Here is a 50324-nt window from a genome sequence, read left to right on the forward strand (position 1 = left end):
CAAGGAAAATCAGTAGGTTAAAGATACATTAGGGAAGAAATATTTTTTTTAATATATTTTTGTAACAAATGTTTGACATCTATACATTTTTTATTTCAATATACCTGCTAACCTATGTAAAAAAATACTAAAATATGGTATAATAACTCTGTATATAAAGATAAATGAAATATTTATAAAAAAGCTTAAAAATAGGATGTTTTAGAAGATTTTGGATTAATGGGGTTTTGAAAAAGGAGAAGAAATGAAAATATTGGTAATACATACAGCGTTTATTGGAGATATTGTATTGTCTACGCCTTTGATACAAAGGTTAAAGGACATGTATCCTGAATCAGAAATTGATTATTTGACATTGCCGACAAATAAAAGTGTGATAAGTAACAATCCAAATTTAAATGAAATAATTCTTTATGACAAAAAAGGGCAAGATAAAGGGATAAAAGGGTTTTTGAGAGTTCTAAAGATTTTAAAACAAAAAAAATATGACTATGCGGTAATTCCACATAGATTTATAAAATCCATATTGCTTGCAAAATTAGCAAAAATTCCTAATATTGTAGGATTTGATGTAGCGACAGGCTCATTTTTGCTAAATAAGAAAGTTCATTATGATATGAAAAAGCATGAAGTAGAAAGATTACTTGATTTAGTAGAATATAAAGGAGAAAAAATTCCAATTAGAATTTATCCTGCAAAAGAAAATTTTACTAAAATTAATAAAATTCTGGGACATCACGGTTACTTTGGAAATGAGGGGCAAAAACTCATATTAGTTGCACCAGGTAGTCAAAGAGCAGAAAAAATGTGGCCGATAGAAAAATATCGTGAGGTTATTGAAAGATTGAAAAAAAATAAAAATTATTTTATTGGTATAACTGGCTCAAAAGCCGAAAAAAATTTATCTCTAAATTTCCCAAATGATAAAAATGTTATTGATTTTCGTGGAGAAATTAATCTTGTAGAATTTGGAGCTTTGATTTCAAAGGCTGATATTGTCGTTGGAAATGATAGTTCTCCAATTCATATTGCAAGTGGATTTGAAAAACCTTTTGTGATTGGGATTTTTGGTCCAGGAAAGCGAGATTTGGGTTTTTTTCCATATACTGAAAAAAGTAATGTTATTGAGGATAATGAATTTTATGAAAATAACATTGTGAAAATTCCTGAGAAAAGACACGAATATAAAAAAGATTACTATAAAGGAATTCCTTTAATTAGTGTGGATAGAGTCTTTAAAGAAATTATGAATCGGATTTAAGATAAAGTTATCGTTTTAAAAATAAAAAAAGAAAGAGAACTTATATTATGAATAAAAAAATTAATTTAATTATAAATAAAACAGGATTTGTTTTTTGTTTATTGGCTGGAATTGCTTTGTTTTTATCAGAAAAATTTGAAAATAACATTGTGATACATGCCTTATTATTAGCATTTGTAATTTCTATGATTTTTAGAGAAAATCGAAAAAAATTCTTTGAAAATTTAGACATAGAATTTTCTATAGAGTTATTGCTTTTTGTGTTTGTACCTTTTATAATAGCATATTTTGATGGTGGGATAGATACTCGTTTAGATAATTATCTTTTAAAATATTTGATTTTTTTTCCATTTATATTTTTTATAAGAAGTATGAAGAGAGTTATGATTTTTTTGAAAGCGACTTTGGCTGGAGCTATGATAGTAATGTTTCTTGCAACTTATAATTTTATAAAAGATTATAAGGCCTGGGCAACGCCAATAGGGTCTTATTATCCAAGAATTACTGCAATCTTAACAGTGCAAGACTTTGCTAATATCATGTGTATAGTTTTGTTATTTTTAATATCTTTTCTACTTTTTTACAAAAATGAAGATAAAAAGAAAAATAGGATAATAAAGATAGTTTTAGCTCTAATAACAATATTGACATTGTTTTTAGTCATTGTAAACAGATCTAAAATGGTTTATATTTGTTTATTGCCAACAATTTTTTATATTGCTTTAAAAAAAAGAAAAAGATATATTCTAGCAGTTTTTTTGGTTTGTGTAGGCGGGTATTTTTTATTACCAAGTTCAATTTCAGAAAGAATGCAATACATTGTAAATTATGAAAAAGATCCTTCAAGTAAATTAAGAATAATTTTTTGGAAAACAGGAATGGAAGCTTTTAGGCAAAAGCCGGTACTTGGATGGAAATGGGAAGATAGAAAGGAATTTAATCTTGACTATTATGAAAAAATGGGTGTCAGTAAATATGTGCATGAAAATTTTCTTGATAAATTAAGCGAATGGCCGATTTATTATGTGCATACACACAATACTTATCTTCAATTCCTGCTGGATTTTGGGATTGTAGGAATTTTATTCTTTGTGATATTTTTTGTAAGTACTTTCATGAAGGCAGTTTCTATAAACTTTTCTAAAAATAAGGAAAATATTGATAGCAGGCTGGTTGCTCTTGAAATTGGTACAAAAGCGGCTCTTGCAGCATGGGCAATACAGGGAATTACTGATATAAACCTAAATAATAAATATATGATTATAACTTCAGTAATATTGCTGTTTTTGTTAAATTATTTATGGAAAGAAAAAATAAAACTGGAAAAGGGACAAGATGAAAATGAATAATTACAAATTTAATATTTCAAAACTTGATAGGCTTAACAAAAAATTAAGGCAAAAACCATATAAATATATATACAAGGAAATGATGCCCAAAAAATTATTTAATAAAATCCAAAACAGAGTTTACTTTATAACTCAAAAAATGGTTGGAGAAGACTGGAATGAGCTTTTAAATGAATATTTTACAAAAGGTATCAAAGCAGAGCAAATTAAGCCAAAAAAATCATTTGAGAATGAAAAAATTATATGGCAGTTCTGGGGACAAGGATGGGATTTTGAAAAGTTGCCTGATGTAGTGAAGATAAGCTATAAATCTGTACAAAAATATAAAAAAGACTACACAGTAATACACTTGGATATGAATAATATAAACGATTATCTTGAAATACCAGAATATATTTTACAAAAGCTTGAAGATAAAAAAATAAATTTTGCACATTTTACAGATATAATAAGACTCGCTTTACTAATTAACTATGGTGGAGTATGGATTGATGCGACAATCTTGCTTACAGACTATTTGCCACAGGAATATTTTGAAATGGACTATTTTATGTTCCAAAGAGATGACAGCCTTAGTTTAGAAGAGAAAAAAGATTGGGAAGAATACGATGATTTTTATTTTTCGTGGAATGATGAAATGAAAGTCAGAGTATTAAATAGCGTAATTTTTGCAAAGAAAAACAATGAAGTGTTGAAGGTGTTACTAGATATGCTTCTAATCTTTTGGAAATATAATGATTTAGCACCAAACTACTTTTTCTTTCAAGTGCTGTATACTGAGTTAATTGAAAATTATTACAAGGATAAAAAATGTAAAATTATCTCAGATACATTGACACACGAAATGATAAGGGTCTGGTTTGATAAATTTTCACAGCAAAAGCTAGATGAAATAACTAAAAGAATCAATATTCACAAACTTACATATAAAATTGACGCTGGAAAACGGAATACAGCAGGAAGTTTTCTAGAACATTTTAAAAAAATGTATGAAATAGACTAAAATAACTGTATAAAGTGATTAAAATAATATTTTTTACAATATTTCTTTTAAAAAATTTATAATAATATAAATTTTAAATTTTTAGAGTATTGTAGATTGATATAAAAAAGAATATTTTTATAGTAATTAAGAATGGGGAAAAAATGAAAGTATTGGTATTGCACGGACATCTTAGTATGGGTGGCGAAGAAAGAGTTTTACTTAGTGTTTTAAAAAATCTGGTGGAACTGAATTACGATGTTGATTTACTTATAACTTGGAATCATCGAGAAAATAACTTATTCGAAAATGAAATTCCTGAAAAGGTAAATTATAAATTCTTATTTGATAACTATAATGGTAAAAATAAACTTATTAAAGAAATTTATCGAATAAGGGCAAAGGCAACTTATTTGAAAAAGGTTGAAAAAATAATAAAAGAAAATAAATATGATGTTATTATAGATTATTCTTCAAATTTATTGAAATATAATAATTTTGATATAAAAGTTCCAGTATTTGCCTGGATTCATTTCTCACTTACTTTTGGAGAGAAACTAAGTGCAGACAAAATAGAAAAATATAGAAAACAATATAAAAAATATGATAAGATACTGGCAATCTGTGATACAATGAGAGATGAATTTGTAGAAATTTTAGGAATGGATAAAAACAAAGTGGAACTTGTTTACAATCCGATAGATTTAGAAGCTATTCGTAAAAAAGCTGAAAATATTGATAAAAAGTATGAAAATTATTTAAAGCAGGACTATTTCCTGCAAGTTTCACGTTTGACAGAACAAAAGCAGCCTGAACATCTTGTCGATATTTACTATAAATTAAAACAGCGTGGAATAAAGGAGAAGCTTTATTTCATTGGAAATGGTGAAAAAGTGGAGCTGATTAAACAAAAAATTAAAGAATATAAGCTGGAAGACGATGTAATTCTGCTTGGGCAAATTGAAAATCCGTATCCATTCTTTAAAAATGCTAAATTATTTGTGCATACTGCAAAATATGAAGGTTTGCCAACTGTATTGCTGGAAAGCCTTACTTTGGGAACACCTGTTGTTGCATATGACTGTCCTACGGGACCAAAGGATATATTAGGAAAAAATAGTGAATATGGGAAATTGATTCCTTTAAACGATAAAGATGTATTTGTAGAAAAAGTTTGTGAATTGATGAATGATGATGAAAAATATAAAAATTATAGAAAAATATCATTAGTTAGAGCTGATGATTTTTCAATGAAAAATAATAAAATAAAATTACAGACATTAATAGAGAATATTAAATAAATATATTGACACTATATGATTTAGATAGCACATTTGAAATACTGTAAAAAGTTAAAACTTGAATGGTAGACTCTAATATAAGGAAAGGTTATACATGGATATAATAAACAGTATAAAATCTAAAATAATAATATGGCTATTTGGTACTAAAAAAAAGTATAAAGATATTGATTTAAAAAAAGTAAATACTATATTGCTTAATCCAAAGGATTCTATTGGGGATACGTTAATGTCTTTTTGTTATGCAAGGCAACTAAAAAAAATGTATCCTAGTGCAAAATTGGGAATTATAGTAACAGACAGAAATATGGAATTTACAAAACTGTGTAATGAAAATGAAAAAATAATTGATAGTATTGTAAAACGTAAGGATGTGCTTAAAAATCGTAAAAAGTGGGATTTATTATTGGATTTTTTGAGCAAGGAAAATACGAAGCGTATGATTTGGAAAAAAATATTAAGTCCAAAAATTACAATGATTTTTGGAGAAAGTGACGAGAAGCATTATTATAACAGAAAAAATTTAAAAAATTATGATTTTGACTGTACTCCACCAATTGAAACTCATATTATTGATTATCTTATAAATTCTGAATTTTCAAAATATTTTAAGATAAAAAATGAAAAGCCGCATATAGAAATTTTAGAAAAAGACATTGTTAAAATGGAAAAATTTTGGAAATCTGATTCTGAAAAATTTGATTCAAAAATAAAAATTTTATTAGTTCCGCAAGGTAGCGATAGAGAAATGAAAGCTAAAGAGGTTGCCGAACTGTTAAATAGCATTGAAAAAGAAATAAGAAAAAAAGTCAAGATTATCATGGGGAAAACATCAGGAAGTGAAGAATATTACAAAAATTTGATGAGATATGTAAATACAGATTTGGATATTACTTTATCTGAAAAATTTAATATTAGGGAATATGTGTTTTTTATGGCATTGGCTGATTTAGTAATAGGAGTTGATGGAGGAGCGCTTCACATAGCCTCTTCTTTAGATAAGCCATTATTAAGTTTTTATGCTAATGATAAGTATAATATTTTTAGATGGTCACCAAAGACTACCGCTGATAGTCTTCAGGTTGTTTCTAAAAATATTGGAGACCACAATCATACATATGGCTTTCCATTAGCAGAGGCAACGAAATGGTTAAATTCTAAAATAAAAGAATTGTCAGAAAAAAATAATTACGACTAAAGGATTATGCGTTATCCTGAACTAACGTAAATAAAAATATCTGTATAAGGAATAAAAAAAAATAATGAAAAAAATAAATTGGAAATTTTACAGACCATACAGGGATAAGCTGATTGATAAAAAAAATGAAATTTTGAGCCGTATATTTGATAAAAATAAAAAAGATATTAATTTAGTACCTTCAAAAATAAAACGTATTTTATTTTTAAGAACAGATGGCAAAATTGGTGATTATATAATAAGTTCATTTATTTTTAGAGAGATAAAGAAAAATTATCCTAATATACAAATTGATGTTGTTGCCGACAAGTCTTTGGAAAATTTATTAAAATTAAACCCCAATATAGATAAATATTATATTCTTGATAGGAAAAAAATGCATGAGTGGAGAAATATAGTAAAAGTGTTGAGAAAAAATAAATATGATGTATTATTTGATTCAACCGAAGGATTAAAGTATAAGCAGGTTTATCTTTTGAACAGAGTAAATGCCGTTGTAAATGTTGGCTATAATAAAGATGACTATAAGATATATAATAAAAATATAAAACAGAATAATACTTTAAAAATGATTCAAATTTATAGACAGATGATGGAAAGCGTAAATGTTGAAATAAAAGACACAAAATATGATGTTCCTATTTCTGAAGAATCTAGAAAAAATGTAGATAAATTTCTTGAAGAAAATAACGTGAAAGATAAAATAATAGCATTAAATTTTTTTGGAGCATCAAGAGGAAGAAAGATAAACGAGGAAAATGCGCTTATTATAATAAAAAGGCTGGGAGAAATGTATAAGGATTATACAATTATAATTCTAGATTCACCAAATGACAGGGAAACAATACATAATATCCTAAAAAAAACAGACAACAAAAAAGTTTTATTTTTTGAAAAATCTAAAACAATCCTGGATTCTATATCAATAATTAATAGCAGTGATTTAGTAGTGTCGCTTGATACTTCGATTTTACATATTGCTGAAGGATTGAATAAGAAAATAATGGCTTTTTATGGTCCAAAGATTAATAAAAATAAATGGCGTATAAAGGAAGAAGGCAATATATTAATTGATTATCCTGAAAATCGTATTAATGATGTAAATTTTGAAAAAATGTTTGATGAATTATGTCAAAAGAATGCTTTGCCTGCTGTTTAGAAATTAAAAAATATGAAATAGGAGAATGCTGATGAAATTATCCGTAGGAATAATAACTTTTAATGAGGAAAACAGAATTGGGAAAACTTTGGATTCGGTAAGAGAAATAGCTGATGAAATAATAGTTGTAGACAGCGGAAGTAACGACAGAACTGTGGAAATCGCACTTGCGAAGGGAGCAAAAGTTTTTGTAGAAAAATGGAAAGGATATGGACCGCAAAAAAATTCTGTTTTAAAAAAATGCAAAGGTGAATGGATTTTGTTAATAGATGCTGACGAAGTAATATCGCCACAGCTGAAAGTAAAAATAAAATCAATTATAAACAGTGAAAATCCATCAGGTGATGTTTACAAAATTAAACTGCGAAATATAGCTTTTAAAAAAGAAATAAAATTTGGCGGATGGGATGACTATGTAATCAGATTATGGAAAAATGGAAAAGTAAAAATAAATAGCCGTGAAGTACATGAACAGTACCAGACTGACAGTCAAATAAAAAAAATAAAAGAAATGATAATCCATTATACTTACGATAGTATAGAGGAATTTCTTGAAAAATTAAATAGATATACTTCCCAAAGTGCTAAAGAATATATAAAAAAAGGTAAAAACCCAAGTTTTATAAAAATATATTCCAAAATGCTGTTCAGGTTTATAAAGATGTATATTTTGCAATTGGGGTTTCTGGATGGCTATGAAGGGTATTTGCTTGCTAAATATAGCTCCATCTATACGATGACAAAATATACAAAATTACGTGAAGAATATTATAATAACTTAGGAAACGATACGTCCCTTGTTATTACTACATACAATTGGCCAAAAGCTTTGGAAGCTTGTTTAAATAGTGCATTAGATCAAACTGTTACACCAAAAGAAATTATAATTGCTGATGATGGCTCAAAGCAGGAAACAATAGATTTAGTAAAAAGATTTCAGCAAAGCTATCCTCAAAGCAATATTATTCATTCGTGGCAGGAAGACAAGGGATTTCGGGCTGGAATGTCTAGAAATAGGGCGATAAGCAAGGCAACAGGTAATTATATAATAATAATTGATGGTGATTTGATATTAAATAGGCATTTTGTTGAAGACCATATAAAAAATATGGAAAGAGGTTGTTTTATTCAAGGTTCACGAGTTATAACTTCACCAGCTGTGGCAAAGGAAATAATGGAAGGCAAAAAAATAAATCTTTTTACAAAAGGACTTAAAAACAATATGAATATGGTGAGAAGTAAACTTCTTTCAAAAATTTTTACAAAAGTAGATAGAAATTTACGTGGAGTAAGATCCTGCAATATGTCATTCTTTAAAGATGATTTAATTAGAGTAAATGGTTTTGAAGAAGAAATAGAAGGCTGGGGAAGAGAGGATAGTGAACTTGCCGTAAGGCTGTTTAATATTGGATGTAAAAAGAAAAAACTCAAATTTGAGGCTTTGACTTGCCATTTATATCATAATGAAAATGATAGAAGCAGGTTGAAAAAAAATGATGAATATTTGGCAAATGCAATAGAAAATAAAAAAACAAAAGCTAAGAAAGGGCTTGATAGATATGAAAGAAGTAACGCTGGTAATAACTAGCTGCGGAAGATTCGATCTGCTGGAAGAAACGCTTGACAGCTTTTTTGAATACAACACTTATCCAATTAAAAAGATAATAATTACAGAAGACAGTACTGAAGGGAAAAAATTGGAGAGATTAATTTCAAAATATAACGATAAAAATAATAATTTCAAGCTTATAGTTAATGAAACACGGCTGGGGCAATTAAAGTCAATTGACAAGGCTTACCGTGAGGTTGATACTAAGTATATTTTTCACTGTGAAGATGACTGGAAATTTTTGAAAAAAGGTTTTATTGAAAAATCAATGGAACTGATGGAGGAAGATGAAAAAATTCTAGTTGTTGGACTACGTGATAAAAAAGATTTTGCAAAAGATTTTTTTTATGATGAAGATTATATTTCAAAAAATGGTGAAAAATATTATAGTGTAAAAGGTGAAATATTTACTTATAATCCAGCCCTAAGAAGAAAAAAAGATATGGACTTATTTGGACTTCACGAAAAATTGGAAAATCAGAGATATGAGGAAGTTTTGTCTGATTTTTATAAAGAACATGGGTTTAAAACAGTATTTTTTAAGGAACCATATGTAACACATATTGGAAATAAAAGACACGTTCATTTTAGTAAAAATCGTAAAAATACTGTATTAAGCTTTAAAATTGATAGATTGATAAAAAAAATCAGAGCAAAAATCTTAAAGTTGAAAGGAAAGTTATAATTATATTTTAATAAATATTTTTCTTATTTTTTAGTTGTTATTTTTTTATGTTTCGTATAAAATATAAGTACAAATGGTTATAATAATTCCATTTTACATTTAATATCAAACTTGTATATCAAACAATCTTAGGTTTGGCTTAAATATTTATAATTTTTGAATTTGTTTTTAAAATAATATAAAATTAAAAAGAATAAATATAAAAATCTTTAATTTATGTTGAAGTATAAAATTAATATCTATTAAAATAAAAAATATTTACTAAAGTAATTATTTTTCAGTATTTAGAATAATTTCACTATTTATAAATGAAGGATGGAAAAATGATATATTTAGTTTTAATAATAATTCTACTATTTTTTATATTTGTCATTTATAACAAAACTAGAAAAAATTTTGTTTTATGTCTTATGTATCATAGTGTTGACAGTGAAAAAGGAAAAGGTGGAATTTTTGTAGATGAATTTGAAGAACATATAAAATGGATAAAAGATAAAAAAACTTTTAAAATGGAGGAACTAAAGGGATTAAATTATACATTGCCGAAAAATTCAATATTAATAACTTTTGATGATGGTTATAAAAATAATTACACTTTAGCTTTTCCAATTTTGAAAAAGTATAATATGAAAGCTACGATATTTTTGAATACAAAATTTATTGAAAAAGATGAAGCGTATTTAAACTGGGATGAAGTAAGAGAAATGTATGAAAGCGGACTGGTTGATTTTCAGCTTCACACACATTCTCATCAGTTAACAGTAAAGGATATTGAAGTGCTTGCTTTTTATGATAATGAAAGTTCGCCATATTTTAAAAGAGAAAGCTATAATTTATTTTTTGAAGGAAATTATGATGAAAAAAAAGATATGGAAAAATTAAATGGACTTCCAGTATTTAAATTAAGAAGTAAAATTTCAATTCCTGGATATAAGCCAAAGAAGGACTTTGTAGAAAAATATAGAAATATAACAGAGTTACAAAAAAATAATAAATCTGAAAAAGAAAAAAAAGAATTTTTAAATAAATTATTTAAAGAAAATCAAAAAGAATTTTTTGATAAAGTTAGTGAAGAAGAGTTTAGAAAAATTGTAGAATTTGAAATTCTGGAAAATAAAAAAATTATTGAAGAAAAACTTGGAAAAACTCCAGATTGCCTTGCATATCCTTGGGGTCACCGATACAAAGGGAACCGGGAAGATATAAGAAAATTGGGAGTTGATGTATTTATTACTACAAGAAAAGGCGTAAATCCATTAAAACTTAATAAAAACTGGATTTATCGTGTAAGTGGAGACGATTTTGAGAGTTTTGACGAATTTAAAAATGAACTGACTGATGGAAGCAGTCCATATTATAGAAAATTGAGAAATATTTTTGTAAAAAAACGTTAATCAGATATTTTACAAAAAATGATTTAAAATTTATTTGAGCCTAGAAAAGATTGAGCGAGTTAGAAAAAATAATATTTTTGAAAAAATAACCTACAAATTTTTAGTTCAATTTTAAAATGGTTTTATATAAAAGCAAATAATGAAAGGCAAATTTAGATATATGAAAAAGATAGAACTCGATTTTGGAGTAATTAAAAAATTAAAAAAATATATAAAAAAATATTATATATTAATCATACTAAATCTTTTACTTGCAACAATATCATCTCTTGTTTCTTCAGCTCCAATAGCTTTGATAAAAAGGCTGTTTGATAAAGGTATTGCAGGAAAAAGTGAAAAGGATATTTTGTATGCGGCAGGGGCAATGATAATGCTTGCGGCAGTTGGAGCAGTACTTATGTATTGGAATACAATTTTTTCAACTGTAATTTCATCTTCTATCTATAAGGACATAGTTACTGATATTTATAACAAAATACAGACTTTAGATATGGAATATTTTTCAAGCAAAAAAATAGGGGATATGATGACACGTGTCATGACAGACCCTAGCAATATAAATTCAATTATATTAGAGATTTTTGATATGATTTCTGAAATAATAAAAGTAGTCTTTTTTTTAGGAATAGCATTTTATATAGATTTTGATTTAACTTTAGGAGTCATGGTTGTTACTCCAATCCTTGTAATTACAGTAAGAAGATATGCAAAAAGGCTAAAGCATTCAGGAAGGCAGCGGCAAGAGGCATTAGATGGGCTAAATTCCAAGTTGCAGGAAACATTGTCAGGAATTAGGGTTATAAGGGCATTTGCTACAGAGAAGTATGAAATAAATAATTTTAAGAAAAAAAATAATAATTTAAAAAAAATTGCTGTAAGGTCTGCTAGATACAATGCAAAAGCTAACTCCATTATGGAAGCTTTAAATTATATAATAATAGCGCTTCTATTGATGTTTAGCGGATATCGTGTTTTGAGGGCAAAAAATTTTACGCCTGGAGACTTTGTTACGATAATAGGTGCTATTTCATCAATGTATACACCTGCAAGACGTGCCATAACAAGATTTAATGCAATAAGCGTAAACTTATCTTCAATTACAAGAGTTTCTGAAATCTTAGAAGAAATGCCATCTATTGTAAATAAAGAAAACTGCATAAAATTTGAGAATTTTACAGATGGAATAAGCTTTGAAAATGTAGATTTTGAATATAAAGATAATCCTGAAAAAATATTGAAAAACATTAATTTAGATGTTAAAAAAGGTGAAACAGTTGCCTTTGTAGGGAACTCAGGTGGTGGAAAATCAACACTTGTAAATTTAATACCAAGATTTTTTGATGTATCAAATGGTTCATTAAAAATTGATGGAATTGATGTTAGAGATTATGAAATAAAGAGTTTACGTAAAGCAATAGGAATCGTGCCACAGGAGACATTCCTTTTTTCTGGAACGATACTTAGTAACATAAAATATAGTCGTCAGAATGCTACTTTTGAAGAAGTTGTAGAAGCTGCAAAACAAGCTAATGCACATGAATTTATTGAAAATCTTCCTGATGGATATGATACAGAAATTGGAGAACGCGGAGTAAAATTATCAGGTGGACAGAAACAAAGGATTGCAATTGCACGTGCAATCTTAGAAAATCCTCAAATATTAATTTTGGATGAAGCAACTTCAGCTCTTGATAATGAGTCTGAAAAGCTGGTTCAGGACGCACTTGAAAAACTTATGGAAGGAAAAACAACATTTATTATCGCTCATAGGTTGACAACAATCGAAAATAGTAATAAAATAGTAGTGATACAGAAAGGTGAAATAAAAGAAGTGGGAAGTCATAATGAATTATTAAGTAAAGATGGAATTTACAAAGCGTTATATAATAAAAACTTTGATAATAATATAAAAAATTAATAAAAATTCAAAATTATGGCATATAAAATTATATTTTACTAAAAAAAATAAAAAGTTAGGAGAGTAAAAATGAAACAGATAAAAGGTATTTTTTTATTTTTGATGTCAATTGTACTTGTGGCATTTGGAAGTCAAGATTCAAAGAACTCGAAAAATTTAGTAAAACAATTAGAAGATGAAACTAAAAAAGTAGGAGATAAAATAAAAGAAGTTAAGGAAGTAAAAACAGCAAAAGTAGAAGCTAAAAAAGAAGAGAAAAAACCTGAACAGAAAAAAGAAGTTCAACAGCAGCCTGTAGCAACAAACGTTCAGGCACAGTCTCAGCCTCAAACACAGCAACCAGCTGTAAATACACCTCCGCAACAACCTGCAGCATTAACAGAAGGTGCAGTTAATCCAGAATTTGCTCTTAATGAAGGTAACAAAGTTAATGGTAAAAAAGAAAATAGAAAAAATAGAAGAAATAATAGAAACGGCTTATCTAAAGCGCCAAGACATAGCCGTTTAAAAGACAGTTCGGCAGCAGCACCAAAAGAAACTACATCAAAAGTTAAATCTCAAGATTCTGCTCCAAAATCATCTGGAAGCAGCAGTTCTGGTGGTAGTGGAAGTAGCAGTTCAGGTTCATCTTCGTCAGGTGGAGGAGATTCAAGCTCTTCAGAATAGTAGTAGTAACTCAAATTTTTTGAAAACATAGTTAATGCAAGTTAAATAAATTTTTGATTTTAGTAACTAATTATAGAAAATTATATTTATCAAAACATGGAAATATCAAAATATAAAAGAAAGGTAGTGAAATTTAATATGTTTAGAAGTAGGAGAAAAGAATTACAGGAAAATTTAACAAAAACTAATATAGATATTTTAGTATCTCTAATTCCCATGTTGCTTGTAGCATTTTTTGTTTATGAAATAACACCAGTTTTAGTGATATTATCAGCAGTTATTGCTTCAGAACTGATAGAAATAATATTTTCATTCTTAATACAGAAGAACAGAGATGCTTTAAAAGATTTTTCGGGAGTTGTAATAGGGGCTTTAACAGGGTTTGTACTTGCTCCATTTACACCATTTTACGTAGCGGCATTTGCTGGTGGAATGGCCACACTGTTTGGAAAAGTTATATACAGAGGAATGGATAAGAAAATTTTTAATCCTGTGATTTTGGGAAAACTATTTGTGTTAACATTTTTCCCAGCAGTTCTTGCACCTAATTCTACAGCATGGACTAATTCAGAAATTTTGAATATTTCCAATGAAAAGATATCAGGGTTGGCATCTTTGATTTTAATAAATAAAGGTATAATTGGTGAATTTTCAATAATTGCAATGGTTTTAGGAGCTATATATTTAATGTTTAGAACAAAAATAACTTGGCATGTGTCGGTAGCATTTTTTGTTACAATTTTCATTGGATATTATGTATCTTCTAGTCGTAATGTAGATGTAACGACTTCGCTTGGAGAAGTAATATTTATGGGAATTTTTGTTTTGACAGATACGTTCACTACTCCTCAACATGGGTTTGGAAAAATATTCTTTGGATTTTTAGCTGGACTTTCCACAGTAATATTCTGGTTTTTAGGAATTCATACTGAAGCAATTATTTATTCAGTGTTAATTTTGAACCCTTTCACAAAACCTATAAATACAATTTTCAAGCCAAATGTATTTGGTGAGGAATCAGTTTCCTTTGCTGAAATAATACAAGGGATTGGTTTTGCAATTATTGTAGTTTTAATTGTATTTGCAACATCTTACCTGCATACTTATGGATTTATTCCATATATTGTTTATATTTATGTTGTATATGGAATATGGCGATTATACAACAACAGATAAAAATAGGGAAGGCTTTTTATGAACTTTAACTTAAGTTTTTTAGATAAAATAGAAAAATTAAAAGATAAAAAAATAGATATTTTACAATCTGAAAATAATTTTTACCGCGGTGCAATTCCGTGGTTTTTATTATGTTCAGAAAAGAAAAAGATAATTTATATTTCCACATCCAACAGAAATTTGGAAAATTATCATGCAATGCTGGAAAATTACTATGAAATGTCAGAAAAACAAAAGGATATTTTAATAAAAAAATCTAAAACTGGTAAAAAAAATATTAAAGAAAGTAAAAATAAACTAGAAGATAAAAAAATAATTGATATTTTTGAAAATATTTCACAAAATAAAGAAGATATTACTGGAATAAATATAAGACTGTTGGATATTTTAAAAAATCAGGAAAAATTTATTTTATTTGTGAATTTACAGATTACTTTGGATATTTTTTTTGAAAAAGTTAAGTTTTTTTCCTTTGAGATTGGAAAAGAATATAGTTTTACGAAAATTGTGGAATTTCTTGTAGAAAATGGGTATGAAAATTCATATTTGATTGAGAAAAAGGGTCAGTACAGCAGACGTGGGGATATTCTTGATATTTTTCCGCCAGATTTGGAAAATCCTGTTAGACTGGAATTTTTTGGGGATGAACTGGAAAGTATAAGAATTTTTGACATTGATAGCCAGATTTCTGTGGAAAAGATGCAAGAAATAAAGGTTTTTGGAAATTTGCTTTCTGGAAATAATTATGAATTGATTGAGCTTATTGATGAACTAAAGGCGGAAGATGTAACGATCGTTATTGAAAATGAGGAATTGCTGGACTATAAAATGGAAGAGTTTATTTTGCTTGACAGAAGCCGTGAGGAAATTTATCGAAAAAGATATGAAAATCTGAAGAAAAAAAGTATTTTTGTTCAGACTAAAAATTTCTCACAGGAGCAGATTGAAACTTTTAGGGATAAAAATAGGCTTGAAAAATTGTCAAAAATTGAAGATATTTATATTTTTACGAATAACTATGAGAAGAAAATGGCTGAATTTGGACAAATTCTGACTGAAAAAGAAAACAATCTGGAAATTGAAAAATATGAGCTGTTTGAAGGATTTATCTTTAGTGATACTTCAGAAAATCCAGATAATAAAAATAGAAAAAATAATTTTATTGTGCTTACAGACAGGGAGCTTGACGGATATATTTACGAGCGAAAGAAAAAAACAACAAAAGCTATAAAATATAAAAAAGTCAATCAGATTATAGAAGGTGACTATGTAATCCACGTTCAATATGGTGTTGGAATTTATAAGGGAATTCAGACAATGGAAGAGCGGGATTATTTGAAAATCAAGTATGCTGACGAGGATATTTTGTATATTCCTGTGGAAAAGCTGGACAGACTTGAAAAATATGTGTCAAATGATACGGAACCGCAGTTATTCAGGCTGGGAACACGTGGATTTAAACGGAAAAGAAAAAAGCTCGAAGAAGATATTCAGAAATTTGCGGCAGAACTTATCAAAATACAGGCAAGAAGACAAAGCCAGAACGGTTTTGTATATCAGAAAGATACTGTGTGGCAGGAGGAATTTGAGGCGAATTTTCCATTTGAAGAAACAGAAGATCAGAGAAATGCCATAAATGATGTGAAAAAGGATATGGAAAGTCCGCAAATAATGGACAGGATTGTCTGTGGAGATGTTGGATATGGGAAAACGGAAGTTGCAATGAGAGCTGCATTTAAAGCAATTGACAATGGAAAGCAGGTTGTTATGGTAGCTCCGACTACAGTGCTTGCAGAACAGCATTTTGAAAGATTTAAAAGAAGATTTGAAAATTATCCAATTACAATTGAGAATTTATCACGGCTTACAAAAAGTAAATCAAAAGATATTTTGAAAAATCTGAAAAGTGGAATTATTGACTTAGTTATTGGAACTCACAGGCTTCTAAGTGATGACGTACAGTTTAAGAACTTAGGGCTTTTAATTATTGATGAGGAGCAGAAATTTGGAGTTAAGGCTAAAGAAAAGTTAAAATCTCAAAGGGAAAAGCTGGATGTGCTGACATTAACTGCGACTCCGATTCCACGTACATTAAATCTTGCGATGCTTGGAATCCGAGAGATTTCCATAATTGACACTCCGCCAACAAACAGGCTTCCCATTATAACAGAAATTCTCGATTGGGATGAGGAAACAATAAAAATGGCAATACTGCGTGAACTATCACGTGATGGGCAAGTTTTCTATATTTATAACGATGTAAAAAATATGAAGGAAAAATTGAAGGAACTGAAGGAAATGCTTCCAGATTTTGTAAAAATAGAATTTATAAATGGACAGCTTCCGCCAAAGGAAATTAAGGATAAGTTGTTGCGTTTTGAAAATGGGCAGTTTGACATTCTGATTGCTTCAACAATTATTGAAAATGGAATTGATGTGGGAAATGCTAACACTATTTTGATTGAAAATTTTACTGGTCTAGGATTATCGCAGGTGTATCAGCTGAAAGGGCGTGTAGGACGTAGCAACAGGCAAGGATACTGTTATTTATTAAAAACGAGAAATATTACAAAGCAGGGACGTCAAAAGGAAGAAAGCATGCTAAAAGTGGAAGGAATAAAATCAGGAGGTTTTCAAATTTCGATGGAAGACTTGAAAATACGTGGTGCTGGGGAAATTTTGGGAGATAAGCAGCACGGAACGATTGAAACTTTTGGATATGATTTATATATAAAAATGCTAAATGAGGAAATTCGTAGGCAAAAGGGCGAGTTCGTCGAAAAAATAGAAAATGTGGAAATTATACTAAATGAAAGAGGATTTATTCCGGAAACATATATTGAAAAAGATGAAAGGCTAAATATCTATAAACGTTTTGCAATGCTGGAAACAGATAGCGAATTAACTGATTTGCTTGATGAAATTAGAGATAGATTTGGGAAAATTCCAGAACAGATGAAAAAATTTATTTTAAGCATTAAATTAAAATTATTTGCTGAAAAATACAAAATTCAGAGAATTTTTGAAACAAGAAATCATTTTGAGCTGTACTTTTTAGGAAACGCTCAAAAAGAACAGGCAGAGTTAAATGAAAAATTTGAGATGAAGAAAGTTGTAAAAACTATTGATGCAGTAAGTCCGAAAGGAAAAAATAAAGAGGAGGATACAGTTGATAATCTTGTTGTAATGAAAGTAAGAAAATCGGATTTTTTAACTGTTGTGGGATGTGAATAAAATTGTCAAAACTTTTAGGTTCAGGGTTAAAGAAGTTTTGTCATAAATATATAAAAGCTTTAGTCAGTTAAAGGCTAGAGCTTTTTTTGTATTTTTTAAAATTAATTATACAAAATTAAATATGATTTTAAATTTTTTCACAAAAGCTATTGACAAAATGAAAAATCGTAGTATACTCAAAGTGGAAGTTGTGTTACAATGGGGTATGCAAAACTTTTGAAAAGACTATTAAATAGTGAAAAAATCAACTAAACTAAACATATTTAAGAACAATAATATTTAAAGCAAAGGAGCTTGAGAAATTATTTATTTTTTTAGTTCCTTTTTTATTTTTGTCAATTAATAATTTTTTATATATAGACAAATTATTGATTTTAGAAAAATTAAGGAGGTGAAAAATTCGAATATTTTGTTAATAAAACAATTTAGGAGGAAAAAACTATGGCAACATTAAATGCACTAGGAATGATTGAAACAAAAGGATTAGTAGCGGCAATAGAAGCTGCCGATGCGATGGTAAAAGCAGCAAACGTTACTCTAATCGGAAAAGAACACGTAGGTGGAGGACTAGTATCAGTATTAGTAAGAGGAGACGTAGGAGCAGTTAAGGCTGCAACAGATGCAGGAGCTGCGGCTGCCGAAAGAGTAGGAGAATTGATTTCAATTCACGTAATCCCACGTCCACATGCTGAAGTTGAGACAATTCTGCCAAAAGGAAGAGAATAATTTTTAAGTTCTTAAAATGACATAGCATATAAACAATGTTTATAAATAAAATTTTTAGGAGGAAAAAACTATGGCAACATTAAATGCACTAGGAATGATTGAAACAAAAGGATTAGTAGCGGCAATAGAAGCTGCCGATGCGATGGTAAAAGCAGCAAACGTTACTCTAATCGGAAAAGAACACGTAGGTGGAGGACTAGTAACAGTATTAGTAAGAGGAGATGTAGGAGCAGTTAAGGCTGCAACAGATGCAGGAGCTGCGGCTGCTGAAAGAGTAGGAGAATTGATTTCAATTCATGTAATCCCACGTCCACATGCTGAAGTTGAAACTATTTTGCCTAGATAAAGGGATTTTTAGAAAGGATTTGTCAGATGGAAGAAGAAAAAAAACAGAGAATGATACAGGAATATGTGCCCGGTAGACAGTTGACTCTGGCTCACATAATTGCAAATCCACAAAGAGATTTATCAAAAAAGATAGGGCTTTCCGAAAATAATACAAATGCAATAGGAATACTTACAATAACTCCGGGAGAAGCGGCAATAATTGCGGCAGATCTGGCTACTAAAAGTGCAGGAGTTGAAATAGGATTTGTTGACAGGTTTACAGGATCGGTTGTAATAAACGGAGATGTGGGAAGCGTAGAAGCTGCTGTAAATGAAGTAGTTTCATATTTTAAAAATGTACTAAGATTTAGCATAACTCAAATAACGAGGTCATAAAATTGAAAAAGATACTTTTAATAGGAAAATCAATGTGCGGTAAGACAACATTGACTCAAAGAATACACGGTCTGGATATACAATATGAAAAAACACAGATGTTAAAGTATTCTGATGATATTTTAGATACGCCTGGTGAATATATGGAAAATAGAATGCTTTACAAGGCTTTGATTATAAGTTCGTATGACTGTGATGTTATAGGAATGGTTCAGGCGTGTAATGAGGAGCATAATGTTTTTCCGCCAGGATTTTCCACAGCTTTTACAAAACCTGTAATTGGAATTGTAACAAAATCTGATTTGGGTGGAGATGTGGAAAGAGCTTGTGAAATATTAGAAAATGCAGGAGCCCAAAAAGTTTTTGTTGTAAGTTCTTATGAAAATAAAGGAATTGAAGAGCTTGTCAAATATCTGGAAGATGATAACGGGCAGTTAGAAGGTGATAAATAAATGGATTCGTACGGATATGTGGAAACACGGGGACTTGTAACGGCAATAGAGGCTGCCGATGCTGCATTGAAAGCTGCTAATGTAACATTGACAAACTATTACTATGTAAAAGGTGGAATTGTAACCATTGAAGTGATGGGAGATGTTGCTGCTGTAAATGCCGCTGTGGAGGCTGCCGTTGAAAGTGCTAAAAGACTTGGCAATTTCCTGAGTAGCAATGTCATTGCGAGAGTGGCTGCTGAAACGAAGAAAATCCTAATAAGTGATAATGGAAAAAAATCAGATGAAAAGACAGTTGTCCAAGAAAAATCTGAAGAAAAAGTTATTGAAGAAACTCTAGAAGAGAAAATAGATGAACGGTCAATAGTTGAGAATACAGATAAAAAAGAGGCAATAGTTGAACAAACGGAGGATATAGTAGTAAAAGAGCCTGCTCAAGAGATTTTTGAAAAAGCATCTGAAGAAATTTCAGAAAAAATTGAAATAGCAGAAATAATCGAAGATGCGCATCAAAAAGAAGAAGTAAAAGCAGAATTAAGTGACGGCAATCAGGAAAATAAGGAAATTTCACTAAAGAAAGATTCCAAAAAAAAAGAAGACGAAATAAAAAAATTGAGAAAAGAATATCAGGATACGAAGGTAGTCGACTTAAAAACAAAGGTAAATAACCTTAAACTTGGCTATACTTGGAATCAGATAAAGACAATGCCAAAGAAAAAATTGATAGAAATTTTGATAAAAAATAATCAGGAGGAATAGAGATGGCAACATTAAATGCATTAGGAATGATTGAAACTAAAGGATTGGTAGCGGCAGTAGAAGCTGCAGATGCGATGGTAAAAGCTGCAAATGTTACTTTAATTGGGAAAGAACACGTAGGAGGAGGATTAGTAACAGTATTAGTAAGAGGAGATGTAGGAGCAGTTAAAGCTGCAACAGATGCAGGAGCTGCGGCTGCTGAAAGAGTAGGAGAATTGATTTCAATTCACGTAATTCCTCGTCCTCATACTGAAATTGAAGCTATATTGCCTAAAGCAAGAGTAGTTGAGGGTGAATAAGAGAACTTAAAGTAATCAGATAACAGTGATTATTTATAGAAAGGACAAATTATGGATAAAGATTTACAATCAATACAAGAAGTAAGAGATTTATTAAATAGCGCAAGTAAAGCATTTGAAGAATATAGTCAGTTCTCGCAAGCTCAAATTGATGAAATAGTAAGGGAAATCTGTGAAGAAGCCCAAAAACATGAAGTTGAGCTAGCAAAACTTGCTAATGAAGAAACAGGATTTGGACGTTGGGAAGACAAAGTTCTAAAAAATAGACTTGCTTCAGTAGGAGTATATGAAGCTATAAAAGATCAGAAGACAAAAGGAATAATTCTTGATGACAAGGAAAAAGGGATAACTGAAATAGGAGTTCCAATGGGTATAATTGCAGCCTTGATTCCATCAACTAATCCTACTTCGTCAACAATTTATAAAATAATGATAGCATTAAAGGCAGGAAACGCAGTAATTGTAAGCCCTCACCCAAATGCAAAGGACTGTATAATTAAGACTGCAGAATACTTGATAAAAGCTGCTGAAAGAAAAGGTGCTCCAAAAGGACTCATTGGAGTTATAAAAACACCTACATTACAAGCTACACAAGAACTTATGAAACATAAAAAGACTTCATTAATTCTTGCAACAGGTGGAGAAGCGATGGTAAAAGCTGCTTATAGTTCAGGAACACCTGCAATAGGGGTAGGACCTGGAAATGGACCTGCGTTTATTGAAAGAAGTGCTGATATAAGAAAAGCCGTTAAAAGAATTATCGACAGTAAAACTTTTGATAATGGAGTAATTTGTGCTTCAGAACAATCAATAGTTACAGAAGAAGTAATTAAAAATCAAGTAGTAGATGAACTAAAAAGACAAGGAGCATATTTCCTTAACAAAGATGAAAGAAATAAAGTTGGAAGTATCCTTATGCGTGCAAACAACACAATGAATCCAAAAATAGTTGGAAAAACAGCCTTATATATAGCTGCAATGGCAGGAATAACAGTCCCTACGACTACAAAAGTGCTTGTTTCTGAAGAAACAGAAGTTTCTCACTTGAACCCTTATTCAAGAGAAAAATTATGTCCTGTATTAGGATTTTATACAGAAGAAACTTGGGAAAAAGCATGTGAAAAATGTATAGAAATTCTTGAAAATGAAGGAATTGGACATACAATGTCAATGCACACAAATAATGAAAATATCGTAAGAGAATTTTCATTGAAAAAACCTGTGTCAAGATTGCTTGTAAATACAGCTGCGGCACTTGGAGGAGTAGGAGCAACAACTAATCTTTTACCTGCGTTTACATTAGGATGTGGAACTGTTGGAGGAAGTTCAACTTCTGACAATATTGGACCATTAAACCTTATAAATATTAGAAGAGTAGCTTATGGTACAAAGGAACTGGAAGAATTGAAAGAAGAAGGTTCATGTGTAAATACATGTTCAGTTGATAATTCACGAGTGAACGAAAATGAAATTGAAGATATCATAAGAAAAGTATTGGACGGAATTATAAAAAAATAGATAGGGTGTGATAAAAAATGCCTGTTATAACAGAAGGAATGCTTAGAAAATTAGATAAGGAAGGGCAGCTTGAAAAAGTACATATAACTGAAAAAGACATCCTTACACCGTCAGCAAGAGAGTTTTTAAATGTGAAAAAAATTGATTTTAGAATAAAAAGATCACAGGATCAAGTTGTGAATAACGAATCAGATAATGTAAACAGAGTTAAAGACTCTCAAGCAAATACTTCCGAAGAAAAAGCCCCTCCAAAAAGACAGTATAAAGACTATATTACAGGAGCAACTTATGATAAAAAGCCTGAATTTATGACTCAACTGTTTGGAAATGAACTTGTTGTAAAAAATCATAAGAGAATTGTTTTACGAGGTAAATTTGATATTTTGCAGGCTGAGGTAATAAGATACTGGAAAAAATACGAAAAGAATAAAAAATTGGAAAGTGACTTTGCACAAGCATACAGATTTGTAAGAGATTTGTTTATAAGTGAAATGACTGATACACCGTTTCAGGAAAGAGATGTTCTTGGATATGACATTGATACATTAAAAGATATAACTCATAATACAATTAAATATTACAAAACAGGACATCTCTTTGAAATAAATGCTGACTTTGATGAAGCAGTCATTGATATAAACTGTCTTAGAGCTTTGTCAAGAGAGTGTGAAGTTGCTGCAGTAGATGCTTTTTATAAGGAAGGGAAGACGGAAAGAGTAGACATGCTAAAGGCACTAAACCGTCTGAGCAGTATATTGTACTTGATGATGTTAAAAGCAAATAACGGAGATTATAAATCATAAGCTCTGAATTGGGAGATATTATGGACAGAAATGAATTGGAGAGAATAATAAGAGATAAGTTGCAGGAAATTCTGACAACAGAAAAAGAAGATACCTTTATGGTGGAAGCGTCAGGTCGTCATGTGCATCTTACCAAAGAACACGTGGAAGCACTTTTTGGAGAAGGATATGAGTTGACACCTGTAAAAGATTTATCACAGCCTGGACAGTTTGCCGCAAAGGAAAGAGTCAGAGTAATTGGACCAAAAGGAGAATTTTCGAGTGTTGCAATATTAGGACCATGCAGAAATTTTTCTCAAGTAGAGTTATCACTTACTGACTGCCGTGAAATTGGAGTCAAAGGAGTAATAAGAGAAAGCGGAAAAATTGAAGGAACACCAGGAATACTTATAGGTGTAGGTGATAAATATATACAGTTGGATAAAGGACTTATAGTTGCAAGAAGACACATACACATGACAAGTGAAGATGCAAAAAGATTTTCTGTAAATGATGGTGAAACTGTGAAAGTAAAAATTCATAGTGACAGACCATTAATATTTGATGATGTTTTAATAAGAGTAAAGGACAGTTTCAGATTGAGCATGCATATTGATTTTGATGAAGCAAATGCTTGTGGATATACTTCAGGAGTAACTGGAAGCATTGTAAAAGATTAAAGTGAAAAGGGCAGGAGATGAAATGGATACTCAAGATTTAATAGAAGTGCTTGCAAGGGAAGTATTAAAGGAAATTGCCAAAAGAGAAAACCAAAGTTTATCTGAAAATATCAAACATTCTCCTGAAAAATCAATAATAACAGCTTTTTTAGGAAATGATGAAGTCTTGAAGGATGAACTTAAAAAAGAGACATCAGTTGTAGACAATATAAAGTTGGACAGTACATGGGAAGAAATAGAAAAAAATGAAAATAAAAAGAGACTTGTTGTATCAACTCTTGGAATAAATGATTTAATTGATCTCTCACAAGGGAAAAAAAGTATCATAACAGAATTCCTTTTCAATGAAGGAGAAGTTCTGCTTGTGGAAGAAGGGCTGGAATATAAAAAATATACTAAACCTGCTGCATTAATAAGCCTTTATGACGAATATGTCAAAAAAGTTCAAGAATTTGGAATAAAGGTTGTGAAAAGAACAGAAGTAAAAAATGTTTTTGATGCTAAAGAAAAAGTGTATCTGAAAGGTTTGGTAACAGAAAGCAGGCTTAGAAAGCTAGGATTAAAAAATCAGATGCTTGAAGTTGACGCAAAATCTAAAGTAACTTCCCTTGCGATGGATTATATAAAAGAAAATAGCATTGAACTGTGCTATGAAAGAGGACAATAACATGTTAATTGGAAAAGTTGTAGATAATGTCTGGGCAACAAGAAAGGATGAAAAGCTAAGAGGACTAAAACTTATGGTAGTTGAAGTGGAAGGTACAGGTGAAGGTCATGGAAGCAGAAAAATGGTTGCAGCCGATTATATCGGTGCTGGACAGGGCGATAAGGTAATAATTGTTACTGGAAGTTCTGCAAGACATGTATTTGATGCTGAAACTCCTGTAGATGCGACTATTGTAGGAATAATAGACAGTTTGGAATCGGAAAAGGAGTAAAAAAATGGGAAAAAGATTGATAACAGTAAAAAATCTTTTTGAATATATTCAAGATAAGGAACTGGTGGTTCAGGCTGATATGATTATTACTCCCGGAGCAAAAGACATGATCAGAGAACAAGGAATAGAAGTGAGATACGAAAAGACTTGTGGCATATCAAACTCTGCATCGGGAAATGAAATCAGAAAAAATACAAGAGATTGTGAAGATTTGGAAAAGAAAGTAATTGAAATACTTGTAAAAAATTACAAAATTACAGATTCTGACACAATCCGAAAAATATTATCCAAAATAAAGGAATTATAGTAAGATTACTTTAGAATAAAATTTAAAAGTAATAACTATTTTCTCAACTCTAGACTATTTAGACTTATTAGCTAAATATTATGGAGATTGAGGGTACAATAGAAAGGAAGTGGATTTAATGGGTTTATTTCAAATAAAGCCGGATATTCATTACGGAGCTAATTCTTTGGATATATTAAGAACAATGGAAATCGAAAAAGTATTTTTAGTAACAGACGAGAATATGGTCAAACTAAAAGTAGTGAATAGAATAACAAATATCTTAAAATCAAGAGGAATAGATGCTAAAATATATTCGGATGTTAAACCAGATCCCACAGATGAAGAAATTATAAAGGGTATGCTTGAGCTTAGTGCTTATGATCCTGACTGCATAATAGCACTAGGAGGAGGATCACCGATAGATGCCTGTAAATCAATGATTTATTTTACAAATAAAATAAAAAGGGCAATGGGAGAATATAAAAAGCCTAAATTTATTGCAGTTCCAACAACAAGTGGAACAGGATCAGAAGTAACATCTTATGCAGTTGTTACAACTCAAAGTAAAAAAATACCGCTAAGTGACAGTGAAATGCTGCCTGATATAGCAATTTTAAATCCAGAGTTTATAAAAACTCTTCCGCCATCAATAATTGCGGATACAGGAATGGATGTTTTGACACACGCTATAGAAGCTTATGTTTCAAGATCTAGAAACTTGTTTACAAATACACTTGCCATAGGAGCAATAAAAACTGTTTTTGCTGATTTGGTAAGCAACTTTGAAAATCCTGAACTTGAAAGAGAAAGAATTGATTTACAGATTGCTTCATGTATGGCAGGAGTAGCATTTAGCAATGCAGGACTGGGAATAAACCACAGTATAGCACATTCGCTAGGGGCAAGATTTCATAAACCGCATGGACGGCTTAATGCGATAATAATGCCAAAAGTTATAGAGTTTAATGCACAAAATAAAAATGCGGCTAGATATTATCGTGAAATTGCTGAAGCATTGGGATTTGCACCTAAGGAAGATGCAGAAGGAGTAGAAATTTTAGCAAAAGCTATTAAAATGCGAGCCGCTAAAATGTCGATACCAGGTAGCTTAAGAGAACTTGGTATACCTGAAGATCAATATTTTTCAGAAATGGAAAGCGTAATTGATCAGATAGAAAATGATATGTGTACTGGGGAAAACCCAAGAAGATTTAGCAGAATAGAAATGAAGCAGCTACTGACAGATTTATATTAAATTTGAGGAAAAGGAAAAAAGATGAGAAAAATAATAGTTGTAGATGATGAGCCGATAACAAGAATGGATATATGTGAAATATTGAAAGAAGCAAATTATGACGTAGTCGCTCAGGCGGGAGACGGCTTTGATGCAATTGAGCAGAGCAGAAAATATAAACCTGATTTTGTAATAATGGATGTCAAAATGCCGATACTTGATGGACTGAAAGCAGCAAAAGTCATAACAGAGGAAAAATTGTCTAGAGGTATTGTTTTACTCACAGCCTATTCCAATAAGGAATTTATAGAAGAAGCCAAGAATATAGGAATAATAGGATATATAGTAAAACCCATTGATGAAAAATCCTTTATTCCTAATCTTGAAATCATATTTAATAAGCAAGAAGAATTTGAAAAGCTGGAAAAAAAATATTTAAAAACAAGTCAGAAGCTGGAGGATAGGAAAAAAATTGATATTGCCAAAAGTATTTTGATGAAAACAAGAAACTTTACTGAAAATGAGGCATATGAATACATAAGAACGCTTAGTATGAATAAAAGATGTGACATGGGAAAAATAGCAGATATTATAATTTTATCTGGAGATGAAGATGCTTAGAACGATATGTAAACAATATACACAACTTTCAAATAAAGATATTGAAAAGCTGGAAAAAATATGTGAAGGGCTGCCTGTAATGAGTAAACTTCTAAAGGCGGACGTGTTTATAGACTGCATGACAGAAAATAGAGATACAGCAATTGTAGTTGCTGAGGCAAAACCAAGAATAGGATCGAGCTATACTCAAAGTGTAGTAGGAAAATTTGCCTATAGGAAAAATGAACCAGCTGTACTTAGAACTCTTGAAACTGGGCATCCATCAAGAGATTATAAGGCGTTAACGCAAGAAAATAAAAGTGTAACGCAAAATGTAGTACCCATAAGAAGTGATGAACAAGATGGGAAAATAATAGCCGTTCTTATAGTTGAAGAAGGAATGAATGAGGAAAATATCGGCAAGGGGCTGAGTTTTTTGAACAATGCAACTGATGATATACTTATGAGTTCTGTTGGAATGATGCGAGAGCGGAAAATTATTGACTATATAAATGATGGAATTATAATCTTTAACGAGGAAGGCATGTGCATATATGCTAATTCCAGAGCAAAATATGTTTACAGAAAAATTGGCTATAAGGATTCTTTCCTTGGAGAAAAATTTGATAATATTGTAATTGATAATGTTGAATTTGAAGATGTACTAAGTGGAAAAGTAAATAAAAGATCTGATATAAATATATCAAATATGGTTTTAAGCCTTGAATATATACTAGTAAAGGAAACAAAGAACGTTAAAAATGTAGTCTTATTTATAAAAGATATTACTGAAATTAAAGTGAAGGAAAAGGAACTAGTCCTAAAATCTGTTGCAATAAAGGAAATACACCATCGAGTAAAGAACAATTTGCAGACAATAGCAAGCTTACTTAGAATACAGGCTAGAAAGACTGATGATAAAGCTGTAAAGGCTGCATTTAGTGATAGTATAAATAGAATTTTAAGTATTTCAGTTACTCATGAACTGCTTGCACAGAATGGGCTTGACGAACTTGAAATAAAGGAAGTTATAAATAAGATTCTGAAAAATTCAGTGAGAGAGAATTTAGACGGGCATCTGAAGCTTAAAATAGATGTCATTGGAGACAACTTTGAAATAAGTTCAGATAAGGCAACAACAATAGCCTTGATAGTAAACGAACTTGTAGAAAATTGTATAAAGCATGCCTTTAAAGGAAAAACTAAAGGACAAATAATAATAAAAGTAAGAAGAGGGGAAATGAAATCCCGTATTTCCATAAGTGATAATGGAATAGGAATGGATGAAAGAGATTTTGAAAAAGGAAGCATTGGATTGCAAATAGTTAAAAGTCTTGTGAAAGAGAAACTTTATGGGAATCTGGATATAAAGACTGGTAATAAAGGAACTGATATTAGTTTTGGATTTGAAAATTGATGATTTAAAGACAAAGGAGTCTTGAGATGACAGAAGAAATACTAAGTGTGGGGATAGACATTGGAACTTCCACAACACAGCTTATCTTTTCAAAGATATATATAGAAAATAGAGGAAGCGCTTTTACAGCTCCTCAAATAAAAATAATAGGAAAAGAAGTTGTTTACAGAAGTGAAATTTATATTACCCCATTGGAAAATGAAACAAAAATAGACGCAAAAAAGGTTAAGGAAATAATAGAATCTGAATACAAAAAAGCAAATATACAATATAAGGATGTTTCAACAGGAGCTGTGATAATAACAGGAGATACTGCAAGAAAGGAAAATGCTAAGGAAGTATTGCAGATACTTAGTGGAATGGCAGGAGATTTTGTTGTAGCAACTGCAGGGCCTGATCTTGAAAGCATTATTGCTGGAAAAGGTTCGGGAGCCTATGGATATTCTGAAGAAAAAAATACAAGTATCGTAAACTTTGATATAGGAGGAGGTACTACAAATAATGTTGTCTTTAACAGGGGAGAAGTGGAAGACACTACTTGCCTTGATATAGGAGGACGACTTATAAAATTTGATGAAAACAGGAATACACGTTATATTTTCAAAAAAATGTACGATATTGCTGAAGATGTGAATGTAAAGCTGGAACTAGGAAAACCTATAAGTGAATCTGATTTGAGAAAAATAACAAGAAGAATGGCACAGCTTATTTTTGAAAGTGTAGAAATTTTTCCAAAAACAGAACTGTATCATAAAATTGTAACATATAATGACTTCAGAAAGCACAATAAAGACATTCAACATTACTCATTTACTGGAGGAGTTGCAGATTTCATCTATGGACGTGTAGAAAAAGATTTGTACAAGTATAATGACATTGGAGTAGTTCTTGGTGAAGAAATTGTAAAAGTTCTGAAAGAATTGAATATAGAGCCTTTGAAGTTAAGTGAAACAATAGGAGCGACAGTAGTTGGAGCAGGAAGCCATACTACAGAAATAAGCGGAAGTACAATTACTTATACCGAAGGAATCTTCCCAATAAAAAATATTCCTGTATTAAAAATGTCTGAGTCAGATGAGAATTTACCTGTTAATGAACTGGGAAAAGTGATAGAAGGTAAACTAGACTGGTTTAGTTCTGAAAATGAACTTGAAAATGTGGCTCTTGCATTTAAAGGAAAGCATAATATGGCATATAACGAAATAATGGAATTATCTTTAGTAATTTCAGATATTATCAAAAGAAAGCATGACAAAAAACATCCTGTAATCGTTATAGTTGAAAATGATATGGCAAAAGTGCTTGGACAATGTATGAAACTGGAGCTTGCTGATTATGACATAATCTGTATAGATAGTGTTAAAGTAAGAGACGGAGACTACATTGATATAGGAGCACCATTAGGAAACGGAAATGTTTTGCCTGTCGTAATAAAAACATTGGTATTCAGTTATTAAATTAATAAATTTTAGAGAGGTGGCAATAAGATGGTATTAAAAACAAAATTATTCGGTCATACGTATGAATTTAAATCTGTAAAAGATGTACAGAATAAGGCAAGTGAATTTAGATCAGGAGATGAACTTGCGGGAGTAAGTGCAAGTACAGCGGAAGAAAGAGTTGCCGCAAAAGCTGTGTTGGCTGAGTTAACATTGGCAGACTTAAGAAACAATCCGGCAGTACCTTATGAAGAAGATGAAGTTACAAGAATTATCCAGGATGCTGTAAATGAAAAGATTTACGGAGAAATAAAAAACTGGACTGTAAGTGAATTAAGAGAATGGATTTTGGATTCTCATACAAGTGGTGATGACATAAAGAGAATCAGTAAAGGTCTTACAAGTGAAATGGTAGCAGCAGTTGCCAAACTTATGAGTAATATGGACCTTATTCAAGGAGCAAGCAAAATAAGAATTAAAAAATTCTGTAATACTGAAATAGGTGGAGAAGGAATACTTGCAACAAGATTACAGCCTAACCATACAACAGATGATCCAGATGGAATTATGCTATCAACTTATGAAGGGCTTAGTTTTGGGCAAGGAGATGCTCTTTTAGGGTTAAACCCAGTTGATGACAGTGTTGACAGTGTTATGAGAGTGCTGCACAGATTCCATGAAATTAAGACTAAATGGCAAATTCCTACACAAATATGTGTATTAGCTCACGTAACTACACAAATGGAAGCAATTAGAAGAGGAGCACCTACAGACTTAGTTTTCCAAAGTATTGCGGGATCTGAAAAAGGAAATGAAGCATTTGGAATAAATGGAACAATGATTCAGGAAGCAAGAGATTTGGCATTAAAACATGGAACAGCGACAGGACCTAACGTAATGTACTTTGAAACAGGACAAGGTTCAGAATTGTCATCAGATGCTCACCATGGTTGCGATCAGGTTACAATGGAAGCAAGATGCTACGGATTTGCGAAAAAATTTGATCCATTTATTGTAAATACGGTTGTTGGATTTATCGGACCAGAATATTTGTATAACAGTAAACAAGTAATAAGAGCTGGACTTGAAGATCATTTCATGGGTAAACTTACTGGAATCTCAATGGGAGTTGACGCTTGCTACACTAACCACATGAAAGCAGATCAAAATGATATTGAAAACTTGAAAGTATTATTAACAGTAGCAGGATGTAATTACTTTATGGCTATTCCTGCAGGAGATGATATAATGCTTAACTATCAAACATCTTCTTATCATGATGATGCTACATTAAGAGAACTATGTAACAGAAGACCTATAAAACCTTTTGAACAATGGTTAGAAAAAATGGGAATAATGAAAGATGGAAAACTTACAGATAGAGCCGGAGACGCTTCAATTTTCTTAAAATAGGGAGGAAAAATCAATGTTATCAGAAAGAGAACTAAAAGACGTAATTGAAAAAATAATAGGTGAAATGAAAATAGACGAACCATCAACAACTGTTGAAGAAAAAGCACCAGTTGTCAGTACAAGCTCAGTTTATATTGAAAGTGGAGATGAGCCACGTGAAAATCCACATATTGTAAATGGAGAAGTAAGAGATATTGGAAAAATAAATATAAAAGATCAAATGCTTGTGGATAATCCTGAAGACAAAGAAGAATATATGAAGTTAAAACAAAAAACATCTGCAAGACTTGGAATTGGAAGAGCTGGAACAAGAATGAGAACAGAAGTTTTGTTAAGATTAAGAGCAGACCACGCTGCAGCGCAAGATGCCGTGTTCAATGATGTGCCTACAGAATTTCTTGATGAGCTTGGATTGTTTGAAGTTACTACTGAATGTGAAAGCAGAGACCAATATATCACACGTCCTGATTTAGGAAGAAGAATTTCTGAAGAAGGAATAAAGACAATAGAAGAAAAATGCAAAAAAAATCCAACAGTTCAAATATTATTGTCAGATGGATTAAGTTCAACTGCAGTTGAAGCAAATGCAAAAAATATAATACCTGCATTGTTAAATGGGCTTAAAGGATATGGAATTGAGACAGGAACACCATTTTTTATCAAATATGGAAGAGTTGGAGCAGGAGATCACGTTGGAGAAATTTTAAATGCTGATGTAGTTTGTATATTAATAGGAGAACGTCCTGGACTTACAACTGCAGAAAGTATGAGTGCCTACATTACTTACAAGGCTCGTCCTGGAATTTCTGAAGCAAAAAGAACAGTTGTTTCAAATATTCATAAGGATGGAACTCCATCTTCAGAAGCAGGAGCTCACGTTGCTACATTAATTAAGAAAGTAATTGATGCAAAAGCAAGTGGACAAGATTTAAAATTATAAAATTAACTTAATAAAAAATAAAAATTAAAAACTTTAGGAGGAACAATGAAAGGCGATAGATTAAAAGCTAATGTACTAGCTGTAAGATTAATTCCAAATGTAGATGATGATATGGCTAAAGAACTGGAATTACCCGAAGGACATAGAAGTATAGGAATTATAACAGCAGATTGTGACGATGTTACATATACTGCACTTGATGAAGCTACAAAAAAAGCTGTAGTTGATGTAGTTTACGGAAAATCATTCTATGGTGGAGCTGCAAATGCAAATACAAAACTTGCAGGAGAAGTAATAGGAATATTGTCAGGGCCTACTCCTGCGGAAGTAAAAAGTGGACTAGCTGCAGCAGTTGACTTTATTGAAAATGAAGGAGCATTCATAAGTGCAAATGATGATGATAGCATTGCATATTATGCACATTGTGTATCAAGAACAGGAAGTTATTTATCAAAAACAGCAGGAATTGCAGAAGGAGAATCATTAGCATACCTAATAGCACCTCCGCTTGAAGCAATGTACGCTTTAGATGTTGCATTAAAAGCCGCAGATGTAAGTTTAGTTGCATTCTTTGGACCACCTTCAGAAACAAACTTTGGTGGAGCACTTTTAACAGGAAGTCAGTCAGCATGTAAAGCTGCGTGCGATGCTTTCGCTGAAGCAGTAAAATCTGTGGCAGATAATCCATTAAATTATTAATTGAAGAACCATTGTTATAAACTAGAATTGCCTTGTAAATTTATAGCATTAAATTTTTAAATAAAAAATATTTTTATTGGGCAATTCTAAATTTTTATAAAATATTTAAAAAATTTTTAAGTATAGTTCTATTTGTGTAATTAAAGTTTTTGTAATCCAAATTAATAAAAAGAATTTTATAGAAAATGATTTTGAATAAATATAATTTTGAGTATTTTCATTTAAAACAAAATAATTAAATGAAAATTTGGGAGGAATATAAAATGGGAATAGATAAAATAATAATTATTATTATGACTATCTTTATGGCAATAGGTGGAATAGATAAAATATTTGGAAATAAACTGGGATATGGTGAAAAATTTGAGGAAGGAATAATGGCTATGGGGTCACTTGCGGTTGCTATGGTTGGGATTATTTCTTTAGCACCAGTTTTAGGAAATATTTTGACACCAATAGTAGGACCAATTTATTCAGCATTAGGAGCAGATCCGGCTATGTTTGCAACAACACTTCTTGCAAATGATATGGGAGGAGCTCCGCTTGCATTAGGAATGGCTAAAAATCCAGAAGCTGGAAGATTAGCGGCATTTATATTAGGTTCGATGATGGGACCAACTATCGTGTTTACAATACCAGTAGCATTAGGAATTATTGAAAAAGATGACAAGCCATTTTTGGCAAAAGGAATTTTAGCTGGAATTACTACAATACCGTTAGGAGTACTTGCAGGAGGATTAGTGGCTGGATTCCCAATAGGATTGATTTTGGTGAATTTGATACCAATAATAATAGTTGCTGCATTAATTATTTTAGGATTAATTTTTATTCCTGAAAAAATGACAAAAGGATTTGCAGTTTTTGGTCAAGCAGTAGTAATTATAATTACAATAGGACTAGTAGCTTCAATAATTGAAGCATTGACAGGGTTTGTAGTAATTCCTGGAATGGCTCCAATAGCTGATGGTTTAGGAACAGTTGGAGCAATTGCGATAGTTCTTGCTGGAGCATATCCATTAGTACATTTTATTACAAAAGTATTTGGTAAACCGCTTGAAGTATTAGGAAAAGGTCTTGGAATGAACGAAGCTGGAGCAGCTGGGTTAGTTGCAACTTTAGCTAATAATATCCCTATGTTTGGAATTTTAAAAGATATGGATGCAAATGGAAAGGTTATGAATATTGCCTTTGCAGTAAGTGCAGCATTTGTTTTTGGAGACCATTTAGGATTTACAGCTGGATTTGATGGTGGAAAATATACTCAAATGATTTTCCCAATGATAGTTGGAAAATTAGTGGCAGGAGTAACAGCAATAGTTGTAGCAAAAATATTATTCTGCAAAAAAGAAACTGCAAAATAAAAATGTGAAAAAATGATTATCTGAGGAGATGAAAGATGAAATTTAGTATGAAAAAATTGATTGGATTATTGGTATTTTTAGTTATGGCATTCGCTTTATCAGCTGCTAATTTGGACGAATTGAGATGGGTTCCAAAAAACAGGGAAGCTTTATCAAAACTTATAGATGAAAATAAAAATCAAGGAAATTATGTAGTCTTTGACTGGGATTATACATCAATTTATCAAGATACACAAGAAAATTTGTTTAGATATCAGATAGATAATTTAAAGTTCAAAATGACACCGGCACAATTTTCAAAAGCAATAAGAAAAGATATTCCGCTTGATAACTTTGCAAAAGACTATGTTAATGTAAAAGGTCAACCTATTAACATTACAAAAATAGCAAATGATTTGGATAAAAGATATACTTTTCTTTACAATAACTATATAAAAACTCAAAAAATGTCTTTGGAAAAAATTAAACAAACTGAAGAATTTAAAGATTTTAGAGGAAAATTAGCATTTCTTTATGAAGCAATAGGTGGAAGTTTTTCACATGATGTAGCTTATCCTTGGGTACTTTACCTATTTGAAAATATGAGCGTATCAGAAGTGCAAAAACTAGCTAAGGAAGCAAATGATTTTGGAATTGGGAATAAACTTGGGAAATATGTTCTTGAGTCAAGTGATAAACTAACAGGTGAAGCAGGTAAAGTAAGCCATCAATATAAGAGTGGTTTGAGAACTCAGCCTGAAACAGCCAATTTATTTCATGAATTTGAAAAAAATGGTATAAAAGTATATATAGTTTCAGCTTCTCTTGAAGATATTGTAAAAGTATTTGCAAGCAATAAGTCTTATGGATATAATTTAAGTTCTGATAGTGTTTATGGAATGCGTCTTGAAATGAACGGAGACAAATATGTTGCCGAATATAAGCATGGTTATCCACAAACACAGACTAAAGGAAAAGTTGAAGTAATAAATAAATACTTGAAACCTAAACATGGTGGAAAAGATCCGCTTCTAGTTGCAGGAGACAGTGAAGGAGATGTAAATATGCTTTCTGAATACAAAGGTACAAAAGCACTTCTTCTTATGAAAAGAAAAGGAAAACTTGACAATCTTGCAAAAGATGCTAGAGCGTTAATTCAAACAAGAAACGAAGAAACAGGGTTATTCGTTCCTGAAAATTAATTGAAAGATTTTGGAGGAAGAAATAATGGACTTAAAAAATTTAGATAAGGAAACATTGGAAAAAATATTAAGAAAAGTAGTACAAGAAGAACTTGGAAGAAAAGTTGGAGGATTTGAAAAACATATTGATAAAAGTGGAGTAGGAGTTGTTAAAATCCCTTCAGTAAAACCTGAAAGATTTGATACTGGAAATCCTAATGACAAAGTATTCTTAACCGATGTATTTACAATAGAAGAAAGCGGAAGATTGAGTTGCGGAGTTATGGAAATGGAAGAATCTGCATTTGATTGGGAACTGAACTACGATGAAATAGATTATGTAATAGACGGAACATTAGAAATTATAGTAGATGGACGTAAAGTTACAGGAAACAGGGGAGATGCCATTTTAATCCCTAAAGGTTCAAAAATAAAATTTAGTGCTCCTAACTTTGCAAGATTCTTATATGTAATCTATCCTGCAAATTGGCAAGACACTTGTAAATAAGTTAAATAAATACCCCTAAAAAATAGAGGCTGTAAAATGATATAACAATAACAGCCTCTTTATTTATTTAAAAAATACCTAGAGAGTTATTTATTGAATAGTTTCGATAAAATTTACAGCCTTTCCCAAAATACGTTTTATTCGTTCATTTTTTACTATGACAGGAGAATCAAGATTTTCAATAATATCAGCTATTTCTCCATTTTCTATTATAACTATTTTATCACATAGGTAATAACATGCTTCAAAATCATGGGAAATAAAAATATATGTTAAATTCATAGTTTCCTTTAGTGAGCCAAGAAGTTCAAGTATTTGCTCTTGAATAACAGGATCAAGCCCGCTGACAGATTCATCAAATATGATTATTTCAGGTTCTAGTATTAATGCTCTTGCAATACATACCCTTTGCAGCTGTCCTCCGCTTAGTTGAATAGCCTTTTGTGACATAAATTCAGGGTTAAGTCCTACTTTTTCTAAAAAATTTTCTGCACGTTTTTTCATTTCCTCGTATGAAATTTCTTTTTTATAGTGTATTTTTAGAGGTTCAGTCAAGACTTCTTCGACTGTATATTTTGGATTTACTGCACCAAAAGCATTTTGAAAAACTAACTGAATTTTACGATGAATTAAGGATAGTTGCTTTTTATTGATATTTTTGTATGATATTTCATTAAATATGATATTTCCTTCATCAAAAGATTCCAGTCCTACAAGCAGTTTTGCTAATGTACTTTTTCCTGAACCACTTTCTCCCATAATGCCAAGACATTCGTTTTGTAAAACAGATAAATTTATTTTAGACAAAATGGCTTTTTTATCATAGTGTTTGCTTACATTTTCAATTACTAATTTTTTCATATTAAATTCCTTCTTTTTTGTATCTTGTGTAGCGTTTTCTCAATATTAATGATTTCCCGTAGTCACTTTGAGGATTTTTTAACATATCAGAAGTATTACCTTTTTCAATCAAATTTCCATTTTTCATAATAATTATTTTTCCGTCAAGTTCTTTTGCGAGGTTGTAATCGTGAGTAATTACTATAAGTGAGGTGTTTTGGGATTGCAGATTTTTTAGTAATTCAGTAACTTTTTCGGTATTATAGTAATCAAGGGCTGAAGTAGGCTCGTCAGCTATCAGTAGCTCAGGTTCCAGTTGAATCATCATGGAAAACATTATTCTTTGTAACATTCCACCACTTAACTGGAATGGATATTTTTTCATTAATGCTTCTGGATTTGGAAGATTTAATTTTTTCATTTCTTCAATCATCTTCTTTATACATTCTTTTTTTGACAAGCCAAGCCTGCTTTGAAACAGCTCCACAGCGTGAGATTCCACATTTTGAAAAGGGTTAAACACAGCCATAGGATTTTGGGAAATGTATGAAATTTTTTTACCTCTGTATTCATTCCACTCCTTTTCTGATATTTTCAATAAATCTTTTTCATCAAAGAATATATTCCCATTTATGCTGGCATTATCAGGCTTTATTCCTACTAATAATCTGGAAAGCATTGTTTTTCCTGAACCGCTTTCACCGATGATAATAAGAGTTTCTCCCTTTGGTAATGTAAACGAAATGTCATTTAGTATTGTTTTGTTATCAATACTGACTTTTAGTGCATTTATATCTAATTTTTCCATAATTTTTTTATTCCTTTATTATCAAAAGTTTCTCCTAACAGGTTAAATGTTAAAACTGTTATGAATATAGCAAGTCCTGGATATAGTACCAGCCCTGGAATTCGTCTGAAGTAAGGTTTTGCGTCGTTTAGCATCATTCCCCATTCGGATATGTTTGGCTGTACTCCTATTCCTAAAAAGGAAAATCCTGAAATCATTAAAATTATATTTCCAATATTCATTAGGGCTGCGATTAGAACAGGCTTGAAAACAAAAGGGAGAATATGTCTTTTTATTATAAAAAAAGGTGGAGCTCCTATTGCCTGTGCTGCCTGAACATACTCCTGCTGTTTGACACTAGAAACTGTATTTCTTAAAATTCTTGCATAGTAAATCCATTCAATAGCGCTTACAGCAATTACAATATTCCCTATTCCTTGACCTAAAATACCGACAAATGCCATCGATAAAAGAAAACTTGGGAAAGCCATAAAGACATTTACAATCCATAAAAATATTTTATCCAGCTTCCCTCCAAACCAGCCTGCCAAAATTCCTACAGGAAAGCTTATGCATAATGTAACAACTGTAATTAGTGCTGAAATCATAAGTGACAGCCTTGTTCCGTAGATTAGTCTTGAAAGAACATCCCTTCCCATATGGTCTGTTCCCAGCTTATGAATTTTGCTTGGAAGTTGAAGTTTTTGTGAAATGTCAGTAAACTGTGGATCATAAGGAGCAAGTAAAGGTGCAAAAATAGCAATGAAAATCAATACAGCAAGTAATGATACTGAAAAATAAAATAATTTTCTTTTTTTCATAATTACAATACACCTCCAGCTTTAGATTTTTCTTTTATTCTTAATCTTGGATCCATATATTTTACAAGTGCTTGAGTAAATTCATTTACAATAATAGACATTATTCCAAAAAATAAAAGACAAATTTGAATTAATGGGAAATCTCCAGTTTTTACAGCTGTAGTAAATAATTTTCCAATACCAGGCCAAGCAAAAATTTCTTCAATTAACACACTTCCTGTCAGTAAATACATAATATTTGAACTTAGAACTGTAATAATTGGAATAGATGTATTTCTTAGCAAATGGTTAAGAATTATTCTTTTTTTTGAAACACCTCGAATAATTGCATTTTCAACATGAGCTTTATCCATTTCTTCAAGTATATTTTTTCTTATAAAAAAAGTTGTCTGTGCGATTAAAGGTAGTACAAGCGTTATGCAAGGCAAGATAAAATTTTTCCAGTCGCCTCTTCCTGAAACAGGCAGGATTTTTAATGAAACTGAAAAGAAAATAATTAGTATATAGCCTAGCCAAAAAGTGGGAAGTGATACTCCTGCGTATGATAAAGCTTGAACTGTATAGTCAAAAATTGTATTTTTCTTGATTGCGCTTAAGACTCCTAATAAAGGAGATAATATAATTAAAATTACAAATGAAAAAAATCCAAGCTGAAAAGTTGGAACAATAGCTTCATTTACAAGCTCTATAACAGGAGTTTTTTTTGTATATGATATTCCAAAATCACCTTTTAATATATCTGTGAGCCAGTTAAAATATTGAATATATAAAGGTTTGTCTAATCCTAAATTTTTTCTAGCTGCTTTTAATGTTTCAGCAGTTATGCTTACATGAGATGCCCTTAAATAATTTTGGGCAGGATCTCCTGGCGACAGTTTTACAAGGAAAAATGTAATAACTGATATTGCCAGAAAAATCGAAAATAATGATATTAATTTTTTTATCACAAAATCATCCCTTAAAATTGAATACTTTAAACCTCTCCAAAACCAAACTTTTAAAAATTATTTGAATAAATTATCTGTAATTTCTAGATTCAATTTTGAAGAGGCTTCACTATTTTGATATTTTTAATTTATTTTACTTTTACAGTTGTCCATACAGGAATTCTATTTTCTTCTGGCATAAATTTCACGCCTTCTAGCTCTCCAGTTCTATAAACACTTAATAAAGCTTGATAGCTGATTGGAATATATACAGCTTGCTCTTGTAAAGTAGTTAATACATATTTATACATTTCATTTAATTTAGTTTCATCAGGTTCAATTAATAAAGCTTTGATAGTTTTATCTAGTTCAGCTTTCATTGGTAAACCTAGTTGCGCAACATAGCCAGGATTTGTTCCTTTAACCGAATCATCAGCCATTGCAGTCAGGTAAGCATGCGGATCCCAAGGAGCTCCCCATGAATAGTCAGACATTAAGTCATAATTTTTTGCAGTTGCATTTTCCCAGTATGCTTTTTCTTCCATTGCCTTTAAGTCAACTTGTATACCAATTTTTTTCCATTCTCCTTGAATGTATTCCCCTATATTTTTATCTGTAACTTTAGAACTGATGTAAGGGAAAGATAGAATCATTTTTTTACCATCTTTTTCTCTCATACCGTCAGCACCTTTTTTCCACCCTGCTTCATCAAGCAATGTCTCTGCTTTTGCCAAGTCAAAGTTATATTTTGTAAGTTCTATATTTGTGTGAGGTACATTTGGAGCAAAAATTGTATCAGCAGGTTTTTCAACACCACCAAATATATTTTTTGCGATACTTTGTTTATCTACAGCATGACTCAATGCTTGTCTTACTTTAAGATCTTTTAAAATCGGGCTTGTAGTATTTAAAAGAATCATTCTTGTAGACATTGGTTCAGAAGTGGCAGTAGTGTATTTTTTATCTTGTCTGTATGTTTCAAATCTATCCAAGCTAATTAAACTGTTTCCATAAATCAAATCAATATCTCCAGCTTCAAATTGAAGAGCAAGTGTTTCGCTATCTGGAATATTTTTAATTACAACTTCTGAAGCGGCAGGTTTTTCTCCCCAGTAATATTCATTTCTTACGAAAACTGCATATTCATTATTTTTATGTTCTTTTAACACCCAAGCACCTGTCCCTATAGGTTTTTTTATACCTTTAGAAGTATCTCCATTTTCAGGGAAACCAGCATCTCCTAAAAAACGTATAGGACGTATCATTGCCAAGTCATAGAGTGTTGCAGTATAAGCTGTATCTAGAACTATTTCAAATGTATAATCGTCAACTGCTCTGTATGATTTTAAATGATTAGTAAATGCAAACCATGAGTGATTTGGTTTGTTTTGTTTAGAAAAGATAGTGTCAAAGTTTTTTACAACATTTTTTGCATTAAAGTCTGAACCGTCTGAGAATTTTACATTTTTTCTCAATTTAAAAGTGTAAGTTTTTCCATCTTTGGAAATATCCCAAGATTCAGCTAGCATAGGTTTAATTTTTCCATTTTCTCCGTAAGATACAAGTCCATCGTAAACCATATCCTGTGTGATAAACTGGCTTGGCAAATATTCATGCGGATTTAGATTCCCAACAGAATCCTGATTAAATGCCAACGTGATTTTACTAGATTTTTCAGCTTTTCCTTTTGCCGTCTCTTTTTGTTTTGGCTGACAAGCAAAAATAATTCCCATTATCAGCAAAATGATAATCGTCTTGAATGAATTTTTCATTTTTTTCTCCTTCTATTTAAATTATTTTTTATTATATTCATATTACTTTATAAAAACAAAAAAACCGTTTATGCTTATCTAAAGCGAACGGTTAAAGACTGATATATTAAAAAAGCTGAATAACTTCAGGAATTTAAATTTCATTTAACCATCTGCCGTAGTCAATCTATGAATAATTATTATGGATAGTTATCCGACTTAAAAACTATTAAATTATAGTTTTTTCACGGTTGCGGGACAGTGTAAGAATTTCACTTACTTCCCTATCTTTCGATTTTTTCAAATCACTCATAATAATGTTTAAGTTTAAGTTTATGTTTAATGTATTTTTCTAGATTTTATAATATATACTCAAACCTACTTAAAATTAAACTGCTAAAAATTATATAAATTTAGGGTTTGAGTAAAATAGTCATAACTTTTGAGTTTAGTTTTAAAGCAGTTTTACTATAATAACTGTTAAAAATAAAAAATCTGTAGAGCTATAATAATCTAGTTTGAAGTAGTTTTGTTATGTAAAGTAATAATCTCATAATTTACAAAAATTTTACCATATTGTACATATTTTTTCAATCTATTTGTTAATAAAATAAAGTAAAAATTATTATATTTTTGATAGAATTAAAAACAAAAAATAATAAAAAATAAAATGAAGTTATTGTTTTAAATTTAAATTTTTATTTCGAAAAAAAATAGTTGTATAGATTTTTTCCAAAAAGAAAGTATTACCTCAAATTGACAGTTTCTAATTTTTTGAGATCATAGATTGTAAAATATATTGTTTTTATTAGATTTTTTTAATATTTTTTAGCACTATATTTGATTGTATAACGTACCTAAAAATTTTACCATATTTTATTAATTCCTAACTGTTGAAAATTCAACGAAAATATGATATACTCAAATTGTATAGAATAATATATTTTTTTAATATATTAAAATTTTTAGGAGGTATTATTAAAATGGCAATTAAAGTAGCAATTAACGGATTTGGAAGAATCGGAAGATTAGCATTAAGATTAATGGCTGAACAAACAGACAAATTTGAAGTGGTGGCAATTAATGATTTAACAGATGCTAAAATGTTAGCACACTTATTCAAATATGACTCATCTCAAGGAAGATTCAATGGAACTATCGAAGTTAAAGAAGGAGCTTTCGTAGTAAACGGAAAAGAAATCAAAACTTTCGCAAAAGCTAACCCTGAAGAATTACCTTGGGGAGAATTAGGTGTTGACGTAGTATTGGAAGCTACAGGATTCTTTGCTACAAAAGATAAAGCAGAATTACACGTTAAAGCAGGAGCTAAAAAAGTAGTTATTACTGCACCTGGTGGAAACGATGTTAAAACAGTTGTTTACAATGTAAACCACGAAATTTTAGATGGATCTGAAACAGTTATTTCAGGAGCTTCTTGTACAACTAACTGTTTAGCACCAATGGCTAAAGCATTAAACGATAACTTTGGTGTTGTAACTGGTACAATGACAACTATCCACGCTTACACTGGAGACCAAAACACTTTAGATGCACCTCACAGAAAAGGTGACTTAAGAAGAGCAAGAGCTGCAGCTGTAAACATTGTTCCTAACTCAACAGGAGCTGCAAAAGCAATTGGACTAGTAGTACCTGAATTAAACGGAAAATTAGATGGAGCTGCTCAAAGAGTACCTGTTCCAACTGGTTCATTAACTGAATTAGTATCAATCTTAAACAAAAAAGTAACTGTAGAAGAAGTAAACGCAGCTATGAAAGCAGCAGCTAACGAATCATTCGGATATACTGAAGAAGAATTAGTATCTTCTGACATCGTTGGAATTCACTTCGGATCATTATTTGACGCAACACAAACAAAAATTGTTCAAAACGGAGATACTCAATTAGTTAAAACAGTATCTTGGTATGACAATGAAATGTCTTATACAGCTCAATTAATTAGAACTTTAGGATACTTCGCAAGCAAAATTGCTAAATAATTGATTTAAACAGAAATCTTAAAAATTAATTTTGAAAATCGGCTAGAAATAGTCGGTTTTCTTTTTTATATTATTTTTGCAAATTTAATTCTTATTTTATAAAATTTATGATATAATAATCTAAAATTATAACCTGGCTGTTAAGATTCAAAAAATTCTAAAATTTGGAGAAAATATGGAAAATAAAGAAAATATGAAGAAGTTTTACGATACAATAGCAGAAAAATACGATTTTATCTTTTCACTTTCAGATGTTCAGAAAAATTTTTTTCAAAAATATATTACAAGGAAAAAAGTGCTTGATGTAGGAGCTGCAACAGGTAACTTGTCAAAATTTCTAAAAAATGAAGGATATGATGTAATTTCCATTGATATAAATAAAAAATTGATTGAGCAGGCTAGAGAAAAAAATGTTGATGTAAAAAATTTGGATATGATGAAAATTGATAAATTGGGAAAATTCGGCACAATAATAAATGTTGGAAATACATTACCGCATTTAAATAGCAAAGATGAGATTTTTTTATTTTTAAAAAAAGCTTATTCACAGCTTGAAAATAATGGAAAACTGATTATTCAACTAATAAATTTTTATAAATTTTTTGAAAATCAAAAATCTGAATCTAATTTTTTGGGAAATTTACCATTGATTGAAAATGAAAATGTGAAATTTGAACGTTATTATTACAAAAATTCTGATAATAATGTGATTTTTAAAACTATTTTGGATGATAAGCTTGAAAATGAAGAAATTTTAACAAATGTTAATTATTTTGATTTTATGAAATTTTTTGAACAGTTAGGAATAAGCAATGTAAAAGTATTTGGAGGCTTTAAGGAGTCTGAGTTTGTTTTGAAAAAATCGCAGCCATTAATATTTGTGATTACAAAAGCTGATTAGATTTAGTTTGAAATATGTTGTAAATGTATAAATTTTTGTAAGAATTAAGATGAAATTTTAAATAATAAAATAGAGTATGCGTTCTCTTGAATTAACGTAAATAATCAATAAAGGAGAAATTTATGATAATTAATGGATTTAATTATTATAAAGTAAAAAGTAAAAATTATGAAATCTTTTAAAAATTTTATAAAGGTAACTTTAATTGGAGCTCCGCTTCTAAATAAAATTATAGGAATATTTCTTATATCAATGTTGCCTATAATTGAACTTCGTGGAGCAATACCGATTGGAGCAGCTATTGGATTACCTTGGTATTTGAATATGATTGTTTCAATTATTGGAAATATGCTTCCTGTACCGTTTATTCTTTTATTTGTAGTAAAATTATTTGAATTTATGAAAAAGAAGAATATATTGGTAAACTTTATTGAAAAAATTGAAAAAAGGGCGATGAGCAGAAGTGAAAATATCGCAAATAAGGAATTTTTGGGACTTATGATTTTTGTAGCTATTCCATTTCCAGGAACAGGTGCTTGGACAGGGGCATTGATTGCGGCATTGCTTCAATTTGACAGAAAAAAATCTTTTTTATATATTCTTTTTGGGGTATTAATTGCAGCGGCTCTTGTAACATTGGGAGTATACGGAGTGATAGGATTTTTAATATAATTTTTAAATAATATCTTTTCAAAATTTTAAATATATGCTATACTAAAAAAGTAAATTTTAAAATAAGGGAATGTTTTGGTTTCGACAGGATAAAAAGATTACTATTGGCAAGTAAGCGGGAGCTTTAAAATCCAACTTAAAAATAATCGGAAACGATAATTACGCATTAGCTGCCTAAGATAGCGGCTCATCTCTTTTGGAAACGCCATTTTTCCATTAGATGATGTCATTTTTAATGGCTTACTTGGATGTATGATTATGTCATCTAAGGAAAATTTATAATCTCGCCTTTAGACTTTTGTCTGTTTAATATCTAATGGTTAAAGCGTTAAATAGACTAAACTTGTAGAAGATAGTAAGAACTTTTTATTTTGGACACGGGTTCGATTCCCGTCATTTCCACCAAAACACAAAATAAAAATCGAATTATTAAATAAACTGTAAGCGAGTTGCATAACTCGTTTTTTCTTTTTTGAAAATACTTTATTGAAAAAAACAAAATATTAATATATAATGGATTTATAAAAAGAATTGGAAATGAAAGGAGAATGTAATTTTAGGTCAAAGTGTTATTTTGAGCATAAAAAATTACAATTTATAAATAAAATGAGAAATTATGATGTAATTGTTGTTGGTGCTGGACACGCAGGAATTGAAGCGGCATTGGCATCAGCGAGATTAGGATTGAATACAGCAATTTTTACAATAACATTAGATAATATAGGTGTTATGTCCTGTAACCCATCAGTTGGAGGGCCTGCAAAAAGTCATCTGGCTAAGGAAGTTGACGCATTAGGCGGAGAAATCGGACGAAATATGGATAAAAGCTTTGTACAAATGAGAATTCTGAATACAAAAAAAGGACCAGCAGTTCGTTCGTTAAGGGCTCAGGCAGATAGAAAAATTTACGCAAGGGAAATGAAAAAAACAATAGAAAATCAGCAAAATTTAGATACTGTTCAAGATATTGTCACAGAATTAATTGTTGAAGAAATTGAAATTTTAGAAGGTAATTCTAAAAGAATTGAAAAAGTTATAAAAGGGATAAGAACTAAGACGGGAATGGAGTTTTTTGCAAAGGCAGTTGTACTTGCGACAGGAACATTCTTAAGAGGACTTTTATACATTGGAGATAAAAGGGTAAAAGGTGGAAGAATGGGAGAGTTATCAGCAGAAGATTTAACAACTTCCCTGAAATCTTTAGGATTTAAAATGGATAGATTCAAGACAGGGACACCTCCTAGACTTGATATCAGAACATTAAATCTGGAAAAATTGGAAGAACAGCCAGGAATAACAGGTATTCCATTAAAATTTTCAATGAGAACGCCAAATAGTGAAGTTCTAGAAAAATCTCAATTATCATGTTACATAACACGGACAAATGAAACAACACATAAACTAATACTTGATAATCTAGATAAAGCACCGATGTATAATGGAAGTATAAGCAGTACAGGGCCAAGATACTGTCCGTCAATTGAAGATAAAGTTGTAAAATTTAATGATAAAGACAGCCATCATTTATTTTTGGAACCAGAAGGATTTGACACAGCAGAAGTCTACATAAGTGGACTTTCCACAAGCTATCCTGCTAGTTTGCAACAAAAGATAGTGAATACAATTGATGGACTTGAAAATGCCCATATAATGCGATACGGTTATGCGGTGGAATACGATATTGTAGACCCTAGCGAACTTGACTACACTCTTGAAACCCGTAAAGTAAAAGGACTTTATCTGGCTGGACAGCTAAACGGGACAAGCGGTTATGAAGAGGCGGCTGCACAGGGAATTATCGCAGGAATCAATGCAGCTTTAAAAATTAAAGGGGAAGAGCCGTTTATTTTAGACAGAGAAAGTTCGTACATTGGGACAATGATAGATGATTTAATAAATAAGGAACTGTTTGAGCCATATAGAATGTTTACAGCAAGATCTGAATTCCGACTTATTTTACGTGAAGACAACGCAGATATAAGACTTTCTGAAAAGGCTTATAAAATTGGGCTTCTTGATAAAAAATATTATGATATTGTACAGGAAAAGAAAAAAAATGTTAAGGAAACAATAGAAAACCTTGAGAATATAAAACTTGGAAGCAGTAACCCAAGGCTTATGGAAATTCTTGATAAATATAACGAAAGTCTAAAAAGTGGAACGACTTTAAAGGAAATTTTACGTCGTCCAAAAGTTACATATCAAGATATAAAATATATCGCTGAAATCATTGAAAATGTACCAAATCTAAATTTTGACGATGAAACTGAATATCAAATTGAAGTTCAGACAAAATACGAAGGCTACATCGCCAAAGCTATCCAAATTATGGAAAAACAGCAAAAACTGGATGATAAAAAAATTCCTAAAAATTTTGACTATGACAGTATGAAGGGAATTACAAGAGAAGCAAAACAAAGATTAAAAGAAAATAGACCATATAATGTAGGACAGGCATCCAGAATGTCTGGAGTAACGCCAGCAGATATTTCTGTGCTGCTAATGTATTTAGATGGAGTTTTAAAATAAAATCTAGCTATAAAAAAACTTTTATATATTAATGGAACGTAAGGAGAAAAATTGGAAAATATAAACGAAGAAGCCAATTTAAGAGAATATTTCTTAAACTTGCTTTCAAAATCAGAAATTAAAGTGCCAGACGAAAAAATTACGCAAATACTGAAATTTTTAGAACTTTTATATAATAAAAATCAAATTATGAATTTAACAGCAATTCGTGAGAAAAAAGGAATGCTGGAAAAACATTTTATAGATTCCTTGCTTTTAACAAAAGTTATAAATGATGACGAAAAATCTTTTATAGATGTTGGAACAGGCGCTGGATTTCCTGGGCTTGTGCTTGCCATTTATTACCCAGAGAAAAAGTTTTTGTTAGTAGATTCAGTAAGGAAAAAAATAGAATTCATAAATGAAGTAATAAAAGAATTAAATTTACAGAATGTAACAACAAGTTTTGAACGTGCAGAAGAATTAATAAAAGATAGAAGAGAATGTTTTGATGTTGCTCTTTGCCGAGGAGTAGCCAATTTAAGAATAATACTGGAGTATATGATTCCATTCATAAAAGTAAATGGACGATTTTTACCGCAAAAATTAAACCTAAACGAAATAGAGGAATCGAAAAATGCTCTAAAGATTTTAAATGCAAAAATAAACAAAACTTTTGAATTTAATCTTCCAGAAAGTATGGATAAAAGGATAATTTTGGAAATTTTAAAACTGCAAAAAACAGACAAAAAATATCCAAGAAAAATAGGAATTCCATCCAAGAAGCCGTTATAGATAAAAGTTCAAAAATTGTAAAATTATTAGAAATAAGAACTGAGATTTTGTCTCAGTTTTTTGTTTATATGAAGAAAATAAATTTTAAAACAAAAAATGACTACCTAGTAATTACTAAGACAGCTAATATTTTTTTCCTAAATTTTTCCTGAATTTTCAACTTTAGTATATTAAATCTTACTAAGTATAGAAATTTTAAGTACTTGAAAAGTTTATATTATTTAAGTATAATGACTAAACGAAAAATATTAAGATAAATAAAAATAGGAGATAAGTATATGGAAAAAATAAATCTAAATAATGAAAATCAAAAATCAAATAGCATTTTTACTGCAAAAAGGGAGATAAAGCATGCATTTGTGACAGGAGCAACGGGGCTTTTAGGAAATAATCTTGTAAGAGCGCTAGTTAATAGAGGAATAAAAGTAACAGGATTAGTACGGAATATAAAAAATGCAAAAAAACAGTTTCCAGATTTAGAAATTACTTTTGTAGAAGGAAATCTTAATAATCCAGATAGCTATAAAGAAGCTCTTAAAGGATGCGATGGACTTTTTCATACGGCAGCTTATTTCAAGGAAGCCTATAAAGGTGGAGAAAATCACTGGTCGAAACTTTATAATACAAATGTGAAAGGAACTATAGATTTAATGACTGCTGCAAAAAAAGCAGGAATAAAAAACATGGTTCACACTTCTTCGATTGCAGTACTTAAAGCAGAAAAGAATCAGCTTATTGATGAAACAATGTTACGTGATAAAGATGACAAAGAAATTAATGATTATTACCGTAGTAAGATATTAAGCGATGAAGCTGTTAAAAAATTTTTGAATGAAAATCCTGATATATTTTGTTGTTTTGTACTTCCAGGATTTATGTTTGGTCCAGGAGATATGGGGCCTACTTCATCAGGACAGCTTGTCATGGATTATGTAAATAAAAAGATACCAGGAATTATACCTTCAAGCTATAGCGTTGTAGATGCACGTGATGTAGCAGAACACGAAATAATGGCAATGGAAAAAGGAAAAAGAGGAGAATTGTATCTTGCAGCTGGGAAATTTATGACTATGAAAGAACTGTTAGAAGAATTATCTAAAGTAACAGGAATTCCTGCTCCTAAAAGGGTTATACCTTTACCTTTTTTAAAAATACTGGCTGTATTTAATAAATTAATCAGTAAATTAACTAAAAAAGAGACATTAATAAACAAGGCTACAATACGCGTCATCAAAAATGATTATATGCGAAATAATTTCAGTCATAAAAAAAGTAAAAAAGAATTAGGATGTGAATTTAGATCATTGGATGAAACCTTAAAGGATGTTATAAACTGGTATAAAGAAAATGGATATTTATAATTATCTAAAAAATATTGTTTTAAAACATAAATTGCAATATTAATTGTGACATTTTACCAAATTTTTTAAAACTAATTTTGTGTAAAAATTTTTCAAATGGACTTGCATAGTTTAAACATTTTCTTGGTCTAAAATTTATCAGCATTAAGGTTCTTATCAAGTTTTCTGTATCTATTTTTAATAATTAAGAACTAACTGAATTAATTAAATTAAATATTGATACATTAAAAAAATTGTTTTCCATTTAAAATTGTGTTTTATAATATAAAAAATTAAATATTTCAAATTTTTCCGAGCCATGTATCTATTTCATAAAAAATAAAAATAAGTTTTTTACCTTTTTCAGTAAGAAAATATTCAACTTGAGGTGGTATTGAATTAAATTGTTTTCGTGATATAACATCAAATTTTTCTAATTTTCTTAATGTTGAAGATAACATCACGCTTGTTATTCCAGGAATTTCCTTTTTTAATTCACCAAAACGTTTGATACTGTTTTTGTTAAGTACGTATAATATATTTATTGTCCATTTGCTGGAAAGTAGTTTCAAAAAATCTTGAGTACTTTTTAGACAATTATCTTCTATATCAGAAATTGCTTGATTTTGAATATATTTTTCTATAGTCATCCTATTTTCCATTAAATTCTCCTTTATTTTTTATACAAAATAAACAATAAAAGTTATTTTTTCTATTCATAAATTACAATTTTTTCCTTTTTTTATATTTGAGTCTAGTTTAAACAATAAATTTGTTAAAAATCTTTTGGTAAATGATAAAATTATAGTCTGTAATTTTTTGATAATTTTAAACAGGAATAGCATTGTTAATACTAAATCAAATCTATGGTTTAAGAAAAATATTTATTTTGTAGTTTTTGTTAACAAATAATAGTTATAGTAACATATGAAATAAAAAATGTCAAAACTCAATGAATACGAAAAATACGTATAAATTTTAGACATTACACCTGATTATATAATATTTATATAAAAAAACTTTGAAAAAATGGAAAAAAGTAGTTGACAAAGGGGAGGGGATATGATAATATATATCTTGTCGATACGAAAAAGTATCGCAGGACAATAGAAGATAA

At 30.2% G+C, this 50324-nt stretch carries 47 protein-coding genes, 1 other RNA gene and 1 riboswitch; of the genes, 42 read left to right on the plus strand and 6 right to left on the minus strand.

The window, feature by feature from the left end; genetic code table 11:
- The first annotated feature begins 244 nt into the window (after window positions 1-244).
- The 35 genes from ACEG17_RS09105 (at window position 245) to ACEG17_RS09275 (ending at window position 35869) form a co-directional block, all read left to right on the plus strand.
- Entirely contained in the window at window positions 245-1261 is a 1017-nt protein-coding gene (locus tag ACEG17_RS09105; RefSeq protein ID WP_372583469.1) for a glycosyltransferase family 9 protein, read from the plus strand.
- Window positions 1262-1308: 47 nt separating this feature from the next.
- Window positions 1309-2610, plus strand: coding sequence for an O-antigen ligase family protein (locus ACEG17_RS09110; RefSeq protein ID WP_372583470.1), 1302 nt, complete (start codon window positions 1309-1311; stop codon window positions 2608-2610).
- On the plus strand, window positions 2603-3613 hold the full coding sequence (locus ACEG17_RS09115) for a capsular polysaccharide synthesis protein (protein ID WP_372583471.1): 1011 nt from the start codon (window positions 2603-2605) through the stop codon (window positions 3611-3613). The genes ACEG17_RS09110 and ACEG17_RS09115 overlap by 8 nt, the downstream gene beginning before the upstream one ends.
- Before the next feature lie 143 nt (window positions 3614-3756).
- On the plus strand, window positions 3757-4893 hold the full coding sequence (locus ACEG17_RS09120; protein ID WP_372583472.1) for a glycosyltransferase: 1137 nt from the start codon (window positions 3757-3759) through the stop codon (window positions 4891-4893).
- Window positions 4894-4987: 94 nt separating this feature from the next.
- Window positions 4988-6091 carry a glycosyltransferase family 9 protein gene (locus ACEG17_RS09125; RefSeq protein ID WP_372583473.1) on the plus strand — a complete coding sequence of 368 codons (1104 nt, stop codon included), beginning with the start codon at window positions 4988-4990 and terminating at the stop codon, window positions 6089-6091.
- A 64-nt stretch (window positions 6092-6155) separates the two neighbouring features.
- Window positions 6156-7250 (plus strand): glycosyltransferase family 9 protein, encoded by a 1095-nt coding sequence (locus ACEG17_RS09130; protein WP_372583474.1) that lies wholly within the window; start codon window positions 6156-6158, stop codon window positions 7248-7250.
- Window positions 7251-7281: 31 nt separating this feature from the next.
- On the plus strand, window positions 7282-8838 hold the full coding sequence (locus ACEG17_RS09135; protein ID WP_372583475.1) for a glycosyltransferase family 2 protein: 1557 nt from the start codon (window positions 7282-7284) through the stop codon (window positions 8836-8838).
- Complete coding sequence (locus ACEG17_RS09140; RefSeq protein WP_372583476.1) at window positions 8810-9544, plus strand: glycosyltransferase; 735 nt, start codon at window positions 8810-8812, stop codon at window positions 9542-9544. The genes ACEG17_RS09135 and ACEG17_RS09140 overlap by 29 nt, the downstream gene beginning before the upstream one ends.
- A gap of 323 nt (window positions 9545-9867) precedes the next feature.
- Window positions 9868-10938, plus strand: coding sequence for a polysaccharide deacetylase family protein (locus tag ACEG17_RS09145; protein WP_372583477.1), 1071 nt, complete (start codon window positions 9868-9870; stop codon window positions 10936-10938).
- Window positions 10939-11098: 160 nt separating this feature from the next.
- Window positions 11099-12856 (plus strand): ABC transporter ATP-binding protein, encoded by a 1758-nt coding sequence (locus ACEG17_RS09150; protein ID WP_372583478.1) that lies wholly within the window; start codon window positions 11099-11101, stop codon window positions 12854-12856.
- 69 nt (window positions 12857-12925) lie between these two features.
- On the plus strand, window positions 12926-13522 hold the full coding sequence (locus tag ACEG17_RS09155) for a hypothetical protein (protein ID WP_372583479.1): 597 nt from the start codon (window positions 12926-12928) through the stop codon (window positions 13520-13522).
- Between the two features lie 138 nt (window positions 13523-13660).
- The gene (locus tag ACEG17_RS09160; RefSeq protein WP_372583480.1) at window positions 13661-14698 is read left to right on the plus strand and encodes an RnfABCDGE type electron transport complex subunit D; all 1038 of its coding nucleotides are present in this window, start codon (window positions 13661-13663) and stop codon (window positions 14696-14698) included.
- Window positions 14699-14716: 18 nt separating this feature from the next.
- Complete coding sequence (mfd, locus tag ACEG17_RS09165; protein ID WP_372583481.1) at window positions 14717-17932, plus strand: transcription-repair coupling factor; 3216 nt, start codon at window positions 14717-14719, stop codon at window positions 17930-17932.
- 441 nt (window positions 17933-18373) lie between these two features.
- Window positions 18374-18658, plus strand: a complete 285-nt coding sequence (locus tag ACEG17_RS09170) for a BMC domain-containing protein (RefSeq protein ID WP_021743440.1) — start codon at window positions 18374-18376, stop codon at window positions 18656-18658.
- Window positions 18659-18728: 70 nt separating this feature from the next.
- Window positions 18729-19004 (plus strand): BMC domain-containing protein, encoded by a 276-nt coding sequence (locus tag ACEG17_RS09175; protein WP_006805317.1) that lies wholly within the window; start codon window positions 18729-18731, stop codon window positions 19002-19004.
- A gap of 26 nt (window positions 19005-19030) precedes the next feature.
- A complete protein-coding gene (gene eutS / locus ACEG17_RS09180) occupies window positions 19031-19381 on the plus strand; it encodes an ethanolamine utilization microcompartment protein EutS (protein ID WP_021743442.1) in 351 nt (116 codons plus the stop codon).
- 2 nt (window positions 19382-19383) lie between these two features.
- Entirely contained in the window at window positions 19384-19833 is a 450-nt protein-coding gene (locus tag ACEG17_RS09185; RefSeq protein WP_039900984.1) for a EutP/PduV family microcompartment system protein, read from the plus strand.
- The gene (locus tag ACEG17_RS09190; RefSeq protein ID WP_372583482.1) at window positions 19834-20592 is read left to right on the plus strand and encodes a BMC domain-containing protein; all 759 of its coding nucleotides are present in this window, start codon (window positions 19834-19836) and stop codon (window positions 20590-20592) included.
- Window positions 20593-20594: 2 nt separating this feature from the next.
- A complete protein-coding gene (locus ACEG17_RS09195) occupies window positions 20595-20891 on the plus strand; it encodes a BMC domain-containing protein (RefSeq protein WP_299573832.1) in 297 nt (98 codons plus the stop codon).
- A 51-nt stretch (window positions 20892-20942) separates the two neighbouring features.
- On the plus strand, window positions 20943-22409 hold the full coding sequence (locus ACEG17_RS09200) for an acetaldehyde dehydrogenase (acetylating) (protein ID WP_299573828.1): 1467 nt from the start codon (window positions 20943-20945) through the stop codon (window positions 22407-22409).
- A 17-nt stretch (window positions 22410-22426) separates the two neighbouring features.
- Entirely contained in the window at window positions 22427-23212 is a 786-nt protein-coding gene (locus tag ACEG17_RS09205) for a cobalamin adenosyltransferase family protein (protein WP_372583483.1), read from the plus strand.
- 20 nt (window positions 23213-23232) lie between these two features.
- Window positions 23233-23871, plus strand: a complete 639-nt coding sequence (gene eutD, locus ACEG17_RS09210) for an ethanolamine utilization phosphate acetyltransferase EutD (protein WP_372583484.1) — start codon at window positions 23233-23235, stop codon at window positions 23869-23871.
- A gap of 22 nt (window positions 23872-23893) precedes the next feature.
- Complete coding sequence (locus ACEG17_RS09215) at window positions 23894-24538, plus strand: ethanolamine utilization protein (RefSeq protein WP_372583485.1); 645 nt, start codon at window positions 23894-23896, stop codon at window positions 24536-24538.
- Between the two features lies 1 nt (window position 24539).
- Window positions 24540-24809, plus strand: a complete 270-nt coding sequence (locus ACEG17_RS09220) for a EutN/CcmL family microcompartment protein (RefSeq protein ID WP_039900985.1) — start codon at window positions 24540-24542, stop codon at window positions 24807-24809.
- A gap of 4 nt (window positions 24810-24813) precedes the next feature.
- Complete coding sequence (locus tag ACEG17_RS09225) at window positions 24814-25116, plus strand: hypothetical protein (RefSeq protein ID WP_372583486.1); 303 nt, start codon at window positions 24814-24816, stop codon at window positions 25114-25116.
- A 118-nt stretch (window positions 25117-25234) separates the two neighbouring features.
- Complete coding sequence (locus ACEG17_RS09230) at window positions 25235-26353, plus strand: 1-propanol dehydrogenase PduQ (RefSeq protein WP_372583487.1); 1119 nt, start codon at window positions 25235-25237, stop codon at window positions 26351-26353.
- Window positions 26354-26374: 21 nt separating this feature from the next.
- On the plus strand, window positions 26375-26953 hold the full coding sequence (locus ACEG17_RS09235) for an ANTAR domain-containing response regulator (protein WP_299573810.1): 579 nt from the start codon (window positions 26375-26377) through the stop codon (window positions 26951-26953).
- Window positions 26946-28349: a GAF domain-containing sensor histidine kinase gene (locus ACEG17_RS09240; RefSeq protein ID WP_299573807.1), complete on the plus strand. Its 1404-nt coding sequence runs from the start codon at window positions 26946-26948 to the stop codon at window positions 28347-28349. Before ACEG17_RS09235 ends, ACEG17_RS09240 begins: the two co-directional genes overlap by 8 nt.
- Window positions 28350-28375: 26 nt before the next feature.
- Window positions 28376-29806, plus strand: a complete 1431-nt coding sequence (eutA, locus tag ACEG17_RS09245) for an ethanolamine ammonia-lyase reactivating factor EutA (RefSeq protein WP_147004702.1) — start codon at window positions 28376-28378, stop codon at window positions 29804-29806.
- 30 nt (window positions 29807-29836) lie between these two features.
- Window positions 29837-31201, plus strand: a complete 1365-nt coding sequence (locus ACEG17_RS09250) for an ethanolamine ammonia-lyase subunit EutB (protein ID WP_006805301.1) — start codon at window positions 29837-29839, stop codon at window positions 31199-31201.
- Between the two features lie 13 nt (window positions 31202-31214).
- A complete protein-coding gene (gene eutC, locus ACEG17_RS09255) occupies window positions 31215-32141 on the plus strand; it encodes an ethanolamine ammonia-lyase subunit EutC (protein WP_372583488.1) in 927 nt (308 codons plus the stop codon).
- Window positions 32142-32186: 45 nt separating this feature from the next.
- Entirely contained in the window at window positions 32187-32840 is a 654-nt protein-coding gene (gene eutL / locus ACEG17_RS09260; RefSeq protein ID WP_372583489.1) for an ethanolamine utilization microcompartment protein EutL, read from the plus strand.
- A gap of 263 nt (window positions 32841-33103) precedes the next feature.
- Window positions 33104-34201: an ethanolamine utilization protein EutH gene (eutH, locus tag ACEG17_RS09265; RefSeq protein ID WP_372583490.1), complete on the plus strand. Its 1098-nt coding sequence runs from the start codon at window positions 33104-33106 to the stop codon at window positions 34199-34201.
- Between the two features lie 83 nt (window positions 34202-34284).
- Window positions 34285-35382 (plus strand): haloacid dehalogenase-like hydrolase, encoded by a 1098-nt coding sequence (locus tag ACEG17_RS09270; RefSeq protein WP_039901017.1) that lies wholly within the window; start codon window positions 34285-34287, stop codon window positions 35380-35382.
- A gap of 25 nt (window positions 35383-35407) precedes the next feature.
- Window positions 35408-35869: a EutQ-related cupin domain-containing protein gene (locus ACEG17_RS09275; RefSeq protein WP_021743459.1), complete on the plus strand. Its 462-nt coding sequence runs from the start codon at window positions 35408-35410 to the stop codon at window positions 35867-35869.
- Between the two features lie 90 nt (window positions 35870-35959).
- Here ACEG17_RS09275 and ACEG17_RS09280 read toward each other — a convergent pair whose 3' ends face one another.
- The 5 genes from ACEG17_RS09280 to nikA form a co-directional block, all read right to left on the minus strand.
- A complete protein-coding gene (locus ACEG17_RS09280) occupies window positions 35960-36730 on the minus strand; it encodes an ABC transporter ATP-binding protein (RefSeq protein WP_372583491.1) in 771 nt (256 codons plus the stop codon).
- Between the two features lies 1 nt (window position 36731).
- Entirely contained in the window at window positions 36732-37517 is a 786-nt protein-coding gene (locus ACEG17_RS09285) for an ATP-binding cassette domain-containing protein (RefSeq protein ID WP_372583492.1), read from the minus strand.
- Window positions 37505-38317, minus strand: coding sequence for an ABC transporter permease (locus tag ACEG17_RS09290; RefSeq protein ID WP_372583493.1), 813 nt, complete (start codon window positions 38315-38317; stop codon window positions 37505-37507). Before ACEG17_RS09290 ends, ACEG17_RS09285 begins: the two co-directional genes overlap by 13 nt.
- 2 nt (window positions 38318-38319) lie before the next feature.
- Window positions 38320-39264, minus strand: coding sequence for an ABC transporter permease (locus ACEG17_RS09295; RefSeq protein ID WP_372583494.1), 945 nt, complete (start codon window positions 39262-39264; stop codon window positions 38320-38322).
- Window positions 39265-39392: 128 nt separating this feature from the next.
- Window positions 39393-41015 (minus strand): nickel ABC transporter substrate-binding protein, encoded by a 1623-nt coding sequence (gene nikA / locus ACEG17_RS09300; RefSeq protein WP_372583495.1) that lies wholly within the window; start codon window positions 41013-41015, stop codon window positions 39393-39395.
- Between the two features lie 178 nt (window positions 41016-41193).
- Window positions 41194-41301: riboswitch (adenosylcobalamin-variant (AdoCbl-variant) riboswitch) on the minus strand.
- 676 nt (window positions 41302-41977) lie between these two features.
- On the opposite strand from nikA, the gene gap reads away from it, so the two are divergent.
- The 7 genes from gap (at window position 41978) to ACEG17_RS09335 (ending at window position 49228) form a co-directional block, all read left to right on the plus strand.
- A complete protein-coding gene (gene gap, locus ACEG17_RS09305; protein ID WP_372583496.1) occupies window positions 41978-42991 on the plus strand; it encodes a type I glyceraldehyde-3-phosphate dehydrogenase in 1014 nt (337 codons plus the stop codon).
- Window positions 42992-43166: 175 nt separating this feature from the next.
- A complete protein-coding gene (locus ACEG17_RS09310; RefSeq protein WP_372583497.1) occupies window positions 43167-43892 on the plus strand; it encodes a class I SAM-dependent methyltransferase in 726 nt (241 codons plus the stop codon).
- Between the two features lie 165 nt (window positions 43893-44057).
- Entirely contained in the window at window positions 44058-44564 is a 507-nt protein-coding gene (locus ACEG17_RS09315; RefSeq protein WP_372583501.1) for a COG2426 family protein, read from the plus strand.
- A 66-nt stretch (window positions 44565-44630) separates the two neighbouring features.
- Window positions 44631-44969, plus strand: a transfer-messenger RNA (tmRNA) gene (gene ssrA, locus ACEG17_RS09320).
- Between the two features lie 201 nt (window positions 44970-45170).
- Window positions 45171-47093 carry a tRNA uridine-5-carboxymethylaminomethyl(34) synthesis enzyme MnmG gene (mnmG, locus tag ACEG17_RS09325; RefSeq protein WP_372583502.1) on the plus strand — a complete coding sequence of 641 codons (1923 nt, stop codon included), beginning with the start codon at window positions 45171-45173 and terminating at the stop codon, window positions 47091-47093.
- A gap of 51 nt (window positions 47094-47144) precedes the next feature.
- Window positions 47145-47867, plus strand: a complete 723-nt coding sequence (gene rsmG, locus ACEG17_RS09330; protein WP_372583498.1) for a 16S rRNA (guanine(527)-N(7))-methyltransferase RsmG — start codon at window positions 47145-47147, stop codon at window positions 47865-47867.
- 278 nt (window positions 47868-48145) lie between these two features.
- Window positions 48146-49228: an SDR family oxidoreductase gene (locus ACEG17_RS09335; RefSeq protein WP_372583499.1), complete on the plus strand. Its 1083-nt coding sequence runs from the start codon at window positions 48146-48148 to the stop codon at window positions 49226-49228.
- A gap of 281 nt (window positions 49229-49509) precedes the next feature.
- On the opposite strand, the gene ACEG17_RS09340 is transcribed toward ACEG17_RS09335, so the two are convergent.
- Window positions 49510-49869 (minus strand): winged helix-turn-helix transcriptional regulator, encoded by a 360-nt coding sequence (locus tag ACEG17_RS09340; protein WP_372583500.1) that lies wholly within the window; start codon window positions 49867-49869, stop codon window positions 49510-49512.
- Window positions 49870-50324 lie beyond the last annotated feature (455 nt).

The organism is Leptotrichia hongkongensis (genome assembly GCF_041538065.1).
Taxonomy (GTDB): Bacteria; Fusobacteriota; Fusobacteriia; order Fusobacteriales; family Leptotrichiaceae; genus Leptotrichia; species Leptotrichia hongkongensis.

Bases quoted from the DNA above. Each gene is read 5' to 3' on its own strand.
- ACEG17_RS09230 (WP_372583487.1), top strand. From the start codon at position 25,235: ATGGGTTTATTTCAAATAAAGCCGGATATTCATTACGGAGCTAATTCT.
- ACEG17_RS09115 (WP_372583471.1), top strand. From the start codon at position 2,603: ATGAATAATTACAAATTTAATATTTCAAAACTTGATAGGCTTAACAAA.
- ACEG17_RS09310 (WP_372583497.1), top strand. From the start codon at position 43,167: ATGGAAAATAAAGAAAATATGAAGAAGTTTTACGATACAATAGCAGAA.
- ACEG17_RS09145 (WP_372583477.1), top strand. From the start codon at position 9,868: ATGATATATTTAGTTTTAATAATAATTCTACTATTTTTTATATTTGTC.
- eutS (WP_021743442.1), top strand. From the start codon at position 19,031: ATGGAAGAAGAAAAAAAACAGAGAATGATACAGGAATATGTGCCCGGT.
- ACEG17_RS09285 (WP_372583492.1), bottom strand. From the start codon at position 37,517: ATGGAAAAATTAGATATAAATGCACTAAAAGTCAGTATTGATAACAAA.
- ACEG17_RS09250 (WP_006805301.1), top strand. From the start codon at position 29,837: ATGGTATTAAAAACAAAATTATTCGGTCATACGTATGAATTTAAATCT.
- ACEG17_RS09205 (WP_372583483.1), top strand. From the start codon at position 22,427: ATGCCTGTTATAACAGAAGGAATGCTTAGAAAATTAGATAAGGAAGGG.
- ACEG17_RS09110 (WP_372583470.1), top strand. From the start codon at position 1,309: ATGAATAAAAAAATTAATTTAATTATAAATAAAACAGGATTTGTTTTT.
- ACEG17_RS09240 (WP_299573807.1), top strand. From the start codon at position 26,946: ATGCTTAGAACGATATGTAAACAATATACACAACTTTCAAATAAAGAT.
- eutD (WP_372583484.1), top strand. From the start codon at position 23,233: ATGGACAGAAATGAATTGGAGAGAATAATAAGAGATAAGTTGCAGGAA.
- ACEG17_RS09215 (WP_372583485.1), top strand. From the start codon at position 23,894: ATGGATACTCAAGATTTAATAGAAGTGCTTGCAAGGGAAGTATTAAAG.
- mnmG (WP_372583502.1), top strand. From the start codon at position 45,171: ATGAGAAATTATGATGTAATTGTTGTTGGTGCTGGACACGCAGGAATT.
- ACEG17_RS09150 (WP_372583478.1), top strand. From the start codon at position 11,099: ATGAAAAAGATAGAACTCGATTTTGGAGTAATTAAAAAATTAAAAAAA.
- ACEG17_RS09235 (WP_299573810.1), top strand. From the start codon at position 26,375: ATGAGAAAAATAATAGTTGTAGATGATGAGCCGATAACAAGAATGGAT.
- mfd (WP_372583481.1), top strand. From the start codon at position 14,717: ATGAACTTTAACTTAAGTTTTTTAGATAAAATAGAAAAATTAAAAGAT.
- ACEG17_RS09170 (WP_021743440.1), top strand. From the start codon at position 18,374: ATGGCAACATTAAATGCACTAGGAATGATTGAAACAAAAGGATTAGTA.
- ACEG17_RS09200 (WP_299573828.1), top strand. From the start codon at position 20,943: ATGGATAAAGATTTACAATCAATACAAGAAGTAAGAGATTTATTAAAT.
- ACEG17_RS09135 (WP_372583475.1), top strand. From the start codon at position 7,282: ATGAAATTATCCGTAGGAATAATAACTTTTAATGAGGAAAACAGAATT.
- eutL (WP_372583489.1), top strand. From the start codon at position 32,187: ATGAAAGGCGATAGATTAAAAGCTAATGTACTAGCTGTAAGATTAATT.
- ACEG17_RS09120 (WP_372583472.1), top strand. From the start codon at position 3,757: ATGAAAGTATTGGTATTGCACGGACATCTTAGTATGGGTGGCGAAGAA.
- ACEG17_RS09155 (WP_372583479.1), top strand. From the start codon at position 12,926: ATGAAACAGATAAAAGGTATTTTTTTATTTTTGATGTCAATTGTACTT.
- ACEG17_RS09340 (WP_372583500.1), bottom strand. From the start codon at position 49,869: ATGGAAAATAGGATGACTATAGAAAAATATATTCAAAATCAAGCAATT.
- ACEG17_RS09160 (WP_372583480.1), top strand. From the start codon at position 13,661: ATGTTTAGAAGTAGGAGAAAAGAATTACAGGAAAATTTAACAAAAACT.
- ACEG17_RS09190 (WP_372583482.1), top strand. From the start codon at position 19,834: ATGGATTCGTACGGATATGTGGAAACACGGGGACTTGTAACGGCAATA.
- ACEG17_RS09220 (WP_039900985.1), top strand. From the start codon at position 24,540: ATGTTAATTGGAAAAGTTGTAGATAATGTCTGGGCAACAAGAAAGGAT.
- ACEG17_RS09225 (WP_372583486.1), top strand. From the start codon at position 24,814: ATGGGAAAAAGATTGATAACAGTAAAAAATCTTTTTGAATATATTCAA.
- ACEG17_RS09140 (WP_372583476.1), top strand. From the start codon at position 8,810: ATGAAAGAAGTAACGCTGGTAATAACTAGCTGCGGAAGATTCGATCTG.
- gap (WP_372583496.1), top strand. From the start codon at position 41,978: ATGGCAATTAAAGTAGCAATTAACGGATTTGGAAGAATCGGAAGATTA.
- eutC (WP_372583488.1), top strand. From the start codon at position 31,215: ATGTTATCAGAAAGAGAACTAAAAGACGTAATTGAAAAAATAATAGGT.
- ACEG17_RS09105 (WP_372583469.1), top strand. From the start codon at position 245: ATGAAAATATTGGTAATACATACAGCGTTTATTGGAGATATTGTATTG.
- ACEG17_RS09125 (WP_372583473.1), top strand. From the start codon at position 4,988: ATGGATATAATAAACAGTATAAAATCTAAAATAATAATATGGCTATTT.
- ACEG17_RS09335 (WP_372583499.1), top strand. From the start codon at position 48,146: ATGGAAAAAATAAATCTAAATAATGAAAATCAAAAATCAAATAGCATT.
- eutH (WP_372583490.1), top strand. From the start codon at position 33,104: ATGGGAATAGATAAAATAATAATTATTATTATGACTATCTTTATGGCA.
- nikA (WP_372583495.1), bottom strand. From the start codon at position 41,015: ATGAAAAATTCATTCAAGACGATTATCATTTTGCTGATAATGGGAATT.
- ACEG17_RS09290 (WP_372583493.1), bottom strand. From the start codon at position 38,317: ATGAAAAAAAGAAAATTATTTTATTTTTCAGTATCATTACTTGCTGTA.
- eutA (WP_147004702.1), top strand. From the start codon at position 28,376: ATGACAGAAGAAATACTAAGTGTGGGGATAGACATTGGAACTTCCACA.
- ACEG17_RS09275 (WP_021743459.1), top strand. From the start codon at position 35,408: ATGGACTTAAAAAATTTAGATAAGGAAACATTGGAAAAAATATTAAGA.
- ACEG17_RS09130 (WP_372583474.1), top strand. From the start codon at position 6,156: ATGAAAAAAATAAATTGGAAATTTTACAGACCATACAGGGATAAGCTG.
- ACEG17_RS09195 (WP_299573832.1), top strand. From the start codon at position 20,595: ATGGCAACATTAAATGCATTAGGAATGATTGAAACTAAAGGATTGGTA.
- ACEG17_RS09175 (WP_006805317.1), top strand. From the start codon at position 18,729: ATGGCAACATTAAATGCACTAGGAATGATTGAAACAAAAGGATTAGTA.
- ACEG17_RS09280 (WP_372583491.1), bottom strand. From the start codon at position 36,730: ATGAAAAAATTAGTAATTGAAAATGTAAGCAAACACTATGATAAAAAA.
- ACEG17_RS09270 (WP_039901017.1), top strand. From the start codon at position 34,285: ATGGCATTCGCTTTATCAGCTGCTAATTTGGACGAATTGAGATGGGTT.